This window comes from Mesorhizobium sp. AA23, assembly GCF_001672435.1.
In the GTDB taxonomy this organism is placed as follows: Bacteria; Pseudomonadota; Alphaproteobacteria; order Rhizobiales; family Rhizobiaceae; genus Mesorhizobium.
In genome coordinates, this window is sequence record NZ_LYTP01000005.1 from 109,107 (window position 1) to 165,435 (window position 56,329).

A 56,329-nucleotide genomic window follows, 5' to 3' on the forward strand; every position below is an offset into this window, starting at 1 on the left:
CGATGTTCATCACCTCGGCCGTGCTCGACTTCCCCGAGAACCGCGCCTCGCCGGTCGCGGCGCATGTCACCTTCCGCACCTCGAACGGGCTCCCGGTGACAATGGAGCTCGACTGGCTGCAGACCGGTCCGCAGAGCTGGGACATCCTGGCCGAGACCGACAAGGGCAAGATGGTGCTTTCGGGCGGCGGCGCAAAGCTCGCCGTCGACGGCAAGATCATCCATGACGAGCCGGAAGCCGAATATCCGATGCTCTACAAGCGTTTCGCCGAGATTGTCCGCGCCGGCATCTCCGACGTCGACCTGGCCCCGCTCCAGCACGTCGCCGACGCCTTCATGCTCGGCAAGCGCAATGTGGTCGAGCCTTTCTTCGATTAACAGTAAGCCCCGTGCAGCGCCGGCGTCAGTCCACGATCGCAATCGCAAATCCGTCATAGCCCTTGGCGCCGACGGTCTGGATGGCGGTGCCGTCAAGCCGCTTCTCGCCGCCGATGAAGGAGAACGCCGCGCGGGCGCCGACGACGTTTTCGTCGCGGCCGTCGTCCTTCAGCACGGCGCCGTCGCGGATGACGTTGTCGCAGACTATCACCGTTCCGGAGCGCGACAGCCGCATGGCCCAGCTGAGATAATTCGGGTTGTTCGGCTTGTCGGCGTCGATGAAGATCAGGTCGAACGGACCGGCATTTTCGCTGACCAAGGCTGCTAGCGATTGAAGAGCTGGCCGGAGCCGCAGATCCACCTTGTCGGAAATCCCTGCCCGCTCGAAGTTCGAACGCGCGACCTTGGCATGGTGCGGCTCAAGCTCCAGCGTCACTACTCTGCCATCGGCAGGCAGGCCCCTTGCCATCCAGATGGTCGAGTAACCACCGAGCGTGCCGATCTCGAGCACCTTCCTTGCGCCGCGAATCCGCACCAGAAGCGAAAGCAATTTGCCCTGCGCGGCCGAGACGTCGATCGCCGGCAGGCCCTGCTCGCGGTTGGCCGCAAGCACCGCGTCAAGCGTGGGATCCGCATCGAAAAGAGAGGAGACGATGTAGTTGTCGACAGCCGTCCAGGTCCTGACGCTCATGGTTTTTCCTCGTTCATAACCCGAATGAAAAAAGGGGCCACGCGGGCCCCTTTTCTTTCTCTCATTGCATCCGCGCTTACTGCGCGGCGTTGACCATGTTGGTCAGCATCGGCTCGGCGACCTCGACACCCGAAGCCTTGCGGCGCTCGTCGATGATGAGCTCGTCGCGCGAGGTGGCGATGCGCCTTATTTGGCTCATCGTGCCGCCCGTGCCGGCCGGGATCAGGCGGCCGACGATGACGTTCTCCTTCAGACCCTGCAGCATGTCGGTCTTACCGGCGACCGCGGCTTCCGTCAGCACCCTGGTCGTCTCCTGGAAGGAGGCGGCCGAGATGAAGGACGGCGTCTGCAGCGAGGCCTTGGTGATGCCGAGCAGCACCGGCTGGCCTTCGGCCGGCTTCTTGCCGTCCTCGATCAGCCGCTCGTTGACCTCTTCCAGCTCGATCACGTCGACGTGGTCGCCCGGAATGTAGGTCGAGTCGCCCTGCGTGGTGATCTCGACCTTCTGCAGCATCTGGCGAACGATCACCTCGATGTGCTTGTCGTTGATCGACACGCCCTGCAGGCGGTAGACCTCCTGGATCTCGTTGACGAGGTAGGACGCAAGCGCCTCCACGCCCTTGATCGCCAGGATGTCGTGCGGCGCCGGGTTGCCGTCGAGGATGTAGTCGCCCTTCTCGATGACGTCGCCGTCCTGCAGATGGAACGGCTTGCCCTTCGGGATCAGGTACTCGACCGGCTCCAGCGTCGAGTCGTGCGGCTCGATGATGATGCGGCGCTTGTTCTTGTAGTCGCGGCCGAAGCGGACCGTGCCATCGATCTCGGCGATGATGGCGTGATCCTTCGGACGGCGAGCCTCGAACAGTTCGGCCACCCGCGGCAGACCGCCGGTGATGTCCTTGGTCTTGGCGCTTTCCATCGGGATACGCGCAAGCACGTCGCCCGGACGGACATGCGCGCCCGGCTCGACCGAGAGAATGGCCTCGACCGAGAGCAGGAAGCGTGCATCGCCGCCCTTCGACAGCTTGCCCACCTTGCCCTTGGCGTCCTGCACGACGATCGCCGGCTTCAGGTCGCTGCCGCGCGGCGTCGAACGCCAATCGATGACCTCACGCTTGGTGATGCCGGTCGACTCGTCGGCGGTCTCCTGGACGGAGATGCCGTCGACCAGATCCTCGAACGCCACCTTGCCCTCGATTTCGGTGAGGATCGGGCGGGTGTAAGGATCCCACTCGGCGATGCGCTGCCCGCGCTTCACCTTGTCGCCGTCATCCACGAAGATGCGCGAGCCATAGGCGACGCGGTGCGTGGCGCGTTCCTTGCCGGCCTCGTCGAGGATCAGAACCGCCATGTTGCGGCCCATCACCATCTGCTGACCTTCGGAGTTGCGCACCACGTTGCGATTGCGGATCTCGACCTTGCCCTCATAGGAGGCTTCGAGGAACGAAGAATCCACCACCTGCGCGGTGCCGCCCATGTGGAAGGTGCGCATGGTGAGCTGGGTGCCCGGCTCGCCGATCGACTGCGCCGCGATGACGCCGACGGCCTCGCCCTGGTTGACGGGCGTGCCGCGGGCAAGATCGCGACCGTAGCAGACCGCGCAGACGCCGGTCCTGACCTCGCAGGTCAGCGCCGAGCGGATGCGGACCGACTGGACGCCGGCCTTCTCGATCTGCTCCACGTCACGCTCGTCCATCAGCTTGCCGGCCTTGACCAGCACTTCGCCGGAGACCGGGTGGTTGATGTCGTCGAGCGCCGTGCGGCCGAGCACGCGCTGACCGACCGAGGCGACGATCTGGCCGGCATCGACGATCGGCTGCATGGTGAGGCCCTTGTCGGTGCCGCAATCCAGCGAATTGACGATGCAGTCCTGCGCCACGTCGACCAGACGGCGGGTCAGGTACCCCGAGTTCGCCGTCTTCAAGGCGGTGTCGGCCAGACCCTTGCGGGCGCCGTGGGTCGAGTTGAAGTACTCGAGCACGGTGAGGCCTTCCTTGAAGTTCGAGATGATCGGCGTCTCGATGATCTCGCCCGAAGGCTTGGCCATCAGGCCGCGCATGCCGGCGAGCTGGCGCATCTGGGTGGGCGAACCGCGCGCACCCGAATGCGACATCATATAGATCGAGTTCATCGGCTTCTGACGGCCGTTTTCCTCGAACTCGACCGCCTTGATGCGGGCCATCATCTCGTCGGCGACCTTCTCCGAGCACTTGGCCCAGGCGTCGACCACCTTGTTGTACTTCTCGCCCTGCGTGATCAGGCCGTCATTGTACTGCTGCTCGTACTCCTTGGCCAAAGCCTCGGTATCGGAGACCAGCTTCAGCTTGGTGTCCGGAATCACCATGTCGTCCTTGCCGAACGAAATGCCGGCGCGGCAGGCATGCGCAAAGCCGAGAGCCATGATGCGGTCGCAGAAGATGACCGTCTCCTTCTGCCCGCAGTGGCGGTAGACGGTGTCGATCATCTTGGAGATGTTCTTCTTGGTCATCTCCTGGTTGGCGATGTCGTACGGTACGTTGACGTTCTTCGGCAGAAGCTCGCCGATGATCATGCGGCCGGGCGTGGTTTCATAGATGTTCGACACCGTCTTGCCTTCGGCATCGACGGTGCGGAAGCGGCCCTTGATCTTGGCGTGCAGGGTCACCGCCTTGGTCTCCAGCGCATGCTGGAGCTCGCCCATCTCGGCGAACACCATGCCTTCGCCCGGCTCGTTCTGGTTGACGATCGACAGATAGTAGAGACCGAGAACCATGTCCTGCGACGGCACGATGATCGGCGCGCCGGAGGCCGGGTGCAGGATGTTGTTGGTCGACATCATCAGCACGCGCGCTTCGAGCTGCGCTTCCAGGGACAGCGGCACATGGACCGCCATCTGGTCGCCGTCGAAGTCGGCATTGAAGGCCGTGCAGACCAGCGGATGCAGCTGGATCGCCTTGCCTTCGATCAGGATCGGCTCGAACGCCTGGATGCCGAGGCGGTGCAGCGTCGGCGCGCGGTTCAAGAGCACCGGATGCTCGCGGATAACCTCGTCGAGGATATCCCAGACCTCCGGACGCTCCTTCTCGACCAGCTTCTTCGCCTGCTTGACGGTCGAGGAGAAACCCTTGGCGTCGAGGCGGGCGTAGATGAAAGGCTTGAACAGCTCCAGCGCCATCTTCTTCGGCAGGCCGCACTGATGCAGCTTGAGTTCCGGACCGGTCACGATGACCGAGCGGCCGGAATAGTCGACACGCTTGCCGAGCAGGTTCTGGCGGAACCGGCCCTGCTTGCCCTTGAGCATGTCGGACAGCGACTTCAGCGGACGCTTGTTGGCGCCGGTGATGACGCGCCCGCGGCGGCCGTTGTCGAACAGCGCGTCGACGGCCTCCTGCAGCATGCGCTTTTCATTGCGCACGATGATGCCGGGCGCGCGCAGCTCGATCAGCCGCTTCAAGCGATTGTTGCGGTTGATGACGCGGCGATAGAGGTCGTTGAGGTCGGACGTGGCGAAGCGGCCGCCGTCCAGCGGGACCAGCGGGCGAAGGTCCGGCGGGATCACCGGGACGACCTTCATGATCATCCATTCCGGACGGTTGCCGGATTCCATGAAGTTCTCGACGACCTTGAGCCGCTTCAGCAGCTTCTTCTGCTTGAGCTCGGACGAGGTCGAAGCCAGCTCCGAGCGCAGATCGCCGGCGATCTTCTCCAGATCCATGCCGGCCAACAGGTCATGGATGGCCTCGGCGCCGATCATGGCGGTGAAAGAGTCCTCGCCATACTCGTCGACGGCCAGCATGTACTCTTCCTCGCTGAGCAGCTGGTGCTCCTTCAGCGCGGTGAGGCCAGGCTCGGTGACGATGTAGTTCTCGAAGTAGAGGACGCGCTCGATATCCTTCAGCGTCATGTCGAGCAGCGTGCCGATGCGCGAGGGCAACGACTTCAGGAACCAGATATGGGCGACGGGGGCGGCGAGCTCGATATGGCCCATGCGCTCGCGGCGGACGCGCGACAGCGTGACTTCGACGCCGCACTTCTCGCAGATGACGCCCTTGTACTTCATGCGCTTGTACTTGCCGCACAGGCACTCGTAGTCCTTGATCGGACCAAAAATGCGCGCGCAGAACAGACCGTCACGCTCCGGCTTGAAGGTGCGGTAGTTGATGGTCTCCGGCTTTTTGATCTCACCGAACGACCAGGACAGAATCTTCTCAGGGCTGGCGAGCGAGATCCGGATGGAATCGAACACCTGCGCAGGCGCCTGAGGGTTGAAGAGATTCATGACCTCTTGGTTCATGCCGTTCTCCTTTTCGGGGTCCTCGAAAACCCCTTGCATCGAGCGCGGGCCGAATGCCCGCAGACTGGCCGGCCTGACCGGCCGAGAATTGTTGGGCGCGCCACGTTGTTCGCGGCGCGCCATTACCCTTGTTCGGCCGCGCCCTTATTCGGCAGCATCGGGCAGCCGCACGGCAGCGTCTTCGAACTTGGTGTTCTCCAGTTCGACATTGAGGCCGAGGGAGCGCATCTCCTTGACGAGAACGTTGAAGCTCTCGGGAATGCCGGCTTCGAACGTATCGTCGCCGCGCACGATTGCCTCGTAGACCTTGGTGCGTCCGGCAACGTCATCCGACTTCACCGTCAGCATCTCCTGCAGCGTATAAGCGGCGCCGTAGGCTTCCAGCGCCCAGACCTCCATTTCGCCGAAGCGCTGGCCACCGAACTGCGCCTTGCCGCCCAGCGGCTGCTGGGTGACGAGCGAGTACGGACCGATCGAGCGCGCGTGGATCTTGTCGTCCACCAGGTGGTGAAGCTTGAGCATATAGATGTAGCCCATCGTCACCTTGCGATCGAACGGCTCGCCGGTGCGGCCGTCATAAAGCTGCGACTGACCGCTGGTGTGCAGGCCCGCCTGCTGCAGCATGGTGTTGATGTCGGCTTCGTGCGCGCCGTCGAACACCGGAGTCGCGATGGAGACGCCGCGGCGCATCTGTTCGCTCAGGCGAATGATGCTCTCGTCGTCATAGTCGCGGACCGGCTCGTTGCGGTCGTTGGAAGGCATGAAGCTTTCCAGCGTCTTGCGCAGCGGCTTGATGTCGCCGCCAGCCTTGTAGGCGTCGATCAGCTCGCCGATCTTCCTGCCCATGCCGGCGCAGGCCCAGCCCAGATGCGTTTCCAGGATCTGGCCGACATTCATGCGGCTCGGCACACCCAGCGGGTTGAGCACGATATCGGCATGCGTGCCGTCCTCGAGGAAAGGCATGTCCTCGACCGGAACGATGCGCGACACCACGCCCTTGTTGCCGTGACGGCCGGCCATCTTGTCGCCCGGCTGCATCTTGCGCTTCACCGCCACGAAGACCTTGACCATCTTCATGACGCCCGGAGGCATCTCGTCGCCGCGCTGCACCTTCTCGACCTTGTCCATGAAGCGCTGCTCGAGCGCCTTCTTGGAGTCGTCGTACTGGCCGCGCAGGGCTTCCAGCTCGCTCTGCAGCTTTTCGTTCTCCACGGCGAACTGCCACCACTGCGAGCGCGGATACTCGTCGAGCGTGTCCTTCGACAGCTTCGAGCCCTTCTTGAAGCCCTTCGGCCCGGCAATCGCTTCCTTGCCGACCAGCATGTCCGACAGGCGCGAATAGACGTTGCGATCGAGGATCGCCTGCTCGTCGTCGCGGTCCTTGGCCAGACGCTCGATCTCCTCGCGCTCGATCGCCATGGCGCGCTCGTCCTTCTCCACGCCGTGGCGGTTGAAGACGCGCACTTCGACGACCGTGCCGAAGGTGCCCGGAGGCATGCGCATGGAGGTGTCGCGAACGTCCGAGGCCTTTTCGCCGAAGATGGCGCGCAGGAGCTTCTCTTCCGGCGTCATCGGGCTTTCGCCCTTCGGCGTGATCTTGCCGACCAGGATGTCGCCCGGCTGCACTTCCGCGCCGATATAGACGATGCCGGCCTCGTCGAGGTTCTTCAGCGCTTCCTCCGAGACGTTCGGAATGTCGCGCGTAATCTCCTCCGGTCCGAGCTTGGTGTCGCGGGCCATGACCTCGAACTCCTCAATGTGGATCGAGGTGAAGACGTCGTCGGCCACGATGCGCTCGGAGAGCAGGATCGAGTCCTCGTAGTTGTAGCCGTTCCACGGCATGAACGCGACCAGCACGTTGCGGCCGAGCGCCAGATCGCCGAGCTCGGTCGAAGGACCGTCGGCAATGATGTCGCCCTTGTTCACCCGGTCGCCGACACGCACCAGCGGACGCTGGTTGATGCAGGTGTTCTGGTTCGAACGCTGGAACTTCATCAGCCGGTAGATGTCGACGCCGGACTTGCCCGGGTCGAGATCTTCGGTGGCGCGGATAACGATACGGGTGGCGTCCACCTGGTCGACCACGCCGCCGCGACGGGCACCGATGGCGGCGCCTGAGTCACGGGCCACGACCGGCTCCATGCCGGTGCCGACGAACGGTGCCTCGGCACGCACCAGCGGCACGGCCTGACGCTGCATGTTCGAGCCCATCAGCGCGCGGTTGGCGTCGTCGTTCTCGAGGAACGGGATGAGGGCCGCCGCGACCGACACCATCTGCTTCGGCGACACGTCCATCAGGTCGACGTTCTCGCGCGGCGCCATCATCACCTCGCCAGCGTTGCGGCAGATGACGAACTCGTCGACAAAGCTGCCGTTCTTATCGAGCTCGGCGTTGGCCTGCGCGACGTGGTGCTTGGCCTCCTCCATCGCCGACAGATAGACGACTTCATTGGTCAGCTTGCCGTTGACGATCTTGCGGTACGGGCTCTCGATAAAGCCGTACTTGTTGACGCGCGCGAAGGTGGCGAGCGAGTTGATCAGACCGATATTCGGGCCTTCCGGCGTCTCGATCGGGCAGATGCGGCCGTAATGCGTCGGATGCACGTCGCGCACCTCGAAGCCGGCGCGCTCGCGGGTCAGACCGCCCGGTCCAAGCGCCGACAGGCGACGCTTGTGGGTGATCTCCGACAGCGGGTTGGTCTGGTCCATGAACTGCGACAGCTGCGAGGAGCCGAAGAACTCGCGCACGGCGGCGGCGGCCGGCTTGGCGTTGATCAGGTCCTGCGGCATGACCGTGTCGATCTCGATCGAGGACATACGCTCCTTGATCGCGCGCTCCATGCGCAGCAGGCCGACGCGGTACTGGTTCTCCATCAGCTCGCCGACCGAGCGGACGCGGCGGTTGCCGAGATTGTCGATGTCGTCGATCTCGCCCTTGCCGTCGCGCAGCTCGACCAGCGTCTTGACCACGGCCAGGATGTCTTCCTTGCGCAGCACGCGCACGGTGTCCTCGGCCTTGAGCTCGAGGCGCATGTTCATCTTGACGCGGCCGACAGCCGACAGGTCATAGCGCTCGCTGTCGAAGAACAGCGAGTTGAACATGGCTTCGGCGGTCTCGAGCGTCGGCGGCTCGCCCGGACGCATGACGCGGTAGATGTCGAACAGCGCGTCCTGGCGGCTCTCGTTCTTGTCGACGGCGAGCGTGTTGCGGATGTAGGCGCCGACATTGACGTGGTCGATGTCGAGGATCTGGATCTCGTCCTCGCCGGTGCCGAGCAGCACCTTCAGCGTCTTCTCGTCGATCTCGTCGCCGGCCTCGAGGAAGATCTCGCCGGTGGCGTAGTTGACGATGTCCTCGGCCAGGTAGTTGCCGAGCAGGTCCTCGTCGGTCGCCTTGATGGCCTTGAGACCCTTTTCGCCGAGTTGGCGGGCCTGGCGGGCGGTGATCTTCTTGCCGGCCTCGACGACGATCTCGCCCGTGTCGGCGTCGACCAGGTCGCCGACAGCCTTGAGGCCGCGGAAACGCTCGACGTTGAACGGGATGCGCCAGTGGTCGCCGGCGCGCTTGTAGGTGATCTTGTTGTAGAAGGTCGACAGGATCTCTTCGCCGTCCATGCCGAGCGCCATCAGCAGCGACGTCACCGGGATCTTGCGGCGGCGGTCGATGCGGGCGTGGACCACGTCCTTGGAATCGAACTCGATGTCGAGCCACGAGCCGCGATAGGGGATGACGCGCGCGGCAAACAGAAGCTTGCCCGAGGAGTGCGACTTGCCCTTGTCGTGGTCGAAGAAGACGCCCGGCGAACGGTGCATCTGCGAGACGATGACGCGCTCGGTGCCGTTGACGATGAAGGTGCCGTTCGACGTCATGAGCGGCATATCGCCCATATAGACGTCCTGCTCCTTGATATCCTTGATCGACTTCGCGCCGGTATCCTCGTCGATATCGAACACGATGAGGCGCAGCGTCACCTTCAGCGGCGCAGCATAGGTCAGGTCGCGCTGACGGCATTCGTCGACGTCGAATTTCGGTCCTTCGAACTCATACTTCACGAATTCCAGCATCGAGGAGCCGGAAAAATCGGAGATCGGGAAGACCGACTTGAAAACAGCCTGCAGCCCCTCGTCCGGACGCCCGCCCTTGGGCTCGTCCACCATCAGGAACTGGTCATAGGATGCCTTCTGAACCTCGATCAGGTTCGGCATCTCCGCAACTTCCGGGATCTTCCCGAAGAACTTGCGTACGCGTCTGCGGCCATTGAAAGTCTGGGTCTGGGCCATCGTCGCTCCTTAGCTCAAAACTCGGGGCGAACCTCGCCGCGGTTCGCCTTGCACCAACGGGCCGCTCGCCGGCCGCCCCTGTCTGTTTTCCGGCCGCCGTTCCAATTGCTTGGCGGCTGCCGGTAAAAACGGGAGAAAACCCGTTTCCTGAAGGCCGCTTCCGGCCCTCAGGAAAGAGGTTTTCAAACGTCTCGCGCAACGAAGCCTCCCTTTCATCAAGGGAGGGGGCGGCCGGCGCGAGGCCGTCCGCCCTCAACCATAAGGCTTACTTCAGCTCGACCTTGGCGCCAGCTGCTTCCAGCTGAGCCTTGAACTTGTCGGCATCGGCCTTGGAAACGCCTTCCTTGACCGGCTTCGGAGCGGCCTCGACCAGGTCCTTGGCTTCCTTGAGGCCAAGGCCGGTGATGGCGCGGACTTCCTTAATGACGTTGATCTTCTGGGCGCCGGCGTCGGCGAGAACGACGTCGAATTCCGTCTTCTCTTCAGCCGGAGCAGCAGCAGCGGCAGCGCCACCGCCAGCAGCGGCAACCGCCACCGGAGCAGCAGCCGAAACGCCCCACTTCTCTTCCAGGAGCTTCGACAGCTCGGCCGCCTCGAGGACGGTCAGCTTCGAAAGGTCGTCTACGATCTTTGCCAGATCAGCCATTTGTGTATTCCTTTACTTGGTTCGAACGTGTGTTGTTGACAGCGAGGAACGGCCTCATGCCGCCTCGTCCTTCCGGGCGTAAGCGCCGATGACGCGCGCGACCGAAGCCGCGGGCGCATTGACGATCTGGGCGATCCGGGTTGCCGGCGTGGCGATCATGCCAACCAGCTTGGCGCGCAGCTCGTCGAGCGACGGCATCGTGGCGAGTGCCTTGACACCGTCGGCGTTGAGCGAGGTCGAGCCCATTGCGCCGCCGAGAATGATCAGCTTGTCATTCCCCTTGGCGAACTCGGACGCGATCTTCGGCGCCGCAACCGGATCCTCCGAATAAGCGATCAGCGTCTGTCCCTTGAACAGATCGACGATCGATGCGGAGTCCGTGCCCTGAAGAGCGATCTTGGCGAGACGGTTCTTCGCGACTTTGACGGTGCCACCGGCGGCGCGCATCTTCGACCGAAGGTCGTTCATTTGCGCCACGGTGATACCGGCGTAGTGGGCCACGACGACTGAACCCGCGCTCGAGAACGCTTCGTTCAGGCCCGTGACGAGTTCGCGCTTTTCCGCTCTGTCCACTGCCTATCTCCAGTTGACCCCTGCCTCATTCTCGAGGTCAGAAGTCGGGTTGCCTTTTGCCGGCCGGGCCATCCTAATCGTGGATCTCCCGAACGGCGCTCGAGGATCCTGCCCCCTTTTCGCCCACCGACGGCAAGCCGGCGATGTGCTGACAAAAGGCAAACACGGTTCGAACCTTTCATTGGAGCTTGTCGCTCCTTTGTCGGGTCTTCACCCGTCTCATGCAGGCCCAAGTGAATTAAGGCTTTTGGGCCGCCTGCAATCTCGGACAGGATATCCGGAAACCTTTCGGCTTCCGGGGTACCGGGCCGCCGACGGATCGGCGGTCCGGAATTCTTCTTTGTTGGAGCATGATCTTTTCCGAAATCCACTTTTCGGGATCATGCTCTAGCGACCGGCCTGAAGCCGGCCAGACGACGCTTACGACGCGGCGAGCGTCGCGATGTCGAGCTTGAGGCCGGGACCCATCGTCGAGGTGACCGACACCTTCTTGACGTAGTTGCCCTTGGCGCCGGCGGGCTTGGCCTTGTTCACCGCATCGGCGAAGGCCCGCACATTCTCTTCCAGCGCCTTGACGTCGAACGAGACCTTGCCGACGCCGGCCTGGACGATGCCGGCCTTCTCGACGCGGAACTCGACGGCGCCGCCCTTCGAGGCCTTGACGGCGGCCGCGACATCGGGGGTAACGGTGCCGACCTTCGGGTTCGGCATCATGCCGCGCGGGCCGAGCACCTTACCCAGACGGCCGACCAGCGGCATCATGTCCGGAGTAGCGATGCAGCGATCGAAATCGATCGTGCCCTTCTGGACGATGTCGACGAGGTCCTCGGCACCAACGATATCGGCGCCGGCGGCCTTGGCTTCTTCGGCCTTGTCGCCGCGCGCGAACACGGCGACGCGCACCGACCGGCCAGTGCCGTTCGGCAGGTTGACAACGCCGCGGACCATCTGGTCGGCATGGCGCGGATCGACGCCGAGATTCATCGCGACCTCGACCGTCTCGTCGAACTTCACCGTGGACCGGTCCTTCAGCAGCTGCAGCGCCTCAGAGAGCGCATAGGCCTTGTTCGGATCGATGCCTTCACGGCTCTTGGCAACACGCTTTGCAATCTTTGCCATGATCTTAGCCCACCACTTCCAGGCCCATCGAGCGGGCGGAGCCCTCGACCATTCGCATGGCCGCTTCGACGTCGTTTGCGTTCAGGTCCTTCATCTTCTGCTCGGCGATCTGGCGCACCTTGTCGCGCGAGATCGTGCCGGCCTTGACCTTGCCCGGTTCCTTCGAACCAGACTTCAGGTTGGCGGCCTTCTTCAGGAAGTAGCTCACCGGCGGCGTCTTCATGACGAAGGTGAACGACTTGTCCTGGTAGTAGGTGATGACGACCGGGATGGGCGAGCCCTTCTCCAGCTCCTGGGTCTGCGCGTTGAACGCCTTGCAGAACTCCATGATGTTGATGCCGCGCTGACCAAGCGCCGGGCCGATCGGGGGCGACGGCGTGGCCGAGCCCGCGGCAACCTGGAGCTTGAGCTGGCCTGCAACTTTCTTAGCCATCTCTATTCCTGCCTTTTCTCATGCCGGGAAAACCGGCGGTTGCAGTCTGGTGGTGCGGTTCCAGCGGCCGGCTAAGCCGCATTCGCCTCCCACCCGCTCATGGCAGCGCCATTCCTTCGCGCCGCCGATCCCTTCGCCTCTCGGACGGGGACCTTCGGATCAGCCCTTTTCGACCTGTCCGAATTCGAGATCGACGGGCACCGCGCGCCCGAAGATCGAAACTTCCACCTTGAGGCGCGCCCGCTCCTCGTCCACTTCCTGGACGAAGCCGTTGAACGACGCGAACGGACCGTCCGAGACGCGGATCGCCTCGCCGATCTCGAAGGTGACCGACGGCTTCGGACGCTCGACGCCTTCCTGAACCTGGTTCAGGATGCGCTGCGCCTCGGCTTCAGTGATCGGCACGGGCTTGGAGTCACCGAGGAAGCCGGTGACCTTCGGCGTGTTCTTGACCAGCGAGAATACGGCGTCCGTCAGGTTGGCCTTCAAGAGCACATAACCGGGGAAGAACTTGCGTTCCGCATCGACCTTGCGGCCGCGGCGTATCTCGACGACCTTCTCCGTCGGCACCACGATCTGCTCGATCTCGCCCGACAGGCCCTTCTGCTTGGCCTTGTTCTCGATGTCCTCGGCGACCTTCTTCTCGAAGTTCGAATAAGCGTGGACGATGTACCACCGCGTCATTTCACGACCTCTCCGTAATCGCCGAACTTAATGTCCGAGGCCCAGAATCCACTCGATCGCATAGCCCATGGCTATGTCGGCGGTGAAGAAGAAGATCATGGCGATGAGCGCAAAAACCAGGACCATTACCGTCGAGATTATAGTCTCGCGGCGCGAGGGCCATGTCACCTTGGCCGTCTCCGCGCGAACCTGCTGGAGAAAGGTGAAAGGGTTTGTGGTTTTCGAAGCCATCTGCCGCCTGTCTTCAAGACCCGTTGGCCGGGTCTCCTGGATGATCCCGCTGGCCGGGACGTGCCGCCTGGACTTCGTGCCGGCGCCGAATCAGCACCACCATTTCGCCCACGCAAATCAGACGCGTAAAGCCGGCTTCCCAGCTCCACGCGTCGCGTGTCTGTTCAGTCTACATAAAACCGATTCTTGGTCCACGCAAGTGGCAAGTGTTCCGCTTTATGTTTTAGCGCCGCCTCGGAACCATCCAGTCGTCCCGTCCCGGCTATGCGGGGCCTTATGCCCCAGTTTTCGCTAGATGGCAAGCCGCCCCCGGTTTTCAACGGCGGAGCGCACCCACCTTCAGTCTGCCATGGGAGGTGGCACGGGCAGCAGGGCTCGAACCTACGACCTGCGGTTTTGGAGACCGCCGCTCTACCAACTGAGCTATGCCCGTATACGGGCGCTGCTATTTCACAAAGCCGATGAGAACTCAAGAGCCCTTTTGAGACGCGTCGGCCGGAAGCGCCGATCGCAGCCATCCAAGCCCCAGGCCCGATGCGCAGATCACGAGTTCAAGCGCGAAAGTCCAATGCAGAACGAAGTTCAGGACCCAGTTCCCATGGCTGGCCGGAACCGCCACGAGCTCAAACGGGCAATGACTGAACGGCGCCAACCACATGATCGGCGATGCCACCGTGTCGAGCGCCATATGCACCATGGCTCCGGCTAAGAAGATGGCGATCGACGGCAGACGCCGCGACCCCAACAACCGACCGACCGACACGCCTACCGTCCCGATCGTGGCCCAGAACAACGGCCAATGCGTGATGTAGGCATGATGGTGCGTGCGACCGCCATCGATCAGGTAAAAATAGAGCATGTCGATGTCCGGGATGACGCTGCCGAGCATTGCGGCAGCCACCACATCGGATGCCTCCCGTCGCCGTCTTCGCGCGAGCCTTCCCAGAATATAGCCCGATGGGAGATGGGCAATCAGCATGCAAGGTCGTCTCACATTGATGCAACGACCCTGCGGTGTCTTTGCGGCGTCATCTTTTCGGAATTTGGCAGAAACCCAGCATCTTCGGCTACGATTTCCCGGCCGGCGGCTTGTAAGGCCCGCCCGGCACGCCCCAGCCCCAGCTTGGCATTGGCTCGGTCTCAGGGTCGCAAGTCTCGCCGAGATTGGAATTAATCTTGGCCAGCCGCGATCCCCACTCGACATAGCCCATCAAGGCGGAACGGAACTCGGGATCGTCCGGCAGGCCGGCTTCGTCCGCCGCGTCCGCCAGAAGGTTGATCCAGCGCCGGCGCTGCTCCTCGGTCAGATGCTTGCCGAGATGATGCCTGACCATCTCGCGGTGGCCACCATGCCGTTCGCTGTAGGTCTTCGGCCCGCCGAAAACCTCGCCGATGAAGGCGGCGACATGCGCCGGATGGTCCGGCGACATGTGCCTGAACACCGGACCGACGATCGGGTCCAAGGTCACTCTGTTGTAAAAGATCTGCGTCAGCCGGTTGAGCGCCTCGCTGCCGCCGGCCCATTCGAACAAAGTCGGGACGCCCTCGCTCATCTCCGGTCCTCCTACGTTTGAGCCTAGAAGGATAGCGGGAAGCTCGGAGCCGGCTCAACCTGTCTCCATGGCCAGTGCTGGCATGGCGCCGAATGCTGCTAAAGCTTGGCCGGCGATTCCGCTTCGGCGTTGGCGGACGGCAGAACCCGGCAGTTATCGGGTTTTGGCGAAGATTTGCAGATAGTGGCGCCCGTCAGAGCGTCTACCGACTGGCGGCTGGTGGTGAGCCCGAACCCCGCCAATTCGTCCTGGCTGAGCTCCCTGTGCTTGGCGGATTGGGCCGACTGCATCGCGACGACCAAGCCCGAGCCGATCGCCATCTCCTCAAGATACGACCGGACCTTGTCTTCCATGCCCATGGAATGCACCAGGAAACGCGTATCGGTGCCTACCAAGCGCCTGGTGCCACCGGCGATCATCAGCACGCAGGCTGTATCGCATTCGGCGCCGGCTTCAACGGTGAGACCATTATGAAGGTTGTCCTTGGAGACGCACCCTGCCGTGCCGGGATCGCAATCGAGAAAATCCGTCCGGGCGACCGCAACATCCAATCTGCGCTCGCGGATCAGCCGGCCGGCGGCGAGCGCGCCCTGGACATCGCCGCCCTGTGAGTTGAGGACGATGGGCAGCCTGCGCCCGCCGACCTTGTCCAGCAGCTCGCGCAGCCTGTCGGGCGTGCCGGCAACGATCGTTCCCTCCGCCGAAATCCATTCCGGACAATCGGGGTTGCAGAGCGGATTGCTGCCGCGAACGAGGATGAAACGCATTTCCTGCTGCGGCTTTGGCGGTGATGCTGCCTCCGCCGGCTGACTGTAGGCCTGTTTGACTGCGACCGTCGCCACCTCGGCCGGCTTGGCCTTGCCATTGGCCGGTATCTCGCGGCAGTTCGCTGGCACCGGATCGCGCCGGCATATGGCTGCTTCGGTCATCAGGTCGAGGGAATCGAGGCTGGTGACGAGCTTCATATCCAGCATATCGTCGGGCTCGATCTGCTTTATGTCGCTTGCCGGCGTCGCTTTCATCACGTCCAGCACGCCCTGCCCGATACCCATTTCTTTCAGATAGCTGGACAGCCGTTTCTCGACCGCCTTGCTCATCTCGTAGGTCTTGTAGCTGCCGGCATTCTTGCGGCTGACGACCTTGGTGCTGAGGACCTTCTTCTTGCCGTTCACAATTCTGTAGGTGGTGCGGTAGAGCAGCTTTTCCCTGTGATATGTCGTGGTGATCTGATGAACTCCGAGAAAAGCCCACTCGCCGACCACACGGCGGACGCCGCCGGCAAACATCAGGGGACATGCGGAATTGCACATGGCGCCGCTGTCGTAGGCGATGCCGGAATACGGCGTGTTCTTACTGTCATTGTCCCGGCAGTTCTTCATTTCGGGCGAGCAACCGGAAAACCCCGTAGTGCCCACGGCGATGTCGAGCTTGTTCTTACGGATCATACGGCCGAGTTGGAGCGCGGCGTCGACATTGCCTCCAGGAGAACTGACGACGATCGGCAGTTGCCGGCCGCCGAGCGTCTTCAAGAGGCGCTTGAACCGCGCCGGCGTGCCGGCCTCGATGCTGCCTTCGGCAGAAATCCATTCCGGGCAGTTCGGCTCGCAGCCTGGCGCGCTGCTGCGCACCACGACGAAGCGCATGGCAGGGCCGTAATCCGGCGGCGTTTCCTTCGCTGCGGCGGCAAACGCGGTAAGCCCAATAGCGATGGCCAGCCCGAGCCGAACCAGCCCTAGCGGCCACGAAATACCCTTTGAAAGGAACGCGGAAATCACGCCTGCCAAGCCCTCGGTCCAACCCATACTAGTTACGGCGACGATGCTTGCAATAGAATTGAAGAGGGTGCGAGCAATGCCAGCCTGACGGCTGCTGCCTCGACTTCGTCGCGACAACGCTAAAGTTCTGGCGGCGTCTTTGCCTGGGCGTTGGCGGAGGGCGGGAGCCGGCAATTGTCCGGCTTTGGCGAGGACCTGCAAATGGCGGGGCCAGTCAGCGTGTCCGACGTGTCCGGCCCGGTCACCAGCCCGACCTTGAGCATTACATCGGGTTCAAGCTCACGCTCGACCGAACTCTGATCTATCGCTGCGAACAGGCCTTGGCTGATCGCCATCTCGTCCAAATAGGCTTCGACAATCCGCTTCTGTCCCATCGAGGACACGCTGAGCCGCGCCTTGGGGTCGACCAGCCGCCTGGCGCCGCCGGCGAGCATGAGTGCGCAGGCTGAATCGCACTCCACTCCGAATTGGCTGATCAGCCCGACATAGGCGCCATTGTCGTCCAGACAGCCTGCCCCGGGCGGGTTGCAACCCAGGATATTGGTGCGGGCGACGACGACGTCTAGCTTGCGTTCGTGGATAAGCCGCCCTGCGGCCAAGACGCCGAACAAGTCGCCGCCTCGTGAGCTGATCACAATGGGAAGTCGCGGGTTGTCGAGCGCGGCGAGCAACTGGCGAAGTTTTTGCGGGGTTCGAGGGGTGACCGCGCCTTCCGCCGAAATCCATTCCGGGCAGTCGGGATCGCAGAGCGGATCGCTGCCGCGAACGACCACGAAACGCATCTCCGGCGCGGCATTTCCTGCCGCTCCTCGAAACGGCACGGCAGTCGGGGCTTTGGCTGGCTTGGAAGATGGAGCTTCCGCCTGTCGAGAAGGTGCCGGCTTTGCCGTCGTTACAGCGGCCGGCCGGGCATCCTCTGCTATTTCCCGGCAATTCGGAGCCGGTTTGTCACCCATGCACAGGATCACTCCGGTGAACAGCTCCACGGTGTCTGTGCTGGTGGCCAGTTTCATCGTTAGCATGTCGTGGAGGGTGATCCGCTGAATGTCGCTCGCCGGCGTGGCTTTCATTTTGTCGAGGACACCCTGCCCCACGCCCATCTCTGCCAAATAGGCCGAGATTTTCCGCGCGAACCCCTTGCTCATCTTATAGGTCTTGTAGCTTCGGCCTTCGGTGACGGTCTCCGTTGTGACCTGATATCTTTTGCCCCGAATGGTTTTATAGGTGGTTCGAAAATGCCTTGTGGAGGGGAACCAAGTGGTGGTGATCTGATGAACACCCAGATAGGCCCAGCCACCGGCTACGCGGCGAACGCCACCTGCGAACATCAGGGGACATGCAGAGTTGCACATGGCGCCGCCATCAGACGCCACGCCGGGATGTCGAGCCCGTTCTTCCGTATGATGCGACCAAGTTGAAGTGCGGCGTCGACATCGCCGCCAGGGGAATTGACAATGATCGGCAGTTTGCGGGTGCCGAGCTTTTTCAGCACTCGCTTGAGCAGAGCCGGCGTGTCGGCAGTGATGGCGCCTTCCGCTGAAATCCATTCCGGACAATTGGTCTTACAGCCGACTGCACTGCTACGCGCAAAGATGAACCGCATGTCCGAAAAGCCGTCGGAAGACGGGCCGTTCAAAATGAACGTATCGGGCCATGCCCGTATGAGGACGTCATCGGCCTTTGCTGCAAAGGCCACCACCACAATAGCAAGCACCGGTGCCCGGCGAACCAGTATGCGAAACCATCTTGATGTGCAGTTTAAATGATGCCCCGAAATCATGATTGGCGACGCCCCCTGCCGCAATCGATAATAATTGCGGCAGTGGTGCATGCAATAGCTTCGAAGCAACCGTGCTGCATTTATGCTGCACTGTGCAAGTAAACGAAAAAGGGCGGCCCGAAGACCGCCCTTTCCTTGGTCGAGCCGGCAAGTGCCGGATCAATTATTCTTTGATGGTGACGACGATGCCGGCACCGACGGTGCGGCCGCCTTCACGGATGGCGAAGCGCAGCTTCTCTTCCATCGCGATCGGCACGATCAGCTCGACGTCGACGGTGATGTTGTCGCCGGGCATCACCATCTCGGTGCCGGCCGGCAGCGTCACGATGCCCGTCACGTCGGTGGTGCGGAAGTAGAACTGCGGACGGTAGTTGGTGAAGAACGGCGTGTGACGGCCGCCCTCGTCCTTGGTCAGGATGTAGGCTTCGGCCACGAACTTCTTGTGCGGCTTCACCGAACCCGGCTTGGCCAGAACCTGGCCGCGCTCGACACCCTCGCGATCGATGCCGCGCAAGAGCGCGCCGATGTTGTCGCCGGCCTGGCCCTGGTCGAGCAGCTTGCGGAACATCTCCACGCCCGTGCAGGTGGTCTTGGCCGTCGGACGGATCCCGACGATCTCCAATTCCTCGCCGACCTTGACCACGCCGCGCTCGACGCGGCCGGTCACGACCGTGCCGCGGCCCGAGATCGAGAACACGTCCTCGATCGGCATCAGGAACGGCTTGTCCAGCGGACGGACCGGCGTCGGGATGTAGGCGTCGACCTGCGCCATCAGCTCGCGGATGGCGTCCTCGCCGATGGTCTTGTTCGAATCCTCAAGTGCTGCCAGAGCCGAACCCTTGACGATCGGAATGTCGTCGCCGGGGAACTCGTTCTTGGTCAGCAGCTCGCGAACCTCGAGCTCGACCAGCTCGAGCAGCTCGGCGTCGTCGACCTGGTCGACCTTGTTCAGGAACACCACGATCGAGGGCACGCCGACCTGGCGGGCCAAAAGGATGTGCTCGCGGGTCTGCGGCATCGGGCCGTCGGCGGCCGAAACCACCAGGATCGCGCCGTCCATCTGGGCGGCGCCGGTGATCATGTTCTTGACATAGTCGGCATGGCCGGGGCAGTCGACATGGGCGTAGTGACGGTTGGCCGTCTCGTACTCGACATGCGCCGTCGAGATGGTGATGCCGCGCGCCTTCTCTTCCGGCGCCGCGTCGATCTGGTCATAGCGCTTGTATTCGCCAAAATACTTCGTGATCGCCGCCGTCAGCGACGTCTTGCCATGATCGACGTGGCCGATCGTGCCAATGTTCACATGCGGCTTGGTGCGCTCGAATTTACCTTTTGCCATAGTCTCTTTCCTTGGGCGGCCTTGACCTTCAGTTCAGTCGAATGCGGGGCGATTAGCGACAACGGCCGCAAAACACAAGTGCCTTGTGGTTGCGCATTGTCTCGCTCGAGCCGAACCAATGATCTGATTTCAGGGGTATGGTGCGGATATAGGATCGCGACAGGCGAATTCAAATCCGCGCGTCTTGCCTCGGCTAGCCCATCGACAGTTTCGCGCGGGTAGACGCCAGATCGGCCGGAACTGGCCCATTGCCGCCCCGATCCGCCTCTGATTTCTTCAGCCAATGCAATTCCTTCCGGCAAATATCCGCGGCCCGCTGTTCATGATCGTCTCGACGGGATCCTACCTCGTCAATGACACGATGATGAAGCTCGCGACCGCAGGGCTGCCGCCTTATGAGGTGCTGCTGCTGCGTGGCGCGGCCGCCACGGTGTGGGGCATGCCGCTGCTGCTGATGCTCGGCTATGGCAGGCAGATCCCGCTGCTGTTCGAGCGCAAGGTGCTGCGCCGGAACCTTTGCGAGCTGGCCGCGATCCTCTGCTACGTCGTGGCCTTGGCCAACATGCCGATCGCCGATTCGACGGCGCTCGGGCAGATCACGCCGCTCATCGTGCTGGTCGGGTCCTCGCTCCTTTTCGGCGACAAGATCGGTGCGGTGCGAATGGTGCTGATCAGCCTCGGCTTTGTCGGCGCCGTCATGGTGGCGCAGCCGACGATGCAGGGCATTTCCATCTATGCCTTGCTGGCGCTGGGCAACGCGGCCCTGGCCGCGGCGCGCGACCTCGCCGGACGTAAGGTGGGCGCCGAGGTGCCCGGCATGATCGTCGCCATCTCCGCCGTGGTGGTCGTGCTGCTCGGCTCAGGTGTCGCACACCTTGTCTCGGAACGGTGGGTGGTGCCGGAGGGCCGCCATCTCCTTTTGCTTGCCGGCGCCGGGCTGTTCCTGATCTTCGGTCACTTCTTCATCTTCATGGCCTATCGCGTCGGACCGACAAGCGCGGTGGCGCCCTTCTACTATTGCTTCACCGTCTGGGCGGTGATTTCCGGCCTTTTGGTGTTCGGGCAGCTCCCCAACGCGCTCGCCGTCTGCGGCATTCTCCTGGTGATCGGCAGCGGCCTCGCCATCGTCTCGCTCGACGAGCGAAGGAGGCGCTTGAGCGTTGTGGCCTGAGGTCGTCCGGACTGAAAAGCTGAACGCTACAGCCCCACCCTTTTCTTCAACGGACGTTTGGTAAGGAATCCGACGAGGTTGCGCAGCGTGCGCGGATAGACCAGGCGGCCGTTGCGAAAAGCGGTCAGATCGCCGGCGACATGCAGCGAGGACGTCTCATCGGGATCGCCTTGGGGGATGCCTCCCCATCGTTCCGGATCGTAGTAGTCGACAAGGAAACCGTAGTCGTAGCGGCAGAAGCGCATCGCCTTTCTGAACGCCGCGGGGGACAGATCCGAGGGACTGACCTTGCCCCGGGCTGCCTGCAGCCGCGGCATAGAGACTGTCTTGCCGCTGACCGTGGACAGGAAGGCGCCGACCTTGTCCATGTCCTCGAATTTGAAGACGTGCTCGAACAGGAACAGGCTGGAACCGATGAAGCGGCGTGGCGAGGCGACGTGAAAGTGGATGTCCCCTGAGCACGCGCAGTATTTTTCGATGTTGAGGATGAAGGTATCGGGATCCGGGTTGGTCGCCAGCCCAAAGCTCTCGAGCAACTCGAGGTTGGGCGAGCGTGACCGTAGGACATCGGTGTCCAATATCCTGCTGGAATAAGCCGAGAGCAGCCGCTCCAGCGGATCACGAACGATCGTGAATTTGCCGCTGAGCCCGTCATAGACCGGCTCGAACGGATCGGCCCAATTGGTTGCAATTTGACTGTGGACGTCGTTGTCCGGGTCAAGCAGAACGGCTTCCTTGCCGCCGAGCGCCATCAGCGCGTATTTGACGCTGCTGGTGCCGCTTTTCGGGATTGGATAATAGGTGACCGGAAGGCCTTGAATCTGGACCGCCATCGCCGTTCCGCCCCACGCCATCCAATGCCAATACGCAGCGCGGTCGCGTTCGACGACCAGCGCTCGGCTGACGATCCCACCACGGCGATCGAGCCGTGGTTTCGCCGATCGTTCGACCGTTCTACAGCGTGCGCCTGCCGGAGAACTGGTGATAGGCCCAGAGCACGACGACCGAGCCGATGACGGCGACAATCAGGCTCCAGATGTTGAGGCCGGTGACGCCCGATGCGCCGAAGGCGCTGAAGATCACGCCACCGACGATCGCGCCGACGATGCCGAGCACGATGTCCATGATCATGCCCTGACCGGTCTTGTTGACGATCTTGCTGCCGATGAAGCCGGCGATCGCGCCGAGAATGATCCAGCTGATGATGCCCATTTCTTCCCTCCAATCCCCCCGCTGCCAATCATTTTCATATGATTGTCAAAAGCTCAAGACAGCTTGAAAATCCCCCCGCTTGAGCCATTCTGGCGCCGGGTGGACTTGGTTGATAGGAGATCCATGATGGGCCTTTTTGACAACGCCGTTCCCGGCGGCAACATCACCAAACCCCTGATGATCGCGCTCGGCGCGCTGTTGGTCGGCAAGATGCTGAGCGGCAGAAGCGAGGAACAGCCGGCCGAAGCTCAGGCCCCCGCCCCAACTCCCGCCGGAACCTCCGCCGATGGCGGCCTGCTCGGCGGACTGGGCGGGCTGCTCGACAGACTGCGAGACGCCGGCCACGGCGGCGTAGCCGATTCCTGGGTCGGCACCGGCCAGAACCGGCCGATCAACGCCAACGATCTCGGCTCGGCGCTGGGGCCGGCGGTGATCCGCGAGATCGCGCAACGTACCGGTATGAACGAGCAGGAGCTGCTGCAGCAATTGTCCACGGCGCTGCCCGGCGTTGTCGACAAGCTGACGCCGAACGGCCAAGTCCCGCCACAACATCAGGTGACATCGGCTTTCAACAGCTAAGCACAAGGCAGATCGAACACGCCGCGCGCCACGGGTGCTCGGCGTTTTTCTTTTGAGGCCTACGACGAAGAAAATCTGGAGCGGGTAGCGGGAATCGAACCCGCATATTCAGCTTGGAAGGCTGCTGCTCTACCACTGAGCTATACCCGCCTGCGCTAGCATCGGAAAACAGTGGCACACTTCCGGTGCTTTTCGTTTCAGGGCTTCCGGGCCGGCAGTGGTGGAGAGGGTTGGATTCGAACCAACGTAGGCTAAGCCAACGGATTTACAGTCCGTCCCCTTTAACCACTCGGGCACCTCTCCAGTCTGCCGCCGGAGCCATGCAACGAGGCATTTCAGCCGACCCGGAGCCCGAGTAAGGATCTTCTCCGAAATCAGCGATGCGCCTTATGGCGGCAAGGCCGGTGGGTGTCAACCGGCGCGGCCAGGGTTTTTCGAGGATGTTCGGCATTCGTCGCCGCAGCCCGTATCCTTAGCCGGCCGGGACGGTTATAGAGGTCGGCATGAGCGACAACAAAAGCAGCAAACCGGGCACCCCGAAGGACACCCACTACGCCAAGCTGAGGCGCGCGCATCGCGACCAGAAGGCGGGCGGCGCGCCGGCATTCCGGCCGCGCCAACCGGTGCCGCCGGGCGAAGGCCCCGCCGACGGACTGGTGCGGCTTTACGGCCTGCACACGGTGCGGGCCGCACTCGACAATCCGCGACGCAAGATCAAAAGAATGCTGGTGACCCGCAATGCCGCCGAGCGTCTGGCGATCGGCGATGTTGCCGCCCTGCCCTTCAAGGCCGAGTTGGTCGAGCCGAAAGATATCGACAAAATCACCGGCTCGGACGCCGTGCATCAGGGCGTGCTGATCGAGGCGGAACCGCTTAAACCCAAGCGCCTTGACACGCTCGGCGACACAAAGCTGGTGCTGGTGCTCGACCAGGTCACCGACCCGCACAATGTCGGCGCTATCCTGCGCTCGGCGGTGGCTTTCGGCGCCGGCGCGCTGATCACGACGGCCCGCCACAGCCCGCAGGAATCGGGCGTGCTGGCGAAATCGGCCTCGGGCGCGCTGGAGCACATCGACCAGATCGAGGTGAAGAACCTCGCCGACGCGCTGGGTCAACTGCACGATGCCGGCTTCCAGACGATCGGGCTCGATTCCGAGGGATCGGCGGAGCTGGAAAAGAGCTTCGCCGGAGGAAAAATTGCGCTGGTTCTGGGGGCGGAGGGCAAGGGCCTGCGCCAGAAGACGCGCGAGACGGTGACCGCGCTCGCCCGCCTCGACATGCCCGGCGCCATCCGCTCGCTCAACGTGTCCAACGCAGCGGCGGTGAGCCTTTATGTGGCCAGAAAATTCATAGCGAATAGCGAATAGAGAATAGCGAATAGCGAATAGCGAATAGCGAATAGCGAATAGCCGAAACACGGCGGCCCGTCGGCCTGCAATCCCTATTCGCTACTCCCTATTCGCTATTCGCTATTCGCTTCTAGGCCACTTCGTGGCCCGCCATCCGCTCCAGCGCCCTGACCAGCGCCGAGTGATCCTCCTTCGCCCCACCATTGGCGGCGCAGGAATTGAACAGTTGCTGCGTCGTCGAGGTGTTGGGGAGCGCAACGCCGAGCGCCTTGGCGCCTTCCAGCGCGAGGTTGAGGTCCTTCTGGTGCAGTTCGATGCGGAAACCGGGCGCGAAGGTGCGCTTGATCATGCGCTCGCCATGCACTTCGAGGATTCGCGAGGCGGCGAGACCGCCCATCAGGGCTTGGCGAACCTTTGCAGGATCGGCGCCGGCCTTCGAGGCGAAGACCAGGGCTTCGCCGATCGCCTCGATGGTGAGCGCCACGACGATCTGGTTGGCGACCTTGGTGGTCTGGCCGACGCCGTTCGGCCCGACCAGCGTGATGTTCTTGCCCATCTTCTCGAACACCGGCCTGGCGCGCTCGAACGCCTCTTCCTCGCCGCCAACCATGATGGTAAGCGAGGCTGCCTTGGCGCCGACCTCGCCGCCGGATACCGGCGCGTCGAGATAGTCGCAGCCGAGATCGTTGATCTTCTTGGCGAAGTCCTTGGTGGCGATCGGCGAGATCGAGCTCATGTCGATGACGAGCTTGCCTTTCGACAGAGCTGAAGCGACGCCGTTTTCGCCGAACAGCACATCCGCCACCTGCGGCGTGTCGGGCACCATGGTGATGATGATGCCGGCGGCGCTGGCCACCGCATCATGGCCGGTGACGGTCTTCAGCCCCTTGGCCGCGAGAGCGGCCGGCGGCTTCGAGCGATGGTCGCTGGCGATGACCGGGTAGCCGGCGTCGAGCAGATGCCCCGCCATCGGCGCGCCCATGATGCCGAGGCCAATGAAGCCGATGGTTTCCATTTTGCGGTCTCCTGAAGATCTTTGTCCGAATGGATCGAAGGCTGGCGCCGCCCCTCATCCGCCTGCCGGCACCTTCTCCCCGTGAAGGATGGGGAGACGGGGGACAAGCTCCAGCGCTGGCGACCCCCCTCTCCCCCGTTTTTCACGGGGAGAGGGTAAGGGTGAGGGGCAGCGCCGAGGCTGGTTGAGAAGCGCCTAAGCCGCCGCACTCCCCTGCCCGGCGAACTGCCGGAACCAGCCGAGTCCCACCTCCGTGCCGGCCTTCGGTTTGTATTCGGCGCCGATCCAGCCGGAATAGCCGAGCCGGTCGATATGGTCGTAGAGGAAGGGATAATTGATCTCGCCCGTCCCCGGCTCGTGACGGCCGGGATTGTCCGCAAGCTGGATATGCGCGATGCGGCCAAGGTTTGCCTCGATGGTACGGGCGAGATCCCCCTCCATGATCTGCATGTGATAAATGTCGTATTGCAGGAACAGGTTCTTCGAGCCGATGCGGTCGATGAGCGCCAGCGCCTGATCGGTGTAATTCAGGAAGAAGCCCGGAATGTCGCGAGTGTTGATCGGCTCGATCAGCAGCTTGATGCTGGCCTGCTCCAGCTTTTCGGCCGCGAAAGCGAGATTTTCGGCAAAGACGTTTTCCAAAGTAGTGCGATCGGCACCCTGCGGCGCGATGCCGGCGAGGCAGTTGACCTGCTCGCAGCCAAGCGCGTGCGCATAAGTGATCGCCTTGGCGACGCCCTGGCGAAATTCAGGCACGCGGTCGGGCAGCACGGCAATGCCGCGCTCGCCCTTTGCCCAGTCGCCGGCCGGCAGGTTGAAGAGAACCTGCGTCAGGCCGTTCTTCTTGAGGCGAGCGGCAACAACGTCCGGCGCATGGTCGTACGGCCCGATATATTCGACGCCCTTGAAGCCGGCGCGGGCAGCGGCATCGAAACGGTCTAGGAAATCGTGCTCCCCGAAGAGCATCGAAAGATTGGCTGAAAAACGCGGCATTCTTTTGCTCCTTCTTTCCGCCGGACTTCAATCGAGCATCACGATCGCCGTCGGCGCATCCTCGTGGCTTTCGGCAAGCTCCTCGAATTCGGTGATCTTGTCGATTTCGGTGCCCATGGAAATGTTGGTGACACGCTCGAGGATGAATTCGAGAACGACCGGGACCTGGTGTTCCTTCATCAGCCGCTCAGCCTCTTTGAAGGCGCCGGCGAACTCTTCCGGCTTGCGCACGCGAACCGCCTTGCAGCCCATCGCCTCGGCGACCGCGACATGGTCGACGCCGTAGCCGGCCTCGGGATCGTTTGCCCGGTTGACGTTCTCGAAGGCGAGGCTCACCTCGTAGTCCATCGAGAAGCCGCGCTGCGCCTGGCGGATCAGCCCGAGATAGGCGTTGTTCACGACGACGTGGATGTAAGGCAGGTTGTGCTGCGCGCCGACCGCCAGCTCTTCGATCATGAACTGGAAGTCGTAGTCGCCGGAGAGCGCGACGATGGCGCGATCGGGATCGGCGGCGCGCACGCCGAGCGCGGCAGGCAGCGTCCAGCCGAGCGGGCCTGCCTGGCCGCAATTGATCCAGTTGCGCGGCTTGTAGACATGCAGGAATTGCGCGCCGGCGATCTGCGACAGGCCGATCGTGGTCACGTAAGTCGTGTCCCGGGCAAACGCCTTGTTCATCTCCTCGTAGACGCGCTGCGGCTTCAGCGGCACCTGCTCGAAATGCGTCTTGCGCTTCATGGTCTTCTTGCGCTGCTGGCATTCCTTCGCCCAGCCCGACCAGTCGCGCAGCTTGCCGGCCGTGCGCCACTCGGTGGCGACGTCGAGCAGCATCTTCAGCGCCGCGCCCGCATCCGAGACGATGCCGAGATCCGGCGCGAAGACGCGGCCGATCTGAGTGGGCTCGATGTCGACATGGATGAATTTCTTGCCCTTGGTGTAGACGTCGACCGACCCGGTGTGGCGATTGGCCCAGCGGTTGCCGATGCCAAAGACGAAGTCGGCTTCAAGCATTGTCGCGTTGCCGTAACGGTGCGAGGTCTGCAGGCCGCACATGCCGGCCATCAGCCGGTGATCGTCGGGGATCGCGCCCCAGCCCATCAACGTCGGAATGACCGGCACGCCGGTGACTTCGGCGAACTCGATCAGCAAATCGGAAGCATCGGCGTTGATGATGCCACCGCCGGCGACGATCAGCGGCTTTTGCGCCTGGTTGAGCATTGCCAAAGCCTTTTCGGCCTGGGCGCGCGTCATTGCCGGCCTGAAGGGAACCAGCGGCTCATAGGCCTCGATGTCGAATTCGATCTCGGCAAGCTGCACATCGAGCGGCAGGTCGATCAGCACCGGGCCCGGTCGCGAGGAGCGCATCAGGTGGAACGCCTTCTGCAGCGCCATCGGCACCAGATAGGGTTCCATGACGGTGACGGCCCATTTGGCGACGGGTGCTGCGATCGAAGCGATGTCGACGGCCTGGAAATCCTCCTTGTTGAGGCGAGCGCGCGGCGCCTGCCCGGTGATGCAGAGGATGGGAATGGAATCCGCCGAGGCGGAATAGAGCCCGGTGATCATATCGGTGCCGGCCGGACCTGAGGTGCCGATGCAGAGCCCAATATTGCCGGGCTTGGCGCGGGTAAAACCTTCAGCCATGTGCGAGGCGCCCTCGACATGGCGCGCGAGAACGTGGCGGATGGTGCCGCGCGCCTTCAGCGCCGAATAGAGCGGGTTGATCGCCGCGCCCGGCACGCCGAAGGCATTGGTGATGCCTTCCTTTTCTAGAACGAGAACCGCCGCGTCGACAGCGCGCATCCTGGCCATGTTCATCCTCCACTTCGTTGGTTGGCTTCAGAATGCCAGCGCGTTCTCGATTTTTCAATTTTTCCAGAATATTTTTTCATTTCTAGAAGACTGTTGTAACTGTCTGCATTCACTGATCTTTTCCTTTTCCAGAAAATCGCCACGGGGGGCCAGTGAAAAACTTTTTCATTGTGCTCCGCGCGAAATGGCGGAGAATGCGTGCATGGAAACCACGGAAAAACGCCAACGCGGCCGGCCGCGTGCCTTCAACGGCCCGCAGGAAGCGGCTTCAGTGCAGTCGCTCGACCGCGCGCTGCGCATCCTGGCGATCGTCGCGGACGCCAGCGGCTTGTCCTTGAGCGAGATCGCGGCGCGCAGCGGCATCGCCGCCTCAACGGCCTACCGCATGCTGACGACGCTGGAGAACCACGGCATGGTCGAGTTCGACTCGACCGACCAGCTCTGGTCGATCGGCGTCGAGACCTATCGCATGGGCGCCGCCTTCCTGCGCCGCCGCAAGCTGGTCGACCGCGCCCGCATCGTGATGCAGGAACTGATGGAAAAGACCGGCGAGACCGCCAATCTGGGCGTCGCCGAAGACGATTGCGTGGTTTTCGTCAGTCAGGTCGAGACGCATCAGGCGATCCGGGCCTTCTTCCGGCCGGGCACGCGCAGTTCCTTCCATGCGTCGGGCATCGGCAAGGCGGTGCTGGCGCATCTCGAGCCGGAGCGGGTCGCCGCCATCCTGCGCAAGGCCGGCCTGCAGCGCTTCACCGACAAGACGCTCTCCGACATCTCGGCGCTGGCTCATGATCTGGCGACCATCAAGCATCGCGGCTGGTCGGTCGACGACGAGGAACGCCATCCCGGCATGCGCTGCGTCGCCGCTGCCATCTTCAACGAGTTCGGCGAGCCGATCGGCGGCGTTTCCGTGTCCGGCCCGACGGTGCGGGTGACGCCGGAGCGCCTGGCCGAGATCGGTCCGCTGGTGCGCGAGGCCGCGGCCGAGGTGACGAAGATGATCGGCGGCGTGAAAGCCTACTGACTGCGACAGTTTTTGTTTGCGCATGACCCCGGCGTCATGCGCCGGGCAGCGCGCTCTTGGCCGCCATTCCGGGACGGCCAGACTAAACGTATCGCTGTACACCCTCGGCTGCATGGGCCCTGCCGTCTTGCCGCGGCGTTCGAATGCATGCGAAAGGGCGTGGATGCGGAAAACGGTTCAACTCTTGCTCGCCGCTTCACTTTGCGGATGCGCTGCCACGACACCGGTGCCGGACTCGAACGGGCAGCGCGTCGATTCCATACCGATCTCGCTCGCCCTCGAGGAGATCATTACCGCCGGCGTCCGCCAGTACTTGAAGGATCCAGTCTCGGCGAAGTTCGGGACGATGCTTGCCGGTGAGCGGACGTTGAACGGCCGCCATGAGATCGTGGTTTGCGGCTTTGTCGACGACAAGCGCTCGGCCGGCGGCTCCAGCGACGGCAAAGCCTTCATTGCCAAGGTCAACCCGGATGCCGGAAACAGCTTCGAACTTGTCGCGATGAGCGGTGAAACGTCTAATGCCGGGCTTGCCATTGCCGGCGCCTGCCGCAGCGCGGGATTGGCGATCGAGGCCAAGACCTCCTAGCCACCAAACGAAAAAGGGGCCGCGAAGCCCCCTTTCCGGTTGCCGAGACGGTGGCTCTCCTCTGTTTACGCAATTCCGGACGGAAAACCGCTATGCGCTTTTCCTGGAATTGCTCTCAGAGGCGGCAGTAATGCGGATAGCCGTCGTAGCCGATGTAGGTGTTCGAGCCCGGATCGTAGCTGGCATAGCGGGCCATGCAGCGGCGAACATGCCAGGAACCGTGGTAGCCATCCTCGACATAGACCGTCCGCGGCTGCTGAGCGAGCAGGTTGCCCAGGACGAAGCCGCCAACGCCGGCGGCGATGCCGATGCCGAGCTCGCGGCGGTGATGATGGTCGTGAGCGGCCGAAGGCTGGACGGTGCCGGCCAGCGTGCCGGCGGCAACAGAGGTGGCGATAAGGGTCGAAACGAGCGTGCGCTTGAACATGATGATCTCCTTGGTTTCCTGACCGAGGCGATCCATCCGCCTCTTGATCATCTGTCGTTGCAGCGCGGAAAAGGTTCGAAGTTTTTTTCTGATTTTTTTGAGTGGCCGGAAGCGGCTCAAATCTTTCGGAACTGCCCCTATCCTTGATCGAGGCGACCATTCGCCTCTGGCGATCAGTTGTGGCGGAGCGGCGGCAAAAGGTACGATGGATTGGGTAAATAGTGGATGGTGAATAGCGAATGGTCCAGAAAACGCCGCCTTTCACCATTCACCATTCACTCCCCTCACCCCATTCCCGTGACGTGCCGCAGCCAGAAGGCGAGCACGATGAAGCCGATGATCGTGGTGACGCCCGTCCAGTCGATGTTGGCCTTCTTCAGATCGCTGACGGCCTTCATCAGGAGAAGCCAGGTCACGACGATGAGCGGCAGGATGATGACGAATCTGATCATGCGACACCCCGTTCGACGCGATTGCACCCGACAGAGATGTAGGAAGCGGCGCGCCTCTTTTCAGCATGCCGACTAAGCCAAGCGGTCCATTAGCAACCCAAAACGGAGTTTTGTCTTTACTGGCGCACGAAATGTGCTACCGGAGCGCCGTGCCCTTGTAGCTCAGCTGGTAGAGCAGCGGTTTTGTAAACCGAAGGTCGCGGGTTCGATCCCTGCCGGGGGCACCATCCTTCGCTCTGCCAGCTTTCGAAGCATCACTATATTCTGGCAATGCGCTATTTCCGGCAGGTGCTGCCATGTCGCGAACTCTGATCGTCATTGGCCTCAGCATAGTTGCCGCTGGCCTGCTGTGGCCATGGGTGACCAGGATCGGCCTCGGCAGGTTGCCCGGTGATATCGTGATCGAGCGCGAGAATTTCAGGCTCTACGTTCCCATCACCACGGGAATTCTGATCAGTGTGGTTCTCTCGACCATTCTGTGGCTGATCAACCGTCAGTGAGTACGTTCGGCCGCGACGCTTTGCTGAAAGCCCTCTACCTGCTCGCTCTTGATCTTCTATACGCCGATCGCAGCCACCAAGATCCGGTTCTGCCGCCTTATCGCCGCGCGCAGCTCCGGGATTTTCGCCTCGTCGCGCTTCACGAACTCGATGAACATCATGTTCATGTTGTTGAAGATCAACTCGCCCACCGCCGGGCCATCGATGTCTGACCGAACCAGGCCGATCTCCTGCAGGCGGGCGATCAGCGCCCGGATCTGTTCGGTCAAGGCGCGGTCGAGCGCGGTATAGGCCTGGCCGAAAGGGCTGTCGGGCAATTGGGTCGAGATTGCCATCGCCTGCCGCCACATCTCCTTGCTCAGGTAATTCAGCGAGTGCTCGATATAGATGCCGATCAGCCTGTCGAGCGCGTCGCCGACATCGGCCGGCGGGCTGCCGACCACGCCTTGCCCGGCATTCAGCACCTCGTTGACCTCCATAGCGACGATGGCGCCGAGGATGTCACCCTTATTCTGGTAGTAATTGTAGATCGTACCGATCGAGACCTCTGCCTGCGCAGCTATGGCCTCGATCTTGGCGCCTTCATAGCCGGCCTCACGAAAAAGCTCCGTCGCCGCATCGATGATGCGGCGGTGCCTATCCGCCTTCTGCCGTGCGCGCAATCCGCTCATATCGGCCTCTCTGCCATAAAATCATAATTGACTCAATTTTAGAATTGGTTCAACTTTTCCTCAACAAGCCAGCAAGGCAGGGAGAACACTCGATGACCGTCAATGTCCGGAATCCGCTTTCCAGCCTCAAGTCCCGTCTCGGAGCCGCCTGCGCTGCTGTGGCGCTGCTCGCTACGAGTGGCGCTCAGGCCGCCGATCTCAACGCGCTGATCTGGTGCGACCACTCCGATCCGGCGCTGCTGCAGCCCTTCGAGGAGGCCAACAACGTCAAGGTCAACGTCAAGGAATTCGAGGGCACAGGCGCAGGACTTGCGATCGTCGATCAATCGCAGCCGGGCGATTGGGACGTGATGGTGATCGATTCCATCGACGTGCCGCGCGGTGTCGAGAAAGGCCTGTTCGAGCCGCTGCCGGAGAACAAGCTGCCTTTCGCCGACCTCTTTCCGGAAGTGAAAATGGACAAGTCCACCGTGGTCGACGGCAAGCGCTACGGCATCACCGAAAAGTTCGGCTACAACACGATCGGCTACAACAAGACCAAGGTCGATCCGGCCGACATGCAGTCGCTGGCTTCGCTGACCAGCGACAAATACAAGGGCAAGATCGCGATCTACGACTATTACCTGCCGGTCATCGGCATGGCGGCTCTGGCGATCGGCAAGAAGACGGCCGACCTCACCGAGGCAGACCTGCCCGCTCTCAAGGCCGAGCTGCTCAAGATGAAGGCCAACGCCAAGCTGGTCGGGGAAGTCACCGCCAGCCAGACCGCGCTTGCGACCGGCGAGGTGGACGTCCTTGTCGGCGGCGGCGAGTGGGTAACTGCGGGGCTCGCCAAGGAAAACCCGGCGCTCGACTTCTCGATCCCCAAGGAAGGCGCGGTGCTGTGGTCGCAATCGCTTGCCATGTTCAAGGAATCCAAGAACAAGGACATGGCGCTAAAATTCATTCAGTACATCCTGAGCCCGGAAGGCCAGGCGCGCCTTGCCACCTCCTCCTGCTACTGGGGCATGCCGTCCAACAAGAAGGCAGCGCTCACCGACGAGCAGAAGAAGATCCTGCGCTTCGACGAGCAGCCCGGCTTTCTCGCCCGCGCCCAGGCCTATCCGGCGCCGAACGCCGATCTCGACAAGAAGATGCAGGACATGTGGACCGAAATGCTGCAGGCACAGTAATCGGCCGATGAGCGGTTCCGGAGGTAGCCCGCGTGCCCTGCCCTGGGCGCTGGTCACGCCGGCGCTGGCTTGGACGCTTCTGTTCTTCGTGCTGCCCTTCGTTGCCATGGGATTGTCGAGCCTGACGGCGCATGAAGGCGGCGGCTTCACTTTGGCCAATTACAGCCAGTTCTTCACCGATCCATCCTACTGGCGGGCGATGGTGAACTCGCTGCAGGTGACCGCAATCGTCACCGTGATTTCGATCGTGCTCGCCTACCCGTTCGCCTGGATCCTCGCCGAACAAGTACCGGAGCGCTGGCAGCGATTGGCACTGATGCTCGCCGTGCTGCCGTTCTGGACGTCTTACGTCGTGCGCTCCTATTCCTGGCTGCTCGTGCTGGCGCAGAACGGCGTCATCAATCGGGCGCTCACCGGCATCGGCTTGGTCGCGGAGCCGCTGCAGCTTGCGAACACTCGGTTCGCTACCGTCACCGGCTTCGTCCACTTCTTCGTCATGCTGCTGACGCTCACCATCTTCGCCAATCTGAAACAACTCAGCCCGAGCTATCGCAAGGCGGCCGCCGACCTCGGTGCCGGGCCGGTGCGGACCTTCCTGCATGTCGTGCTGCCGCTGACCCTGCCCGGTATCATGGTCGGGGCTTTCCTCACCTTCGTACTCTGCATCGGCGACTACATCACGCCGCAGATCCTCGGCGGCAACAACGAGCTGCTCATGCCGCAACTGGTCATGATGCAGATCGGCCGGCGCGGCGATTTTCCGCTGGCCTCGGCGCTTTCGATCATCCTGATGGCCGTCGTCACCGTCGCCTATCTCGCCTGCGCCCGCTGGCTGAAGATCGAGCGGGCTTGACCATGCGTGCTGCCGTCCGCCTCGCTGCCTGGCTCTACGCGATCGCCGTCTACGGCTTCATCTTCCTGCCGGTGGTCGTGCTGATACTGTTCTCGCTGCAGGCGACCTCTTTCCCCATCCCGCCTTTCACCGGCCCGTCGCTGCGCTGGTACCAGGCGGTGCTGTCCGATGCACGCCTCACCTCCGCGCTGGTCAATTCGCTGCTGGTGGCGGTGCTGTCCTCGCTCGCATCCGTCACGCTCGGCTTCCTTTCCGCCTGGGGTTTCGCGCGCTTCGTGCTGCCGGGCTCGGCCCTGCTGCGCGGGCTGATCACGCTGCCGCTCACCGTCAGCTATCTGATCATCGGCATGGGGCTGCTGGTGCTGTTCAACTGGGCCGGCGTGCCGAAATCGCTCATCGCCGCCGGCATCGGCCATGTGGTGATCAACCTGCCGCTCTGCTTCGCCATCATCTACAGCCAGATGGGCGACCACCAGATCAACATCGAGCGCGCCGCGCGCGACCTCGGCGCTCCCGAATGGAAGGTGCTGCTGATGATCACGGTGCCGGTCATGGCGCCGGCGATCTTCGCCGGCTTCTTCCTGTCGATGACCTTCTCCTGGGACGAGTTCGTCATCTCCTTCCTGCTCACCCGATTCGAGACGACGCTCCCGGTCGAGATCTGGAACCTCTTGCGCTCCGGCCTCAATCCCAAGACCAATGCCGTCGGCTCGCTGGTCTTTGCGGTTTCCATTGTGCTCGTGGTGCTGTTCGAATTGACCCTGGTGCGGAGAAAGCCGGCATGACCACCCCTTTGGTCGACATCCGCAACGTCTCGCATCGTTTCGGCCACCTTCGCGTTTTGAAGAACGTCTCGCTCGCGATCGAGCCCGGCAGCTATACGATCCTCCTCGGCCCGTCCGGCTCCGGCAAGACGACGCTGCTTTCGATCCTTGGCGGCTTCGTCACCCCCAGCGAAGGCGAGGTGTTCATTCGCGGCGCGGATTGCACCGCCGTGCCGCCGGCCAAGCGCCCGACGACGACCGTCTTCCAGGACTACGCGCTGTTCCCGCATATGAGCGTCGGTAAGAATGTCGGCTTCGGGCTGCGCATGCAGGGCGTCGATGGCGCGACGCGGACGGCAAAGGCACGCGAAGCGCTCGCCCTCGTCGGGCTTGCAGACTCCTCCGACAAGAAGCCGCACCAGCTCTCCGGTGGCCAGCGCCAGCGCGTCGCGCTGGCGCGCGCGCTGGTCATCGAGCCGGCGGTGCTGTTGCTCGACGAGCCGCTCGGCGCGCTGGATCTTAAGCTGCGCCGGCAGATGCAGGACGAGTTGAAAGCGATCCAGAAGCGGGTCGGCACCGCTTTCGTCCATGTCACGCACGACCAGGAAGAAGCGATGGCGCTGGCCGACCATTGCGTGGTGATGAATGATGGGCGCATCGAGGACGAAGGCGCGCCCGAGCGGGTCTATGCGCGGCCGAAGACTCGCTTCTCGGCGACCTTCATGGGCGAAAGCACGATTCTCGCAGGCAAAGCCGGCGAAACGCAGGATGGACGCGTCGAAGTCGCGACCAGGCTCGGGCCGATCTCGCTGCCCGGCACTGCGCCGGCTGGCGCGGCTGTGGCGCTTGCCATCCGGCCCGAGCACCTCATCCTTGCGGGAGCGAAAGGCGACGTCGCGCTCGGCACCGCCAAAGTGAGCGACGTCGTTTTCCAAGGGAGCTTCAAGCGGGTGCTCGCCACCTCGGCGCAGGATCCTACATTGCAGTTCATCGCCAAGGCACCAGCTCCCGCGACCGTCCAGGCCGGCGACACGGTCGCGGTTTCATGCAATGCTCAAGACATCATCCTGCTGGCGGACTGATCCAATGAGCATGCTTCCGGTCATCGAGGCTCCGGACTGGTACGAGGCCATCCGCATGGGCGACGACGTCACGCTCATCCATGAGCCATGGATAAAGCCGTTCTTCCGCTGCAACATCTGGCATGTGCGCGGCCGCGACCGCGATCTTTTGTTCGATACCGGCCTCGGCCATGTCAGCCTGCGGCGCCATGTGCCGCTGGTCACCGAACGCAAGCTTGTCTGCGTCGCCAGCCACACGCATTTCGACCACATCGGCTGCCACCACGAATTTCCGGATCGCTGCGTGCATTCGGCTGAAGCCCAGATCCTCGCGGATCCGCGCAACGAGTGGACGGTCGCCGACCGCTACGCGACAGACGAGATGTTCGACGGCATGCCCGACGGATGGGATACGGCCAGCTACCGCATCCCGCCTGCGCCGGCCAACCGGCTGCTTGAGCATGGCGACGTTGTCGATCTCGGCGATCGTGCCTTCGAGGTCATCCACACGCCTGGCCACTCACCCGGCGGCATCGCGCTCTACGAGCGAAAGACCCGCATCCTCTTGTCCGGCGACATCGTCTATGACGGGCCGCTGATCGACGACGTCTACCACTCCGATATTGGCGACTATGTCGAAACGCTGCTTGCCATGCGCGACCTCGACGTCTCGGTTGTGCATGGCGGTCATTTCCCGAGCTTCGGCAAGGTGTGCTACCGCCAGGTGATCGACGAGTATCTTTCGCAGAAGCGCCAGGCGGGCTGTCACCTGCTGCAGAACCGCTAGCGCTCTAAAGCGCCCTTTGCGGACAGGGCATCCCGGCGGCGTCGCCGCAGCGGGAGGCCGTCGGATGCGGCCGCTGGCTCATCTCCTCCGAGTGGCGCACAAGCTCGGCGAACATGAGGGCGAAACTTCCCATCATCAGGAAGACTATTATCAGACGCGTCACCGGCAATAGACAGGTCTCTCGACTGGCCAGCCCCCGCCAACCCATCCACTGCCGGCTAACATGATCGATCCGGCTTTACGAGTGTTTAAGCCTGGTCTTAACCATTTGCAGCCATCACATTCGTTGCATGGCTGTCACGAAGCGCGAGCGCCAACGCCTATCCGCCTGGCGGCGCGCACCGCCCTTTGCAGATGCGGTCGGCGCATGCTACGCCGTCGCCTGCGCGACCGGCAGGCGGTAGCGGTCGCCGTTCGGGATCCATGAGCAAAGAAACCAGCCGTTTCGCCTTCGTCTCTTCCGACACCGACGACGCCCGCGCGGCGCTGGAAACCTTGTCGGCGCGCTATGGGCAAATACCAGTCGCCGAGGCGGAGATCATCATCGCGCTCGGCGGTGACGGCTTCCTGCTGCAGACGCTGCGCGACACGATGAGCACGGGCAAGAAGGTCTACGGGATGAACCGTGGCACCATCGGCTTCCTGATGAACGAATATCGCGCCGGCGGTCTCGATGAACGCATTTCGAAAGCGGTATCCGAGACGATCCGCCCACTGGAAATGCAGGCGGTGACTCACGAGGGCGAAACGATCTCGGCGCTGGCGATCAACGAAGTGGCGCTTTGGCGCCAGTCCTATCAGACGGCGAAAATACGCATCACCGTCGACGAGCAGGTGCGGCTGGAGGAATTGAACTGCGACGGCGTCATGATCGCGACGCCCGCTGGTTCGACAGCCTACAATCTGTCGGCGCACGGACCGATCCTTCCGCTCGACGCGCCGCTTTTGGCGCTGACGCCGGTGAGTCCCTTCCGGCCCCGGCGCTGGCGCGGCGCGCTGCTCTCCAACAAAGCGATCGTGCGCTTCGACATATTGGAGTCGGAAAAGCGCCCGGTAAACGCAGCCGCCGACCACACCGAGGTCAAGGCGATCGCCTCTGTCACGGTGCGGGAATCGCCGACCGCGACGGCGACGTTGCTGTTCGATCCCAATCATTCATGGAACGAGCGTATTCTTGCCGAGCAATTCCGCTATTGAGCCGGTAGAAGACAATAACCCCGATTAAGCATCGCAATTAAGGTTACGTGTTCACAATCCGCCGGATTCCCGGCCGTTTCTGTTGACAAATCGCGGACTTGCGCCTAACTGCAACCCGATCTTGCAGGCGCGCGGCGCCCGCCGCAACGCGTGTTGCGATTTTTCCCGAACCAGCCAAAGACAGCCACAACTTGTCCGCAGACACTCAGACCGCTCAAGAAGCGTTGACGTTCACAGACCTCGGCCTGTCGCCGAAGGTCCTCTCCGCAGTCACCGATGCCGGCTACACCAAGCCTACCCCGATCCAGTCCGGCGCCATTCCGCATGCGCTGCTTGGCAAGGATGTGTTGGGCATTGCCCAGACAGGCACCGGCAAGACCGCTTCCTTCGTGCTGCCGATGCTGACCCGGCTGGAAAAGGGCCGTGCGCGTGCCCGCATGCCGCGCACGCTGATCCTCGAGCCGACACGCGAGCTCGCCGCCCAGGTCGAGGAAAACTTCGTCAAATACGGCAAGAACCACAAGCTCAACATCGCGCTGCTGATCGGCGGCGTCTCCTTCGAGGAGCAGGACAAGAAGCTGGAGCGCGGCGCCGATGTGCTGATCGCCACGCCCGGCCGGCTGCTCGACCACCGCGAGCGCGGCAAGCTCTTGCTCAACGGCGTCGAGATCCTCGTCATCGACGAGGCCGACCGTATGCTCGATATGGGCTTCATCCCGGATATCGAGCGCATCTGCGAGATGATCCCGTTCACGCGCCAGACCTTGTTCTTCTCGGCGACCATGCCGCCGGAAATCACCAAGCTCACCGAGAAATTCCTGCATGCGCCGGTGCGCGTCGAGGTATCCAGAGCCGCTTCCACCGCGACCAGCATCACGCAGCGCCTGGTGAAGTCAGGCTCCAAGCCGTGGGACAAGCGCGAGACGCTTCGCAATCTCATGCGGGCCGAAGAGTCCGATCTGAAGAACGCCATCATCTTCTGCAACCGCAAGGTCGAAGTGTCGGAGCTTTTCCGCTCGCTGCTGAAGCATGATTTCGACGCCGGCGCGCTGCATGGCGACATGGATCAGCGCGCCCGCATGCAGATGCTTGCCAATTTCCGCGATGGCAAGCTGCGTTACCTCGTCGCCTCGGACGTCGCCGCCCGCGGCCTCGATATTCCAGACGTCAGCCACGTCTTCAACTACGACGTGCCGATCCATGCAGAGGATTATGTCCACCGTATCGGGCGCACCGGCCGGGCCGGCCGCTCCGGAAAATCCTTCACCATCGCGACGCGCTCCGACACCAAATATGTCGACGCCATCGAAAAGCTGATTGGCACCAAGATCGAATGGCATGACGGCGACCTGTCAACGGTCGCCGAGAGCGAAGGCGAAGAAGCGCCTCGCCGTGGCCGCGGCGCGCCGCGGCGCGCCGGTCGCAAGGACGAGGACCGCAAGAGCCGTGGCGAGCGCAAGAAAAGCGCGGACCGCCACGCCAGGCACAGCGACGACGAGACGCCGGAGACACCACGCGAAGAGCAGCCGGTGGCCGAGATTGCCGATATTGCCGAGCGCCGCGCCCGCAAGGATGCGATCCGTTCCGAGAACGACCGCAAGGGTTCCGACAACCGCAACGAGCAGCGCGGGGCTTCCCGTCCTCAGCGCGACCACAGCCGCCCTGGCCGCCACCGCCATGAAGAGGACGACGCGACCGTCGGCTTCGGCGATGACGTGCCCGCCTTCATGCGCATCGTCGCGAAGGTCTGACCTCAATACCGCGTCGGCAACAACGAGGCGGCCCCGAATGGGGCCGTTCCTCTACTGCCGTTTCGAAGGATACAAGCGCTTTGCCGGGATTGTCCTGCTGCCGCTTACATCGGGCCGGGCATCATCTTGGTCGGCTTCTCCAGCATCGGGAACTCGGCGTCGCTGCATTTCACCTTCGGATTCGTCGGGCTGAACATGCCGTTCGGATTGTCCCTGAACAGCCAGGCGTGAAGATCGTAATGGACGAACTCCTTCGGGATGAGCGGATAATGCCCCTCCATCGGACCCATGAATTTCTGGCCGAATAGGCTCGGTGGTTCCTTGACATCCGGCGTCAAGGGCACCAGCCATTCTACGGCGACCAGCTTCAAGCCTTTCTTGGTCGGTTCGTAAATGAGCACGTTGGGCTTCATCGGGTCGAGCTTCTGGCCGACGCTCGGAACGTTGACGAAATGGATGCCCATGGCGCCCTTCGGATATTCCATCGTGCCCGGAATCTTCTCGCCCGAGTAATAGACGCAGCCGACGGTCGACAGATAGAGGTCGCGAACGGCGGCCGTGTAGTCCTCATATTTGGCCAGCGATTTTTTCAGAGCTTCGATGTCGGCCTTGTTGGCGTCTTCGGCTCGGGCCGTGTCGGCTCCAACCCATGCGCCCAAGAGCCCAGTTAAAACGAGGACGCCGCAGCGCCCAAGGCGAGTCGTTCTTGTCATGCATTCCTCCCAGATTCTTGAACTGGCCGTGCAAGACCGAGGCGGAAAAATGCTGATTGCGCGGCCGGTTGTACCGCCTCGTCCCCGCTGGACAGCGTCGATGCTAGTCCTTTCCAAGGCGATGGAAAGGCATCAATTAGAACTAGCTAAGGCCCCGATGCCTTTTCCCATCTCGAGGTCAAAAACAAAACGGCCCTCGCGGGGCCGTTTTGCATAGTAGAGTAGTTCTCCTGGCAGCAGCTTCTATCAGGTCAGCGGCGACAGCTGGATCTCGACGCGACGGTTCTGGGCGCGACCGGCAGCCGTCGCGTTGGAAGCAACCGGACGTGTCTTGCCGAAGCCGGTGACGGCGAAGCGGCGGGAATCGACGCCCTGGCCCGACAGGTAGTTGGCGACGGCCAGCGCACGGCGCTGCGACAGGTCGAAATTGTGCTCGTCGCCGCCGGTCGAGTCGGTGTGGCCGAAGACGTCGACGGTCGTCTGGCGGAACTTGTTTAGCACCAGCGCCACCGAGTTCAGCACCGGGTAGAAGCCCGGCTTCACCGCGTCCTGGTCGACGTTGAAGGTGATGTCGGACGGCATGTTGAGAATGATCTGGTCGCCGCTGCGGGTGACGCTGACGCCGGTGCCCTGCAACTGACGGCGAAGCTCAGCCTCGTTCTGGTCCATCGTCGCGCCGATCGCGCCGCCGGCAAGGGCGCCGATGCCCGCACCGATCAGCGCGTTGCGGCGGTCGTTGCCGCCGGCCAGCAGACCAAGGCTGGCACCCGCCAAAGCGCCAAGGCCGGCGCCGGCCGCGGTGTTGGAGATCTTCTGGTCGCCGGTATACGGATCGGTGGTGGTGCAGGCGCTCACGAGCACAGCCGTCGCCACGACGACGAGCACGGTCTTCTTCATAAGATTGTCCCTCTCCAAATCGCGGCCGTTGCAGCCGCGCCAAATCAGCCCTTCCGCACGCGTTGTACCATGAATTGCGGCAAAAAGCGGAACGGCAAAGCTACCAGAGGTTCTTGCCGTCGATCACCACCACTTCGACCCTGTCCAGGTCGAAGTCGTCGAACAGGCGAGAGTTGACGCTGATCCTCGGGTTGTCGAAGTCGGGCTGGCCCGTCGACCAGTCCGGCGTTTCGGTGAAGGTGCCGCAGCCGCAGGTCGAGCAGAAACCATGCTTTATGGTTTTCGAGCCCCAGCGGTAGAAGGAGACGTTCTCAGGCGGGCTGGTGAGCTTGAATTGCGACGGGACGTAATAGGCCCAGAGCGACCCGCGCTTGGAGCAGAATGAGCACGTGCATTGCGTCACCGTCTGCGGCGCCTCGGAGACTTCGAAAGTCGTGGCCTTGCAGTGGCAGCTTCCCTTGATGATCATGGATCTCTCCGTTGTCCGCCGCCCCCCGCACAGTTCCGTGCGGAAGACGCCGCGGAACTTCCGTGGCAGCAAGGCAACATAAACAAGTGGTCCTGACAACCGTTCGTCAGCAGGCGCGGCAGCGCCCGGTCGAGAGCTCACATGGCACTGCCTGGCCGCGGCAATCCTAGTAAGAGGGCGGCGGCACGAACAGGCAGATGGTCTTGCCGGCGTCCAATCCGGCCTGGTGCGCGCACCAGTGATATTCGCCATCAGGCGAATCCTTGACCCGCTTGTCGCTGTAGGCGACCACCTCGCCCGTGCCTTTTATCACATAGCCTTCCGGCCGCTCGCCGATCGATGTCTGTGGCACCTCCTTGCAGTCGTAGTTGGCGCAGCAGGCAAAGGGATAGCTCCAGGCTTGCGGAAGCATCGCCGTAGGTTTGGCGTCGTGCGCGACGGCAGTAGCGGTCAGCATCATGGTCCCGAAGGTGGCGAACAGGGAAAACAGGAGCCGGCCGGCCGGGCGAACGGCTCGGGCCGATCTTGACTTGGCAGCAGACATCGAAGCGTTCCTTTCGAGCATCAAGCGTTTTGTCGCTTGCCCGTTCCCGGAACGTGTCTTCCCAGTGGCCGGATCGTCAGTCGCAGATATGCCGCGTCCGGCCATACATGCTTCTATACCCAGCCGAATGCTGGGCTGATTCCTTGGCCGGCGCAAGAACCGGGCGTGCCCTCGGAATCGCACCGGGGTTCAGCAGCGGCCGCAGCAAAGGGTGCGCCGACTTGGTTAACAATAACTACGACAAGCCTGCGACCAGGGTGCCTAAGAACGAAATTCTGCCGACGGAAGTTCCGGCCGTCAGCCGGTGACATGTTCACGATATTGCGGCAGGTCGTCCGTAATCGTGAACCATGGCGCCTTGGAACCGACGAAGATATGTGCATTTGGGCGAATGCCCGGATTGTCCATAAGCGTCCCCATGGCAACATGCACGTAGGCACCCGCGCGCACCAAGGAGTAGAGCAAGGAGCCGCACTGCCCGCAATGCGCGTCGTGGCCGCCGGCATCGCCATAGATCAGCAGCCTGTCGTCGCCCGCGGTGAGATGAACTTGTCGCGCGCGATGCCGGCAATGGGCTTGAAAGCCGACCCTGTGGTACGGCGGCAGTTCGAGCAATGGCAATTCACCGCGTAGGCGAATTCATCGGTCACCTCGTAGCGGACGGTGCCGCAGAAGCATTGCCCGGCAAGCGTACGAGCACCTGCCTTTTCCGGATCTGCCAAGGTCTCACCCCCTGCCAGCCGCCACCCGGCGGAAAGTTTTCGGAATACCTAGTCGAGGTCCGCCATCGCCTCACCTGCACCGCCCTCGATGCGATGCGACAGCGAGGCCTCCATGAATTCGTCGAGATCGCCGTCGAGCACGCTTGACGGGTTGGTGTTTTCGACGCCGGTGCGCAGATCCTTCACCAGCTGATAGGGTTGGAGGACGTAAGAACGGATCTGGTGGCCCCAGCCGATATCGCTCTTCGACGCCTCGGTGGCGTTCGCCACGGCCTCGCGCTTTTTCAGCTCTTCCTCGTAGAGCCGCGAGCGCAGCATCTCCCAGGCCTTGGCCCGGTTCTTGTGCTGCGAGCGTTCGGCTTGGCAAGCAACTGCGATGCCGGTCGCGAGGTGGGTGATACGCACCGCCGAGTCGGTGGTGTTGACGTGCTGGCCGCCCGACCCGGATGAACGGTAGGTGTCGATGCGCACGTCGGATTCCGAAACGTTGATCTCGATCGTGTCGTCGATGACGGGATAGACCCAGACGCTGGCGAAGGAGGTGTGGCGGCGCGCATTGCTGTCGTAGGGCGAGATGCGCACCAGGCGGTGAACGCCAGATTCCGTCTTCAGCCAGCCATAGGCGTTGTGCCCCTTGATGAGCACAGTGGCCGACTTGATGCCGGCCTCTTCGCCTTCATGGACTTCCAGCACCTCAACCTTGAAGCGGCGCCGCTCGGCCCAGCGCGTGTACATGCGCAAGAGCATCGACGCCCAGTCCTGGCTCTCGGTGCCGCCGGCGCCGGCATGGATTTCAAGATAGGTGTCGTTGGCGTCCGCCTCGCCCGACAGCAGGGTCTCGACCTGACGGGCCTTGGCCTCGCCCTGCATCGAACGCAGCGCCGCTTCGGCTTCGGCGACGACGCCCTCGTCGCCCTCTTCCTCGCCGAGTTCGATCAGGCCGATATTGTCCTCGAGCGCCTGGGTCAGCCCTTTGACCGCCGCGATCCCCTCATCGAGGCTCTGGCGCTCCCGCATCAGCTTCTGCGCTTCCGCGGGGTCGTTCCAGAGGCCGGAATCCTCCGCGCGCGAGTTCAGATATTCAAGCCGCTTGAGGGCCGGATCCCAGTCAAAGATGCCTCCTCAGCAGGGTTATCGCCTGCCTGATCTCGTCGACAATGTTCTGCGTTTCCGCGCGCATGGCTCTTCGTTCTGTCCTGTACTTGTCGTTTTTTTCGGAATCGGCGCGATACATAGGCACGGCACCGCCGCCTGTAAAGCGAAATGGGCCGGCGTTGAGCTGCCGGCCCATTCAAAACCTGGGGAAGTCAGTAAAGGCCGCCGCCACCGTCCTGGATGGCCTGATTGGCCTGCGGCGACAGCGCGCCGCCGGCACCATTGGAGCCGTCCGCGCCCATGCCGATGACCCAATAGCTGTCGGCCGGGCCGGTGCCGGGCTTGAACGCCTCGATGATGGTGTTGGGGTCGCCTTCGGCCGCGCGCATGCCGGTCTTGCGGTTGATGGCGATCAGCTTCATGCCTTCCGGAACCTGGAAGTCGACATTGGGCGTGCCGTCGAGCGCGACGCGCATGAAGTCCTTGAAGATCGGCGCGGCGAGGCCACCACCCGTGGCCCCCTTGCCCAGGCCGCGCGGCGTATCGTAGCCCATATAGAGGCCGACGACGAGGTTCGGCGTGAAGCCGATGAACCAGGCGTCCTTCTCGTCATTGGTGGTTCCGGTCTTGCCGGCGATATGGCGGCCGAGCTCGGCGATGGTGGCGCCGGTGCCGCGCTGCACCACGCCCTCCATCATGGAGGTGATCTGGTAGGCGGTCATCGGATCGAGCACCTGCTCGGAATTGTCGACCAGTTCCGGCTCGGGTTGGTTCTTCCATTCGGCGGCGTTGCAGCCCTCGCAGCCGCGTTCGTCCTGCTTGAACACGGTCTTGCCGTAGCGATCCTGGATGCGGTCGATCAGCGACGGTTTGATCGACTTGCCGCCATTGGCCATGATCGAATAGGCCGACACCATGCGCATGACCGTCGTCTCGCCGGAGCCCAGAGCCATCGGCAGATAGGGCGCAAGATGATCGTAAACGCCGAAACGCTCGGCATATTCGACGACCAGCTTCATGCCCATGTCGTTGGCCAGCCGCACCGTCATCAGGTTGCGCGACTTCTCGATGCCCGAGCGCAAGGTGGCCGGGCCGGCGGCCGTGCCGTCATAGTTCTTCGGCGTCCAGGTCGTGTTGCCGCTCTGGATGGTGATCGGCCCGTCCATGATCACGGAAGCCGGCGTGTAGCCGTTGTCGAGCGCCGCCGAATAGACGATCGGCTTGAACGAGGAGCCCGGCTGGCGCATCGCCTGGGTAGCGCGGTTGAACTCCGACTGCGCGTAGGAGAAGCCGCCGACCATGGCCAACACACGCCCGGTATGCGGGTCCATGGCTACCAGACCGCCTTCGACCTCGGGCACCTGGCGCAGGCTATAGGCGTTGTCGGATCCCTCGTTCTTCTGCACGAAGATGACGTCGCCGGGTTCAAGCACTTCCGCCGGAGATTTCGCCCGGACGGACTTGCCGTTGACGAAATGGCGCATGGCAAAGCCCATGTCGTCCTTGCTGACTGTTCCCTCGACGCGGTCCTTGACGAGGTCGCCGGAGACCTGGCGCGCCGGCTGAATGCCGATCGTCAGCCCGTCGGCAGAACTGTCAAGCACGACGGCGAGCGTCCACTCCGGCACGTCCTCCAGCCCCTTGACCGCGCCGAGCGGCACGCCCCAGTCGCCGGAAACGTCGATATGGGTCACCGGTCCGCGATAGCCGCGCAGCGTATCGTATTTCAGCAATCCGTTCTGCATCGCCTTGCGGGCGATGAGCTGGATTTTCGGATCGAGCGTGGTGCGCACCGACAGGCCGCCCTCATAGAGCGCATTCTCGCCGTAGCGGGCGATGATCTGGCGGCGCACCTCCTCGGTGAAATACTCGCCCGCGAACAGGTAGGAGCCGTTGCGGCGCGGCTTCACGCCGAGCGGCTCGGCCTTGGCCTTGTCGCCCTCCTCGCGCGTGACGTAGCCGTTCTCGACCATCTGATCGATGACCCAATTGCGGCGCCCGATCGCCCGGTCGGCATGCTTGAAGGGATGATAGTTGTTGGGGCCCTTGGGCAGCGAAGCAAGGTAAGCGGCTTCAGCGACGGTGAGTTCGTTGACCGACTTGTCGAAATAGGTCAGCGCGGCGCCGGCCACGCCATAGGCGCCGAAGCCGAAGAAGATCTCGTTGAGATAGAGCTCGAGGATGCGGTCCTTCGAATAGGCCTGTTCGATGCGGAAGGCCAGGATCATCTCTTTGATCTTGCGCTCGTAGGTCTGGTCGGAGGTCAGCAGGAAGTTCTTTGCAACCTGCTGCGTGATCGTCGAGGCGCCGACCTGACGCCTGCCGGAGCCGAAATTCTGCAGATTGACGATGATGGCGCGGCCGAGGCCGGTGATGTCGATGCCCGGATGGTTATAGAAGTTCTTGTCCTCGGCCGACATGAAGGCTGCCTTGACGCGGTCCGGGATCGCCTGGATCGGCAGATAAAGGCGCCGCTCGCGAGCATATTCGGCCATCAGCGAGCCATCCGAGGCATGGATGCGCGTCGTCACCGGCGGCTCATATTTGGCCAGAACCTCGTAGTCGGGCAGATCCTTCGTCAGATGGCCGATGTAGATGGCAAGGCCCGCAGCGACCAGCAGCGCCAGCGTCGTGCCGATGCCGAAGAAATAGCCGATGAGACGAATCATGCCCGCTCCAGTCCGAGGTTCGGGATTTCCTAAACGAAGCCGACAGTCGCGCAAGCTTCAGGGGCGGTCCCAATCCGCAATGGAAACCCATTGTCGCGACCATGTGGACAAAATACGGCAGCACGAAGTTTCAGGAACTCAGTCCGCCAAATAATAACGCCACGTGTTGTCGTCGCGCAACGCTGCTTGCGGTTGTAGGACGGCTCAAGGTTGTGGGCAGGTGGGTCCCGTCAGCCCCCGGCCCTGGCTCCCGCTTTCGCTGCGGCAAACAGGGCAACGGCATTGGTTATGCTCTGAGCCGCCTTGCCGCGCCAGTCGGCGCTGAGCAATTGCGCCTCGTCCTTGCTGTTGGAGAGGTAACCAAGCTCGACCAGAACCGAGGGCACGTCGGGCGCCTTCAGCACCTTGAAGCCGGCCGAGCGCTGCGGATTGTTGATCAGACCGACGCTGGTCGACAACTGGCCGACCAGCGTGTGCGCAAAGCTCATCGAAAATCCGTGGGTCTCGCGGCGGATCAGGTCGATCAGGATGTCGGTGACCTCCTTGTTGTCGTCCTCGATCTTCAGACCGGCGAACTGGTCGGACAGGTTTTCGCGATCGGCGAGCGCCTGTGCCTCGGGATCGGAGGCCTTGTCCGAGAGCGTGTAGACCGTGGCGCCGCGGAGTCCCTTCACTGCGATCGTATCGGCATGGATGGAGATCAACAGATCGGCTTCGTGCTGGCGAGCGATGCGCACGCGCTCGTCGAGCGGCAGGTATACGTCACTGTCCCGCGTCATATAGACATCATAGCTGCCGACCGCGGCCAGCTTGTCACGCAATTCTGTGGCAAAGGCGAGCGTGACGTTCTTCTCGACCGTGCCGCCGGCGCTCTCCGCGCCGCCGTCGACGCCGCCATGACCCGGATCGATGACCACTGTGAAGCGGTGCCCAGGCGCCGAAATCGGCCCGGTCCCGACACGGCCGCCCTTATCGGTGGAAACGGTCGAGCCGGTCGTCAGCGATTGGTTGGCCAAAGCCTCGTCGAATTCCCTTTCCGATGCGGCCGACATGTCGATGGCCACGCGATAGCCGCTGCCATCGTCATTCTTCAGCACCTCGAGCTTGTCGACGGCAAACGGTCCTTTGCCGGTGAGGATCAGCCGCGAGCCTTTGCCCTGATCGCCGTAGCGAACGGCGCGCACCAGCCCGCGCGGCTTCACGTCCTTGGCGTTGAGGGCGAATCGCGTGCGCGGCAGATCGACCACAAGGCGGCTGGGACCGCGCAGCAGGAACCACTTCACGTCCGGTTCTCTGTCGAAGCTCACGACGATGCGCATCTTGGTGGCATCGCCGGCCATCTTGTAGCCGGTGGCGCCAAGCGACCCGTCGGCCCGCGAGGCGGCGGTCAGGCCAAGCAGGATCACCAGCAGGAAAACAGCCCTTGCCATGAGCCGCAGATGCCCGGCGGCGCCACGCTCCTTGTCTGCGGTGCCTGCCAGTCCCATCTCTATTCCAGTCGCTCCCCGTTAGGCGCCTCGCGCCGGCCTGTTTGGCAGAACGGCCTGTCTGGCGGCCAACCCGATTAACGATTGGTATCCAGAGAAGGTTAACCAAGCCTTTTCATGCAGCAGGTGGAGCGCGACCTTCCCCTGCGGAAGCGCTTTTTGCCGGCATCCGAAATCGGGGTTGCCTTCCACCCCGCCAAATCATAAAAGCGACATTGGATCACTGCAATCCCGGAACCGCCCGCCCTGCAGCTTCCCGCCAGGGTAAGATGTGCAAGGCGCTTCCGGGTTTCAGGTGATCGCGACGATTTTCGCAGGCGTGCTCCCGTGGCGGGGGAATCGCTTGCGCGATGAAAACGGCCGGGATCTCCCGCGCCGGCTCTGTGCGAGCAAACAAGCTGGTCCGGCCAAGCCCGGGCTTTGGTTCAAAAGGTTCTGCTGGGTGCCGATGGCTTCAAGCGCAATCATGGAAAGGTCCGCATCGAACCGCGCCATTGTGGCTGCGGGCGGCACCGCCATCGCGCTCAAGCTCCGGCCGGCGGACATTCAATTATCCGGCAGCCACACAAATCCAGGCACACAGCGGCGGGGTCTGCCTCGCCAGCTGCGGCTGATGGCTGCCGGGAGGAAACGAAATAATGCCCAACAAGATGCTGATAGACGCCTCCCACCCGGAGGAAACACGCGTTGTTGTCGTTCGCGGTAACCGCATCGAAGAATTCGACTTTGAATCCCAGGACAAGAAGCAGCTCAAAGGAAACATCTATCTCGCCCGCGTAACCCGCGTCGAACCTTCCCTTCAGGCAGCCTTTGTCGAATATGGCGGCAACCGTCACGGTTTTCTCGCCTTCAGTGAAATTCACCCCGACTATTACCAGATCCCGGTAGCCGACCGTCAGGCCCTGCTGCGCGCCGAAGCGCAGGAGGCGGACGACGAAGAGGACGAGGAGGCCGAGACCGGCGAGGAACAGCAGGCGCGCGATCGCGGCGGCCGCCGCAACCGCCGGCGCGGCGGCAAGAACCGCGACCGGGCCGAGCAAAAGCGCGGTTCCGATGCTGCCGGTGCCGACGAAGGCGGCGAAAGCGCCGATGAGGTCGCAGCTTCCAGCGCTTCCGCTGATGAGCCCGGCGATGCGGCCGATACCTCGACCGAAGCCACCGAAGGCTCCGAAACCGTTGAGACCGTAGCCGAGGCAGCCGGCGAAGAGGAGAACAAGGCCCCCGAAGCCGGCAGCGACACCGAAGACGCCGATGCGACCGACAGCGAGAATCGCCAGCCTTCCGAGAGCGGCCCCACTTCGATCGCCGCGAGCATCGATGCGGATGTGATTTCGGAACCGGTGCAGGCCGAATCGACCAGCGAGGTCGCTCCGGCCGAGGAAGCCGCTCCCAGCGACGATGATCGCGGCATGCTCGAAGAAGTTTCGTCCGCACATTCGGACGAACACGAAATCGAATCGGTCGGCGCCGAGGATGCGCTTGAAGAGGTCCGTAACCGCCGCAAGCCGGTGCGCCGCCAGTACAAGATCCAGGAAGTCATCAAGCGCCGCCAGATCCTGCTGGTCCAAGTCGTCAAGGAAGAGCGCGGCAACAAGGGCGCGGCGCTGACCACCTATCTGTCGCTCGCCGGGCGCTATTCGGTCTTGATGCCGAACACCGCGCGTGGCGGCGGCATCTCGCGCAAGATCACCAATGCCCAGGACCGCAAGCGGCTGAAGGAGGTCGTCGCCGATCTCGAGGTGCCGCAGGGCATGGGAGTCATCCTGCGCACCGCCGGCGAAAGCCGCACCAAGGCCGAGATCAAGCGCGACTACGAATATCTGATGCGGCTTTGGGAAAATGTCCGCAACCTCACGCTGCAGTCCACGGCCCCTGCCCTGGTCTATGAGGAAGGCAGCCTGATCAAGCGCTCGGTTCGCGACCTCTACAACAAGGATATCGACGAGATCCTGGTCTCCGGCGAGGACGGCTACCGCGAGGCCAAGGACTTCATGCGCATGCTGATGCCGAGCCATGCCAAGGTGGTTCAGCCCTACCGGGACACCACGCCGATCTTCGTGCGCAACGGCATCGAGGCGCAGCTCGACCGGATGCTGCAGCCGCAAGTGACGCTGAAGAGCGGCGGCTACATCATCATCAACCAGACCGAGGCGCTGGTCTCGATCGACGTCAACTCCGGCCGCTCCACCAAGGAGCATTCGATCGAGGACACCGCGCTCCACACCAATCTGGAGGCCGCCGAGGAAGTCGCGCGGCAGCTCAGGCTGCGCGACCTTGCCGGCCTGATCGTCATCGACTTCATCGACATGGAGGAGAACCGCAACAACCGCGCGGTCGAGAAGCGGCTGAAGGATCACCTCAAGAACGATCGCGCCCGCATCCAGGTCGGTCGCATCTCGCATTTCGGCCTGATGGAGATGTCGCGCCAGCGCATCCGTGCCAGCGTGCTGGAATCGACGATGAAGCCCTGCCCGCATTGCGGCGGCACGGGCCATGTGAGATCGGACTCCTCGGTGGCGCTGATGGTGGTGCGGGCAATCGAGGAATTCCTGCTCAAGGATTCGCGCAGCCACATCACAGTGCGCACGCCGGCGGCGACCGCGCTTTATGTGCTCAACCACAAGCGCGCCAATCTGGTCGAGCTCGAGGCCCGGTTCGGCCTGAGCATCACGCTCGAAGCCGACGAGACGCTGGGCGCGCAACACTACGCGATCTTCCGCGGCGCGGTGGCTGAGAAGCCGGAAGGCTTCGTCGAGGTGCGCAGCCTGCCGACCTATGTCGAGCCGGAAGAACCCGAGGACGAGATCGTCGTCGAGGAGGAAGAAGAGGTATCGGTTCAGGCCGAACAGCCGCGCCATCCACAGCAGGGACAGCATCCGCAGCGGTCCGAGGACGGCGAAGGCGGCCGCAAGCGCCGCAAACGCCGTCGGCGGCGCGGCGGCAAGGATCGCGACCGCGAGCATCAAGGCCATGGCGATGCCGTCTCGGCCCCCGCACCTGCGGACGCCGGCACGATTGCTGGCGAAGCAGCAGCCGAGGTAACGGCTGAAGCACCGGCCGGGGCGGAAGCAGCTGAAGAGGGGCAGGGCAAGAAGCGCCGTCGCGGCAAGCGCGGCGGCAAGCGCAATCGCCGCGAGGAAGGCGAGATCGCTGCCGATGCCGATGCCGGCGATGGTCTCGAAGGCGAAGAAGCGGAAGTCGAAGCTCCCGAGGGCGCGCCGCCGGTCGCTGCAGCCGAAGAGCAGGCCGCGCCCTCGCCCGCCAATGACGATGTCGCGGAAACGGAGAAGCCGAAGAAGCCTCGCCGTGCACCGCGATCGAAGAAGGCTGTCGAGGAAACCGTCTCCGAGAAAGCGCCCCAGCGGGCGGCGGAACTTCCCGCTGAACCTGCGGCCGCCGAACCGGAGCTGACAGCGGCCGCTGCTGCTCCGACCGAGGCCGAAGCGCAGGTCAATGCCCATCCGACGCGGCGCAAACCACAGTCGATCGACACGCCGGCTGTCCCCGTCGTTTCGTCCAACGTCAGCGAGGAAGCCAAGACCGAAGAAAAGCCGAAGCGTGCCGGCTGGTGGCAGCGGAAGGGCTTTTTCTAAGCTCTGTCAGCTCATTAGGTTTCGCTGTTGAACAGAAGATCCCGTGCTCGTCCGGCGCGGGATTTTCGTTTTCTGGCCTTCCAATCTTGCGCCCCAGCACCTGCTAAGGCGCGAAGATCGACCAGTTCATCATCCTGGCGAGCTTCTCAAGCGCTATCGAGCCGAGCTTTGAATTGCCGTTCTCGTTGAGGCCGGGGGACCAGACGGCGAGCGAGGCGACGCCCGGCACGATGCCAAGAATACCGCCGCCGACGCCACTCTTACCCGGAATGCCGACACGGAAGGCGAAATCGCCGGAGCCGTCATAGTGGCCGCAGGTCAGCATCAGCGCGCCGATGCGGCGCGCACGCTCGGTCGACACGACCGACAGCCCGGTCGCCGGGTTCCGACCGCCATTGGCGAGGAAGCGGCCGGCCATGGCGAGCTGTCGGCAGCTCATGGCGATGGCGCAATGATGGAAGTAGACGCCCAGCGCCAGTTCCGGCTCGTGGTCGAGATTGCCAAAGGACTTCATGTAATTGGCCAGAGCGAAGTTGCGGTAGCCGGTAGCGCGTTCCGAGGCCGCGACCTCGCGGTCGATGATGATCGTGTCGTCGTCGGCCAGGAACTGGACGAAGCGCAGGATCTCGCCGATCGCCTCGCGCGGCTGATGCCCGGCAAGCAGGATGTCGGACACGACGATGGCGCCGGCGTTGATGAACGGATTGCGCGGAATGCCGCTCTCATGCTCGAGCTGGACGATCGAGTTGAACGGATTGCCCGACGGCTCGCGGCCGACACGCTGCCACAACGCATCGCCGACCTTGCCCAGCGCCAGGGTCAGCGTGAACACCTTCGAGACGCTCTGGATCGAAAAGGGCTGATCGGCATCGCCGGCAAGGATGATGCGCCCGTCATTGGTCACGGCGGCAATGCCGAATTTCTTCGGATCGACCTTGCCGAGCTGCGGGATATAGGTGGCGACATCGCCACGATCGCTGCGCTCGTTTATTTCGGCGGCCACTTCCGCCAGCGCCTGTTCAAGCTCGGGCATGGCGTCTATTTCAGCCAGCTTTCGATGCGCGCCAGCGCCTCGACCATGTCGTCATGGCTGCCGGCATAGGAAAAGCGCATGGTGCGATGGCCCTGGAGCGGATCGAAATCACGGCCGGGCGTGGCCGCCACATGCGCCTCGGCCAGCATCTTGCGCGCGAAGGCCATGCTGTCATTGGTGTGCCGCGTGACATCGCAGAAGGCGTAGAACGCGCCGTCCATGGGCGCCGCGAGCGGGAAGCCCAGCTCCGGCAAACGCTTCATCAGCAGGTCGCGGTTCCAGGCATAGCGCGCCTTCACCGCTTCCAGCTCTTGCGTGGCATTGAAGGCCTCGACCGCCGCGACCTGCGACAGTTCCGGCGGCGAGATGTAGAGGCTCTGCGCGATGCGCTCGACCGGCCGCACCAGTTCGTCCGGCAGCACCATCCAGCCGATGCGCCAGCCGGTCATGCAATAGTATTTCGAGAAGGAGTTGATCACCGTCACGCCGGCGCCACAGGCAAGTGCAGTGACGTCGGGCGCGGCATAGGCCAGCCGGTGGTAGATTTCGTCCGAGATCACCGCGATGCCAAGCTCGCCTGCGGTCTTCACCAACGCGGAAAGCTCGTCGGCTGGAATGACCGCGCCGGTCGGATTGGCTGGACTGGCAAACAGCACCCCTTTCAACGGCTTCTCGCGGTGTGCGCTCTTCAGGTGGTCGGCATGCAGATAGGCGTCCGAGCCAAGCTCGATCTCGACGATCTCGATGCCAAGCGCGGCCATGATGTTGCGGTAGGCCGGATAGCCGGGCGCGGCGATGGCGACGCGGTCGCCGGGATCGAACATCGCCAGGAAAGCCAGGTTGAACGCGGCGGACGATCCGGTTGTGACGGCGATACGGGCGGGCGCGACATCGATTCCGTAATGCTCGCCATAGTGCGCGGCGATTGCCTTGCGCAGCTCCGCCAGGCCAAGAGCATCGGTGTAGCCGATGCGGCCGTGCTTCAGCGCGAGAGCGGCGGCTTCGCGGACGCCGACCGGCGCCGGGTCCGACGGCTGGCCGACCGCCATCGACACCACGGGAATCCCGGTCGCCTTCAGCCGGTTGGCCTCGGCCAGAATATCCATGGCGTGGAACGGCTCGACCTCGCCGCGGCGTGAAAGCGAAACGACCATCTGACTCTTCAGCCTGCCTTTGGTTGGCAAATCCACAGGCAAACCGTCGCTCGCTTGCCCTGGAACTGCCGGGAGTTCGACGGCAGCGCCGCACAAATGCCCGATTGGTGTGGGGATCACAAGCGCGCAGGAAGTTATCGGCGCCGACTTTTCATCCTTCGCCCGCTCGTCTACCAGTGGACCTGTCATGTTGAGCCGACCCGAACGATGATCGATAGATCGACCGCAATAGGGCGAACCGCGCGCGGGTTCGCGACGCTCCTGCTTGCCGCCGCCGTCGCGGTGTCCACTTCGCTGAGCGCCTTCGCGCAAGGCGTGCCGGTGGTGCGCGATGCCGAGATCGAGGCGCTGGTGCGCGACTATGCCCGACCGATCTTCAAGGCGGCGGGCCTTGCCAATGACGGGATCGACATCGTTCTCGTCAACGACCAGAGCTTCAATGCGTTCGTGACCGGCCGCCGCCTGTTCATCAACACCGGCGCGCTGGTGACGGCCGAGACGCCGAACGAGATCATCGGCGTCATCGCGCACGAGGCCGGCCATATTGCCGGCGGCCACCAGCAGAAGCTGCGCGATCAACTCGATCGCGCCAAGACCATGGCCATCATCGCCACGCTGCTCGGGGCGGGCGCGATCGTGGCCGGCGCCACCACCAACAGCCGCGGCCTTGCCGGCGCCGGCATGGGCGTCGCCGCCGGCGGCGGCGAGATGGCGCAGCGCAGCATCCTTGCTTATCAGCGCGGCGAAGAAATCACCGCCGACCGCTCGGCGATCACCTACCTCAATGCCACCGGCCAGTCCGGCATGGGCATGCTGAAGACCTTCGGGCGCTTCCAGAGCGCGCTTTCGCTGTCGGGCACCCAGCTCGATCCTTACCGGATCAGCCATCCGATGCCCCGGGAGCGCATCGCCAATCTCGAGGTGCTGGTCAAGGCGAGCCCATATGTCAGCCAGGTCGACGCGCCGGCGCTGCAGCAGCGGCATGACATGATGCGCATCAAGATCGCGGCCTATATGCAAGGCCAGGCGGCCGTGGCGCGGCTGATGCGCAAGAACCCGACCAGCCTTGCCTCGCGCTATGGCGACGCGCAGCAGACCTATCTCTACGGCAATCCTGGCGCCGCGCTGACGAAAACCGCGGCCCTGATCAAGGAACAGCCGAAGAACCCCTATTTCCAGGAACTGCGCGGCGACATCCTGATGAAGGCCAACAGGCCCAAGGACGCCGCGGATGCCTATGCCAAAGCGGCGAGCCTCGACGCGGCGCGGTCCGGCTTGCTGCTGGTCTCGCTCGGCCAGGCGCTGATGGCGGCCGGCACGCCGGACTCAATCAACAAAGCGGTGGCGCAGCTCAACAGCGGGATCGGGCGCGACAAGGAAAACGCCGTAGCCTACCGCTATCTGGCTCAAGCCTATGGCGAATTGGGGCAAATCCCGGCCGCCGACCTTGCGACAGCGGAGGGCCATTTCTATTCGGCCGACTATAAGAACGCGAAGATCTTCGCCATGCGCGCTCAACAGAAATTGAAGCGCGGCGAGCCCCGCTGGCTTCGCGCGCAGGATATCATAAACTACACGCCATCTAACAAACTCAAGTGAACCTCCCGGCCGCGCACGGCGACCAGGTTGGACCGGGACAGGCAGAAGGAACTGATCATGAACAAGGCAATCCTGCTCGGCAGCGCCGGCGTGGCGGTGGCGCTCGGCATGCTGGCATTCGGCTTCGTGGCAGGAAGCCCGCAGGCCGCTAGGGCCGACACGACGCAAGCCATCCAGGTGGCCTCGGCGGACAGCAAGATCGACCGCAAGGAGGTCGAAGGCATCATCCGCGACTATCTGTTGAAAAACCCCGAGGTCCTGCTCGAGGTTCAGGACGCGCTCGAGGCCAAGCAGAAGGAAGAGCAGCGGCTCGCCGCACTCGGCGTCATCAAGGATGCGAAGGACGAGATCTTCAACTCCACCTTCGACGGCGTGGTCGGCAACCCGAAGGGCAAAGTCACCATCGTCGAGTTCTACGACTACAATTGCGGCTTCTGCAAACGCGCCATTGAGGACATGAAGGCGCTGACTAAAGCCGATCCGGACCTGCGCTTCGTGCTCAAGGAGTTTCCAATCCTCAGCCCGGATTCGCAAAAGGCCAGCGTGGTCTCGATGGCCTTCCATCTGATGATGCCGGAGAAGTACAGCGAGTTCCACACTGCGCTGCTCGGCAGCCAGGGCCGTGCCACCGAATCCACCGCCATGAAGGTCGCTGTTTCGCTCGGTGCCGACGAGGCGAAGCTGCGCGAGAAGATGAAGGATCCGAGCATCAACGAAGCGCTCTCGCGCACCTACGATCTCGCCACCAAGCTGTCGATCACCGGCACGCCGTCCTATGTGGTCGGCAATGAGGTGGTGTTCGGCGCGCTCGGACAGCAGGTTCTGGCGGAGAAGATCGAGCAGGCCAAGAGCGCGCTCTAGGTTTGGGCATGGTCTTTTCCGAAAACCGCTGCACAGTTTTCGGGATCATGCTCTAAGCGATTGCGAGTCGCGATAACAGGCGGTTTTCCGCCTGTTGTGGACAGCGAAAGAACGTACTTGCGCTCTTTTCGCGGGCGGATATGCCCATTATAGAGGTCCGGCGCGCCGGCTTGAGGCCGGCGCCGAAGAGGTCGGCATATTTGAAAACGATTTTCGTCCTGAACGGTCCCAATCTCAATGCACTCGGCAAGCGCGAGCCGGGGATCTATGGCGGCAAGACGCTTGCCGCCATAGCCGAGGATTGCAAGGCCGCCGGCACGGCGCTCGGGCTCGAGATCGATTTTCGTCAGTCCAATCACGAAGGT

51 protein-coding genes, 4 tRNA genes and 1 pseudogene (2 of these 56 only partly in view) are annotated in these 56,329 nt (G+C 63.0%); 19 read left to right on the forward strand and 37 right to left on the reverse strand.

The features are described 5' to 3' along the window. Positions 1 to 377, forward strand: the 3' end of a protein-coding gene (locus A9K66_RS06940) for a Gfo/Idh/MocA family oxidoreductase (RefSeq protein WP_067321488.1). It extends 553 nt beyond the left edge of the window; 377 of the gene's 930 nt are visible here — the last part of the coding sequence; the start codon falls outside the window, past its left edge; the stop codon is at positions 375 to 377. A 25-nt stretch (positions 378 to 402) separates the two neighbouring features. On the opposite strand, the gene A9K66_RS06945 is transcribed toward A9K66_RS06940, so the two are convergent. From A9K66_RS06945 to tuf, 16 genes are all read right to left on the reverse strand, one after another. Then, positions 403 to 1,068: an O-methyltransferase gene (locus tag A9K66_RS06945; RefSeq protein ID WP_067321490.1), complete on the reverse strand. Its 666-nt coding sequence runs from the start codon at positions 1,066 to 1,068 to the stop codon at positions 403 to 405. A gap of 76 nt (positions 1,069 to 1,144) precedes the next feature. Continuing rightward, the gene (gene rpoC / locus A9K66_RS06950) at positions 1,145 to 5,341 is read right to left on the reverse strand and encodes a DNA-directed RNA polymerase subunit beta' (RefSeq protein WP_067321633.1); all 4,197 of its coding nucleotides are present in this window, start codon (positions 5,339 to 5,341) and stop codon (positions 1,145 to 1,147) included. 144 nt (positions 5,342 to 5,485) lie between these two features. Next, positions 5,486 to 9,622 carry a DNA-directed RNA polymerase subunit beta gene (gene rpoB, locus A9K66_RS06955; protein WP_066989583.1) on the reverse strand — a complete coding sequence of 1,379 codons (4,137 nt, stop codon included), beginning with the start codon at positions 9,620 to 9,622 and terminating at the stop codon, positions 5,486 to 5,488. Between the two features lie 265 nt (positions 9,623 to 9,887). Further along, entirely contained in the window at positions 9,888 to 10,268 is a 381-nt protein-coding gene (gene rplL, locus A9K66_RS06960; RefSeq protein ID WP_066989581.1) for a 50S ribosomal protein L7/L12, read from the reverse strand. Between the two features lie 54 nt (positions 10,269 to 10,322). Next, positions 10,323 to 10,841 (reverse strand): 50S ribosomal protein L10, encoded by a 519-nt coding sequence (gene rplJ / locus A9K66_RS06965; RefSeq protein ID WP_067321493.1) that lies wholly within the window; start codon positions 10,839 to 10,841, stop codon positions 10,323 to 10,325. A gap of 420 nt (positions 10,842 to 11,261) precedes the next feature. Then, positions 11,262 to 11,960, reverse strand: a complete 699-nt coding sequence (gene rplA, locus A9K66_RS06970; RefSeq protein ID WP_066989577.1) for a 50S ribosomal protein L1 — start codon at positions 11,958 to 11,960, stop codon at positions 11,262 to 11,264. A gap of 4 nt (positions 11,961 to 11,964) precedes the next feature. Next, the gene (gene rplK, locus A9K66_RS06975; RefSeq protein ID WP_059189557.1) at positions 11,965 to 12,393 is read right to left on the reverse strand and encodes a 50S ribosomal protein L11; all 429 of its coding nucleotides are present in this window, start codon (positions 12,391 to 12,393) and stop codon (positions 11,965 to 11,967) included. A gap of 159 nt (positions 12,394 to 12,552) precedes the next feature. Next, complete coding sequence (nusG, locus tag A9K66_RS06980; protein WP_066989575.1) at positions 12,553 to 13,077, reverse strand: transcription termination/antitermination protein NusG; 525 nt, start codon at positions 13,075 to 13,077, stop codon at positions 12,553 to 12,555. A gap of 27 nt (positions 13,078 to 13,104) precedes the next feature. After that, positions 13,105 to 13,308 (reverse strand): preprotein translocase subunit SecE, encoded by a 204-nt coding sequence (gene secE, locus A9K66_RS06985; protein ID WP_067321496.1) that lies wholly within the window; start codon positions 13,306 to 13,308, stop codon positions 13,105 to 13,107. Between the two features lie 357 nt (positions 13,309 to 13,665). Continuing rightward, positions 13,666 to 13,741 (reverse strand) — tRNA-Trp (locus tag A9K66_RS06990). Positions 13,742 to 13,777: 36 nt separating this feature from the next. Further along, entirely contained in the window at positions 13,778 to 14,287 is a 510-nt protein-coding gene (locus tag A9K66_RS06995) for a metal-dependent hydrolase (RefSeq protein WP_067321499.1), read from the reverse strand. An 88-nt stretch (positions 14,288 to 14,375) separates the two neighbouring features. After that, the gene (locus tag A9K66_RS07000; RefSeq protein ID WP_067321502.1) at positions 14,376 to 14,861 is read right to left on the reverse strand and encodes a group II truncated hemoglobin; all 486 of its coding nucleotides are present in this window, start codon (positions 14,859 to 14,861) and stop codon (positions 14,376 to 14,378) included. Between the two features lie 98 nt (positions 14,862 to 14,959). Further along, a complete protein-coding gene (locus A9K66_RS07005) occupies positions 14,960 to 16,504 on the reverse strand; it encodes a hypothetical protein (RefSeq protein ID WP_156751029.1) in 1,545 nt (514 codons plus the stop codon). Between the two features lie 251 nt (positions 16,505 to 16,755). Next, positions 16,756 to 17,964, reverse strand: a complete 1,209-nt coding sequence (locus A9K66_RS07010) for a hypothetical protein (RefSeq protein WP_245307418.1) — start codon at positions 17,962 to 17,964, stop codon at positions 16,756 to 16,758. Next, on the reverse strand, positions 17,964 to 18,467 hold the full coding sequence (locus tag A9K66_RS31010) for a hypothetical protein (protein ID WP_245307419.1): 504 nt from the start codon (positions 18,465 to 18,467) through the stop codon (positions 17,964 to 17,966). The genes A9K66_RS07010 and A9K66_RS31010 overlap by 1 nt, the downstream gene beginning before the upstream one ends. Positions 18,468 to 18,579: 112 nt before the next feature. Then, the gene (gene tuf / locus A9K66_RS07015) at positions 18,580 to 19,755 is read right to left on the reverse strand and encodes an elongation factor Tu (RefSeq protein WP_066989565.1); all 1,176 of its coding nucleotides are present in this window, start codon (positions 19,753 to 19,755) and stop codon (positions 18,580 to 18,582) included. Between the two features lie 283 nt (positions 19,756 to 20,038). On the opposite strand from tuf, the gene A9K66_RS07020 reads away from it, so the two are divergent. Then, entirely contained in the window at positions 20,039 to 20,926 is an 888-nt protein-coding gene (locus A9K66_RS07020; protein ID WP_067321508.1) for a DMT family transporter, read from the forward strand. A 26-nt stretch (positions 20,927 to 20,952) separates the two neighbouring features. Here the strand turns inward: A9K66_RS07020 and A9K66_RS07025 are convergent, their stop codons facing one another. Together A9K66_RS07025 and A9K66_RS07030 are read right to left on the reverse strand one after the other, a co-directional pair. After that, entirely contained in the window at positions 20,953 to 21,759 is an 807-nt protein-coding gene (locus A9K66_RS07025) for a sulfotransferase family 2 domain-containing protein (RefSeq protein ID WP_067321511.1), read from the reverse strand. A 121-nt stretch (positions 21,760 to 21,880) separates the two neighbouring features. Continuing rightward, a complete protein-coding gene (locus tag A9K66_RS07030) occupies positions 21,881 to 22,138 on the reverse strand; it encodes a GlsB/YeaQ/YmgE family stress response membrane protein (protein ID WP_067321514.1) in 258 nt (85 codons plus the stop codon). A gap of 126 nt (positions 22,139 to 22,264) precedes the next feature. On the opposite strand from A9K66_RS07030, the gene A9K66_RS07035 reads away from it, so the two are divergent. Then, positions 22,265 to 22,717, forward strand: a complete 453-nt coding sequence (locus A9K66_RS07035) for a YidB family protein (RefSeq protein WP_067321636.1) — start codon at positions 22,265 to 22,267, stop codon at positions 22,715 to 22,717. Positions 22,718 to 22,793: 76 nt separating this feature from the next. Here A9K66_RS07035 and A9K66_RS07040 read toward each other — a convergent pair. Together A9K66_RS07040 and A9K66_RS07045 are read right to left on the reverse strand one after the other, a co-directional pair. Continuing rightward, a tRNA-Gly gene (locus tag A9K66_RS07040) sits at positions 22,794 to 22,867 on the reverse strand. A 68-nt stretch (positions 22,868 to 22,935) separates the two neighbouring features. Continuing rightward, a tRNA-Tyr gene (locus A9K66_RS07045) sits at positions 22,936 to 23,020 on the reverse strand. 200 nt (positions 23,021 to 23,220) lie between these two features. Here A9K66_RS07045 and A9K66_RS07050 point away from each other — a divergent pair. After that, complete coding sequence (locus tag A9K66_RS07050; RefSeq protein ID WP_067321517.1) at positions 23,221 to 24,084, forward strand: RNA methyltransferase; 864 nt, start codon at positions 23,221 to 23,223, stop codon at positions 24,082 to 24,084. Positions 24,085 to 24,196: 112 nt separating this feature from the next. Here A9K66_RS07050 and A9K66_RS07055 read toward each other — a convergent pair whose 3' ends face one another. The 3 genes from A9K66_RS07055 to gcl form a co-directional block, all read right to left on the reverse strand. Then, positions 24,197 to 25,081 (reverse strand): 2-hydroxy-3-oxopropionate reductase, encoded by an 885-nt coding sequence (locus tag A9K66_RS07055; protein WP_066989555.1) that lies wholly within the window; start codon positions 25,079 to 25,081, stop codon positions 24,197 to 24,199. 195 nt (positions 25,082 to 25,276) lie between these two features. Continuing rightward, the gene (gene otnI / locus A9K66_RS07060; protein ID WP_067321520.1) at positions 25,277 to 26,074 is read right to left on the reverse strand and encodes a 2-oxo-tetronate isomerase; all 798 of its coding nucleotides are present in this window, start codon (positions 26,072 to 26,074) and stop codon (positions 25,277 to 25,279) included. Positions 26,075 to 26,101: 27 nt separating this feature from the next. Further along, complete coding sequence (gene gcl / locus A9K66_RS07065) at positions 26,102 to 27,883, reverse strand: glyoxylate carboligase (RefSeq protein WP_067321640.1); 1,782 nt, start codon at positions 27,881 to 27,883, stop codon at positions 26,102 to 26,104. Between the two features lie 202 nt (positions 27,884 to 28,085). On the opposite strand from gcl, the gene bhcR reads away from it, so the two are divergent. Together bhcR and A9K66_RS07075 are read left to right on the forward strand one after the other, a co-directional pair. After that, entirely contained in the window at positions 28,086 to 28,907 is an 822-nt protein-coding gene (gene bhcR, locus A9K66_RS07070) for an HTH-type transcriptional regulator BhcR (protein ID WP_067321643.1), read from the forward strand. 163 nt (positions 28,908 to 29,070) lie between these two features. Next, a complete protein-coding gene (locus tag A9K66_RS07075) occupies positions 29,071 to 29,493 on the forward strand; it encodes a hypothetical protein (protein WP_067321523.1) in 423 nt (140 codons plus the stop codon). A gap of 115 nt (positions 29,494 to 29,608) precedes the next feature. On the opposite strand, the gene A9K66_RS07080 is transcribed toward A9K66_RS07075, so the two are convergent. Both A9K66_RS07080 and A9K66_RS29150 read right to left on the reverse strand, forming a co-directional pair. Continuing rightward, positions 29,609 to 29,920 (reverse strand): BA14K family protein, encoded by a 312-nt coding sequence (locus A9K66_RS07080; RefSeq protein ID WP_066989901.1) that lies wholly within the window; start codon positions 29,918 to 29,920, stop codon positions 29,609 to 29,611. Positions 29,921 to 30,204: 284 nt separating this feature from the next. Beyond that, on the reverse strand, positions 30,205 to 30,372 hold the full coding sequence (locus tag A9K66_RS29150) for a hypothetical protein (RefSeq protein WP_082953745.1): 168 nt from the start codon (positions 30,370 to 30,372) through the stop codon (positions 30,205 to 30,207). Between the two features lie 151 nt (positions 30,373 to 30,523). On the opposite strand from A9K66_RS29150, the gene A9K66_RS07085 reads away from it, so the two are divergent. Both A9K66_RS07085 and A9K66_RS07090 read left to right on the forward strand, forming a co-directional pair. Continuing rightward, positions 30,524 to 30,599: transfer RNA gene (locus A9K66_RS07085), tRNA-Thr, on the forward strand. Positions 30,600 to 30,668: 69 nt separating this feature from the next. Further along, positions 30,669 to 30,872: a DUF2905 domain-containing protein gene (locus A9K66_RS07090; protein WP_067321527.1), complete on the forward strand. Its 204-nt coding sequence runs from the start codon at positions 30,669 to 30,671 to the stop codon at positions 30,870 to 30,872. A 56-nt stretch (positions 30,873 to 30,928) separates the two neighbouring features. Here A9K66_RS07090 and A9K66_RS07095 read toward each other — a convergent pair whose 3' ends face one another. Then, positions 30,929 to 31,543 (reverse strand): TetR/AcrR family transcriptional regulator, encoded by a 615-nt coding sequence (locus tag A9K66_RS07095; RefSeq protein WP_066989542.1) that lies wholly within the window; start codon positions 31,541 to 31,543, stop codon positions 30,929 to 30,931. Positions 31,544 to 31,635: 92 nt separating this feature from the next. On the opposite strand from A9K66_RS07095, the gene A9K66_RS07100 reads away from it, so the two are divergent. The 7 genes from A9K66_RS07100 to A9K66_RS07135 all read left to right on the forward strand — a co-directional run bounded on the left by A9K66_RS07100 (position 31,636) and on the right by A9K66_RS07135 (position 39,128). Next, positions 31,636 to 32,715 (forward strand): spermidine/putrescine ABC transporter substrate-binding protein, encoded by a 1,080-nt coding sequence (locus A9K66_RS07100; protein WP_067321530.1) that lies wholly within the window; start codon positions 31,636 to 31,638, stop codon positions 32,713 to 32,715. A gap of 7 nt (positions 32,716 to 32,722) precedes the next feature. After that, positions 32,723 to 33,568: an ABC transporter permease gene (locus tag A9K66_RS07105; protein WP_067321534.1), complete on the forward strand. Its 846-nt coding sequence runs from the start codon at positions 32,723 to 32,725 to the stop codon at positions 33,566 to 33,568. 2 nt (positions 33,569 to 33,570) lie between these two features. Continuing rightward, positions 33,571 to 34,353 (forward strand): ABC transporter permease, encoded by a 783-nt coding sequence (locus tag A9K66_RS07110; RefSeq protein WP_067321537.1) that lies wholly within the window; start codon positions 33,571 to 33,573, stop codon positions 34,351 to 34,353. Beyond that, on the forward strand, positions 34,350 to 35,414 hold the full coding sequence (locus A9K66_RS07115) for an ABC transporter ATP-binding protein (protein WP_067321540.1): 1,065 nt from the start codon (positions 34,350 to 34,352) through the stop codon (positions 35,412 to 35,414). The genes A9K66_RS07110 and A9K66_RS07115 overlap by 4 nt, the downstream gene beginning before the upstream one ends. Before the next feature lie 4 nt (positions 35,415 to 35,418). Further along, positions 35,419 to 36,180 (forward strand): MBL fold metallo-hydrolase, encoded by a 762-nt coding sequence (locus A9K66_RS07120; RefSeq protein ID WP_067321544.1) that lies wholly within the window; start codon positions 35,419 to 35,421, stop codon positions 36,178 to 36,180. Positions 36,181 to 36,603: 423 nt separating this feature from the next. Next, positions 36,604 to 37,377, forward strand: a complete 774-nt coding sequence (locus A9K66_RS07130; protein WP_067321550.1) for an NAD kinase — start codon at positions 36,604 to 36,606, stop codon at positions 37,375 to 37,377. A gap of 191 nt (positions 37,378 to 37,568) precedes the next feature. Continuing rightward, on the forward strand, positions 37,569 to 39,128 hold the full coding sequence (locus tag A9K66_RS07135) for a DEAD/DEAH box helicase (RefSeq protein WP_067321553.1): 1,560 nt from the start codon (positions 37,569 to 37,571) through the stop codon (positions 39,126 to 39,128). Between the two features lie 104 nt (positions 39,129 to 39,232). Here A9K66_RS07135 and A9K66_RS07140 read toward each other — a convergent pair whose 3' ends face one another. The 9 genes and pseudogenes from A9K66_RS07140 to A9K66_RS07185 form a co-directional block, all read right to left on the reverse strand. Then, entirely contained in the window at positions 39,233 to 39,841 is a 609-nt protein-coding gene (locus tag A9K66_RS07140) for a hypothetical protein (RefSeq protein WP_067321556.1), read from the reverse strand. Between the two features lie 246 nt (positions 39,842 to 40,087). Then, the gene (locus tag A9K66_RS07145) at positions 40,088 to 40,738 is read right to left on the reverse strand and encodes an OmpA family protein (protein ID WP_059184805.1); all 651 of its coding nucleotides are present in this window, start codon (positions 40,736 to 40,738) and stop codon (positions 40,088 to 40,090) included. 100 nt (positions 40,739 to 40,838) lie between these two features. After that, entirely contained in the window at positions 40,839 to 41,207 is a 369-nt protein-coding gene (locus tag A9K66_RS07150; protein ID WP_067321559.1) for a GFA family protein, read from the reverse strand. A gap of 166 nt (positions 41,208 to 41,373) precedes the next feature. Next, positions 41,374 to 41,751, reverse strand: a complete 378-nt coding sequence (locus tag A9K66_RS07155) for a hypothetical protein (protein WP_067321646.1) — start codon at positions 41,749 to 41,751, stop codon at positions 41,374 to 41,376. Positions 41,752 to 42,048: 297 nt separating this feature from the next. Further along, positions 42,049 to 42,473: pseudogene (locus A9K66_RS07160) on the reverse strand (GFA family protein). A 48-nt stretch (positions 42,474 to 42,521) separates the two neighbouring features. Beyond that, positions 42,522 to 43,653 (reverse strand): peptide chain release factor 2 gene (gene prfB, locus A9K66_RS07165; protein ID WP_156751028.1). Its coding sequence is split into 2 segments (ribosomal slippage): positions 42,522 to 43,586 and positions 43,588 to 43,653, totalling 1,131 coding nucleotides; the frame shifts between segments, so codons are not numbered across the junction. Positions 43,654 to 43,780: 127 nt separating this feature from the next. Continuing rightward, entirely contained in the window at positions 43,781 to 46,237 is a 2,457-nt protein-coding gene (locus tag A9K66_RS07175) for a penicillin-binding protein 1A (RefSeq protein WP_067321568.1), read from the reverse strand. Between the two features lie 230 nt (positions 46,238 to 46,467). Next, the gene (locus tag A9K66_RS07180) at positions 46,468 to 47,724 is read right to left on the reverse strand and encodes an N-acetylmuramoyl-L-alanine amidase (protein ID WP_067321571.1); all 1,257 of its coding nucleotides are present in this window, start codon (positions 47,722 to 47,724) and stop codon (positions 46,468 to 46,470) included. Between the two features lie 291 nt (positions 47,725 to 48,015). Further along, entirely contained in the window at positions 48,016 to 48,270 is a 255-nt protein-coding gene (locus A9K66_RS07185) for a hypothetical protein (protein WP_067321574.1), read from the reverse strand. A gap of 92 nt (positions 48,271 to 48,362) precedes the next feature. Here A9K66_RS07185 and A9K66_RS07190 point away from each other — a divergent pair, with 92 nt between their 5' ends. Next, on the forward strand, positions 48,363 to 51,317 hold the full coding sequence (locus A9K66_RS07190; protein WP_067321577.1) for an Rne/Rng family ribonuclease: 2,955 nt from the start codon (positions 48,363 to 48,365) through the stop codon (positions 51,315 to 51,317). Between the two features lie 103 nt (positions 51,318 to 51,420). Here the strand turns inward: A9K66_RS07190 and A9K66_RS07195 are convergent, their stop codons facing one another. Together A9K66_RS07195 and A9K66_RS07200 are read right to left on the reverse strand one after the other, a co-directional pair. Further along, positions 51,421 to 52,350 carry a glutaminase gene (locus A9K66_RS07195; protein ID WP_067321579.1) on the reverse strand — a complete coding sequence of 310 codons (930 nt, stop codon included), beginning with the start codon at positions 52,348 to 52,350 and terminating at the stop codon, positions 51,421 to 51,423. Positions 52,351 to 52,355: 5 nt separating this feature from the next. Next, entirely contained in the window at positions 52,356 to 53,504 is a 1,149-nt protein-coding gene (locus A9K66_RS07200; protein ID WP_067321580.1) for an aminotransferase class I/II-fold pyridoxal phosphate-dependent enzyme, read from the reverse strand. Positions 53,505 to 53,711: 207 nt separating this feature from the next. On the opposite strand from A9K66_RS07200, the gene A9K66_RS07205 reads away from it, so the two are divergent. The 3 genes from A9K66_RS07205 to aroQ form a co-directional block, all read left to right on the forward strand. Further along, entirely contained in the window at positions 53,712 to 55,103 is a 1,392-nt protein-coding gene (locus A9K66_RS07205; protein ID WP_067321583.1) for a M48 family metalloprotease, read from the forward strand. A gap of 57 nt (positions 55,104 to 55,160) precedes the next feature. Further along, positions 55,161 to 55,964 carry a DsbA family protein gene (locus A9K66_RS07210; protein ID WP_067321649.1) on the forward strand — a complete coding sequence of 268 codons (804 nt, stop codon included), beginning with the start codon at positions 55,161 to 55,163 and terminating at the stop codon, positions 55,962 to 55,964. Between the two features lie 200 nt (positions 55,965 to 56,164). Further along, positions 56,165 to 56,329, forward strand: the 5' end (the start) of a protein-coding gene (gene aroQ / locus A9K66_RS07215) for a type II 3-dehydroquinate dehydratase (protein WP_066989889.1). Its footprint extends 270 nt past the window's final position; 165 of the gene's 435 nt are visible here — the first part of the coding sequence; the start codon lies at positions 56,165 to 56,167; the stop codon falls past the right edge of the window.

Excerpts from the sequence above, each read along its gene's own strand:
- A9K66_RS06945 (WP_067321490.1), bottom strand. The coding sequence starts at position 1,068 with ATGAGCGTCAGGACCTGGACGGCTGTCGACAACTACATCGTCTCCTCT.
- rpoC (WP_067321633.1), bottom strand. The coding sequence starts at position 5,341 with ATGAACCAAGAGGTCATGAATCTCTTCAACCCTCAGGCGCCTGCGCAG.
- rpoB (WP_066989583.1), bottom strand. The coding sequence starts at position 9,622 with ATGGCCCAGACCCAGACTTTCAATGGCCGCAGACGCGTACGCAAGTTC.
- rplL (WP_066989581.1), bottom strand. The coding sequence starts at position 10,268 with ATGGCTGATCTGGCAAAGATCGTAGACGACCTTTCGAAGCTGACCGTC.
- rplA (WP_066989577.1), bottom strand. The coding sequence starts at position 11,960 with ATGGCAAAGATTGCAAAGCGTGTTGCCAAGAGCCGTGAAGGCATCGAT.
- rplK (WP_059189557.1), bottom strand. The coding sequence starts at position 12,393 with ATGGCTAAGAAAGTTGCAGGCCAGCTCAAGCTCCAGGTTGCCGCGGGC.
- nusG (WP_066989575.1), bottom strand. The coding sequence starts at position 13,077 with ATGACGCGGTGGTACATCGTCCACGCTTATTCGAACTTCGAGAAGAAG.
- secE (WP_067321496.1), bottom strand. The coding sequence starts at position 13,308 with ATGGCTTCGAAAACCACAAACCCTTTCACCTTTCTCCAGCAGGTTCGC.
- A9K66_RS06995 (WP_067321499.1), bottom strand. The coding sequence starts at position 14,287 with ATGCTGATTGCCCATCTCCCATCGGGCTATATTCTGGGAAGGCTCGCG.
- A9K66_RS07000 (WP_067321502.1), bottom strand. The coding sequence starts at position 14,861 with ATGAGCGAGGGCGTCCCGACTTTGTTCGAATGGGCCGGCGGCAGCGAG.
- A9K66_RS07005 (WP_156751029.1), bottom strand. The coding sequence starts at position 16,504 with ATGCGCTTCGTCGTGGTGCGCAGCAGCGCGCCAGGCTGCGAGCCGAAC.
- A9K66_RS07010 (WP_245307418.1), bottom strand. The coding sequence starts at position 17,964 with ATGTTCGCAGGTGGCGTTCGCCGCGTAGCCGGTGGCTGGGCCTATCTG.
- A9K66_RS31010 (WP_245307419.1), bottom strand. The coding sequence starts at position 18,467 with ATGCACCACTGCCGCAATTATTATCGATTGCGGCAGGGGGCGTCGCCA.
- tuf (WP_066989565.1), bottom strand. The coding sequence starts at position 19,755 with ATGGCAAAAGGTAAATTCGAGCGCACCAAGCCGCATGTGAACATTGGC.
- A9K66_RS07020 (WP_067321508.1), top strand. The coding sequence starts at position 20,039 with ATGCAATTCCTTCCGGCAAATATCCGCGGCCCGCTGTTCATGATCGTC.
- A9K66_RS07025 (WP_067321511.1), bottom strand. The coding sequence starts at position 21,759 with ATGGCGGTCCAGATTCAAGGCCTTCCGGTCACCTATTATCCAATCCCG.
- A9K66_RS07030 (WP_067321514.1), bottom strand. The coding sequence starts at position 22,138 with ATGGGCATCATCAGCTGGATCATTCTCGGCGCGATCGCCGGCTTCATC.
- A9K66_RS07035 (WP_067321636.1), top strand. The coding sequence starts at position 22,265 with ATGGGCCTTTTTGACAACGCCGTTCCCGGCGGCAACATCACCAAACCC.
- A9K66_RS07050 (WP_067321517.1), top strand. The coding sequence starts at position 23,221 with ATGAGCGACAACAAAAGCAGCAAACCGGGCACCCCGAAGGACACCCAC.
- A9K66_RS07055 (WP_066989555.1), bottom strand. The coding sequence starts at position 25,081 with ATGGAAACCATCGGCTTCATTGGCCTCGGCATCATGGGCGCGCCGATG.
- otnI (WP_067321520.1), bottom strand. The coding sequence starts at position 26,074 with ATGCCGCGTTTTTCAGCCAATCTTTCGATGCTCTTCGGGGAGCACGAT.
- gcl (WP_067321640.1), bottom strand. The coding sequence starts at position 27,883 with ATGGCCAGGATGCGCGCTGTCGACGCGGCGGTTCTCGTTCTAGAAAAG.
- bhcR (WP_067321643.1), top strand. The coding sequence starts at position 28,086 with ATGGAAACCACGGAAAAACGCCAACGCGGCCGGCCGCGTGCCTTCAAC.
- A9K66_RS07075 (WP_067321523.1), top strand. The coding sequence starts at position 29,071 with ATGCGGAAAACGGTTCAACTCTTGCTCGCCGCTTCACTTTGCGGATGC.
- A9K66_RS07080 (WP_066989901.1), bottom strand. The coding sequence starts at position 29,920 with ATGTTCAAGCGCACGCTCGTTTCGACCCTTATCGCCACCTCTGTTGCC.
- A9K66_RS29150 (WP_082953745.1), bottom strand. The coding sequence starts at position 30,372 with ATGATCAGATTCGTCATCATCCTGCCGCTCATCGTCGTGACCTGGCTT.
- A9K66_RS07090 (WP_067321527.1), top strand. The coding sequence starts at position 30,669 with ATGTCGCGAACTCTGATCGTCATTGGCCTCAGCATAGTTGCCGCTGGC.
- A9K66_RS07095 (WP_066989542.1), bottom strand. The coding sequence starts at position 31,543 with ATGAGCGGATTGCGCGCACGGCAGAAGGCGGATAGGCACCGCCGCATC.
- A9K66_RS07100 (WP_067321530.1), top strand. The coding sequence starts at position 31,636 with ATGACCGTCAATGTCCGGAATCCGCTTTCCAGCCTCAAGTCCCGTCTC.
- A9K66_RS07105 (WP_067321534.1), top strand. The coding sequence starts at position 32,723 with ATGAGCGGTTCCGGAGGTAGCCCGCGTGCCCTGCCCTGGGCGCTGGTC.
- A9K66_RS07110 (WP_067321537.1), top strand. The coding sequence starts at position 33,571 with ATGCGTGCTGCCGTCCGCCTCGCTGCCTGGCTCTACGCGATCGCCGTC.
- A9K66_RS07115 (WP_067321540.1), top strand. The coding sequence starts at position 34,350 with ATGACCACCCCTTTGGTCGACATCCGCAACGTCTCGCATCGTTTCGGC.
- A9K66_RS07120 (WP_067321544.1), top strand. The coding sequence starts at position 35,419 with ATGAGCATGCTTCCGGTCATCGAGGCTCCGGACTGGTACGAGGCCATC.
- A9K66_RS07130 (WP_067321550.1), top strand. The coding sequence starts at position 36,604 with ATGAGCAAAGAAACCAGCCGTTTCGCCTTCGTCTCTTCCGACACCGAC.
- A9K66_RS07140 (WP_067321556.1), bottom strand. The coding sequence starts at position 39,841 with ATGACAAGAACGACTCGCCTTGGGCGCTGCGGCGTCCTCGTTTTAACT.
- A9K66_RS07145 (WP_059184805.1), bottom strand. The coding sequence starts at position 40,738 with ATGAAGAAGACCGTGCTCGTCGTCGTGGCGACGGCTGTGCTCGTGAGC.
- A9K66_RS07150 (WP_067321559.1), bottom strand. The coding sequence starts at position 41,207 with ATGATCATCAAGGGAAGCTGCCACTGCAAGGCCACGACTTTCGAAGTC.
- A9K66_RS07155 (WP_067321646.1), bottom strand. The coding sequence starts at position 41,751 with ATGTCTGCTGCCAAGTCAAGATCGGCCCGAGCCGTTCGCCCGGCCGGC.
- A9K66_RS07175 (WP_067321568.1), bottom strand. The coding sequence starts at position 46,237 with ATGATTCGTCTCATCGGCTATTTCTTCGGCATCGGCACGACGCTGGCG.
- A9K66_RS07180 (WP_067321571.1), bottom strand. The coding sequence starts at position 47,724 with ATGGGACTGGCAGGCACCGCAGACAAGGAGCGTGGCGCCGCCGGGCAT.
- A9K66_RS07185 (WP_067321574.1), bottom strand. The coding sequence starts at position 48,270 with ATGTCCGCCGGCCGGAGCTTGAGCGCGATGGCGGTGCCGCCCGCAGCC.
- A9K66_RS07190 (WP_067321577.1), top strand. The coding sequence starts at position 48,363 with ATGCCCAACAAGATGCTGATAGACGCCTCCCACCCGGAGGAAACACGC.
- A9K66_RS07195 (WP_067321579.1), bottom strand. The coding sequence starts at position 52,350 with ATGCCCGAGCTTGAACAGGCGCTGGCGGAAGTGGCCGCCGAAATAAAC.
- A9K66_RS07200 (WP_067321580.1), bottom strand. The coding sequence starts at position 53,504 with ATGGTCGTTTCGCTTTCACGCCGCGGCGAGGTCGAGCCGTTCCACGCC.
- A9K66_RS07205 (WP_067321583.1), top strand. The coding sequence starts at position 53,712 with ATGATCGATAGATCGACCGCAATAGGGCGAACCGCGCGCGGGTTCGCG.
- A9K66_RS07210 (WP_067321649.1), top strand. The coding sequence starts at position 55,161 with ATGAACAAGGCAATCCTGCTCGGCAGCGCCGGCGTGGCGGTGGCGCTC.